56 protein-coding genes and 2 pseudogenes (2 of these 58 cut by a window edge) are annotated in these 56,189 nt (G+C 72.1%); 26 read left to right on the top strand and 32 right to left on the bottom strand.

Annotation, left to right across the window (positions count from 1 at the left end; all coding sequences use genetic code 11):
* Positions 1-807: the 3' portion of a glycosyltransferase family 2 protein gene (locus tag IFY26_RS11700; protein WP_232549176.1), read on the top strand. Its footprint begins 396 nt before the window's first position; the window shows 807 of its 1,203 coding nt (coding positions 397-1,203); its start codon lies beyond the left edge, outside the window; it ends in the stop codon at positions 805-807.
* Between the two features lie 24 nt (positions 808-831).
* On the opposite strand, the gene IFY26_RS11695 is transcribed toward IFY26_RS11700, so the two are convergent.
* Positions 832-1,968, bottom strand: a complete 1,137-nt coding sequence (locus IFY26_RS11695; RefSeq protein WP_232549175.1) for a GTPase family protein — start codon at positions 1,966-1,968, stop codon at positions 832-834.
* A gap of 100 nt (positions 1,969-2,068) precedes the next feature.
* On the opposite strand from IFY26_RS11695, the gene typA reads away from it, so the two are divergent.
* Entirely contained in the window at positions 2,069-3,934 is a 1,866-nt protein-coding gene (gene typA / locus IFY26_RS11690) for a translational GTPase TypA (protein WP_232549174.1), read from the top strand.
* Positions 3,935-3,947: 13 nt separating this feature from the next.
* Here the strand turns inward: typA and ygfZ are convergent, their stop codons facing one another.
* Both ygfZ and IFY26_RS11680 read right to left on the bottom strand, forming a co-directional pair.
* Positions 3,948-4,865, bottom strand: a complete 918-nt coding sequence (ygfZ, locus tag IFY26_RS11685; protein WP_232549173.1) for a CAF17-like 4Fe-4S cluster assembly/insertion protein YgfZ — start codon at positions 4,863-4,865, stop codon at positions 3,948-3,950.
* A 1-nt stretch (position 4,866) separates the two neighbouring features.
* Positions 4,867-5,367: a heme-binding beta-barrel domain-containing protein gene (locus IFY26_RS11680; protein WP_232549172.1), complete on the bottom strand. Its 501-nt coding sequence runs from the start codon at positions 5,365-5,367 to the stop codon at positions 4,867-4,869.
* 142 nt (positions 5,368-5,509) lie between these two features.
* On the opposite strand from IFY26_RS11680, the gene IFY26_RS11675 reads away from it, so the two are divergent.
* From IFY26_RS11675 to IFY26_RS11625, 11 genes are all read left to right on the top strand, one after another.
* Positions 5,510-7,141 (top strand): twin-arginine translocation signal domain-containing protein, encoded by a 1,632-nt coding sequence (locus tag IFY26_RS11675; RefSeq protein ID WP_232549171.1) that lies wholly within the window; start codon positions 5,510-5,512, stop codon positions 7,139-7,141.
* 91 nt (positions 7,142-7,232) lie between these two features.
* Entirely contained in the window at positions 7,233-7,697 is a 465-nt protein-coding gene (dtd, locus tag IFY26_RS11670) for a D-aminoacyl-tRNA deacylase (RefSeq protein ID WP_232549170.1), read from the top strand.
* 35 nt (positions 7,698-7,732) lie between these two features.
* Positions 7,733-8,407: a winged helix-turn-helix transcriptional regulator gene (locus IFY26_RS17935; RefSeq protein WP_269779422.1), complete on the top strand. Its 675-nt coding sequence runs from the start codon at positions 7,733-7,735 to the stop codon at positions 8,405-8,407.
* 95 nt (positions 8,408-8,502) lie between these two features.
* Entirely contained in the window at positions 8,503-9,420 is a 918-nt protein-coding gene (gene mshD, locus IFY26_RS11660; protein WP_232549169.1) for a mycothiol synthase, read from the top strand.
* Positions 9,417-11,507: an RNA degradosome polyphosphate kinase gene (locus IFY26_RS11655; protein WP_232549168.1), complete on the top strand. Its 2,091-nt coding sequence runs from the start codon at positions 9,417-9,419 to the stop codon at positions 11,505-11,507. The genes mshD and IFY26_RS11655 overlap by 4 nt, the downstream gene beginning before the upstream one ends.
* Positions 11,504-12,388, top strand: a complete 885-nt coding sequence (locus IFY26_RS11650; RefSeq protein ID WP_232549167.1) for an NUDIX hydrolase — start codon at positions 11,504-11,506, stop codon at positions 12,386-12,388. The genes IFY26_RS11655 and IFY26_RS11650 overlap by 4 nt, the downstream gene beginning before the upstream one ends.
* A 256-nt stretch (positions 12,389-12,644) precedes the next feature.
* Positions 12,645-13,748, top strand: a complete 1,104-nt coding sequence (pstS, locus tag IFY26_RS11645) for a phosphate ABC transporter substrate-binding protein PstS (protein WP_232549201.1) — start codon at positions 12,645-12,647, stop codon at positions 13,746-13,748.
* A 103-nt stretch (positions 13,749-13,851) separates the two neighbouring features.
* Positions 13,852-14,823, top strand: a complete 972-nt coding sequence (pstC, locus tag IFY26_RS11640) for a phosphate ABC transporter permease subunit PstC (RefSeq protein WP_232549166.1) — start codon at positions 13,852-13,854, stop codon at positions 14,821-14,823.
* Positions 14,823-15,905: a phosphate ABC transporter permease PstA gene (gene pstA, locus IFY26_RS11635; protein ID WP_232549165.1), complete on the top strand. Its 1,083-nt coding sequence runs from the start codon at positions 14,823-14,825 to the stop codon at positions 15,903-15,905. Before pstC ends, pstA begins: the two co-directional genes overlap by 1 nt.
* Positions 15,906-15,913: 8 nt before the next feature.
* Positions 15,914-16,693: a phosphate ABC transporter ATP-binding protein PstB gene (pstB, locus tag IFY26_RS11630; RefSeq protein WP_232549164.1), complete on the top strand. Its 780-nt coding sequence runs from the start codon at positions 15,914-15,916 to the stop codon at positions 16,691-16,693.
* 55 nt (positions 16,694-16,748) lie between these two features.
* On the top strand, positions 16,749-17,687 hold the full coding sequence (locus tag IFY26_RS11625) for a DUF2510 domain-containing protein (RefSeq protein WP_232549163.1): 939 nt from the start codon (positions 16,749-16,751) through the stop codon (positions 17,685-17,687).
* Between the two features lie 30 nt (positions 17,688-17,717).
* Here the strand turns inward: IFY26_RS11625 and IFY26_RS11620 are convergent, their stop codons facing one another.
* The 10 genes from IFY26_RS11620 to IFY26_RS11575 form a co-directional block, all read right to left on the bottom strand.
* A complete protein-coding gene (locus IFY26_RS11620) occupies positions 17,718-19,103 on the bottom strand; it encodes a mycothione reductase (RefSeq protein WP_232549162.1) in 1,386 nt (461 codons plus the stop codon).
* 422 nt (positions 19,104-19,525) lie between these two features.
* The gene (gene ccsB / locus IFY26_RS11615) at positions 19,526-20,476 is read right to left on the bottom strand and encodes a c-type cytochrome biogenesis protein CcsB (RefSeq protein ID WP_232549161.1); all 951 of its coding nucleotides are present in this window, start codon (positions 20,474-20,476) and stop codon (positions 19,526-19,528) included.
* Complete coding sequence (resB, locus tag IFY26_RS11610; RefSeq protein ID WP_232549160.1) at positions 20,476-22,029, bottom strand: cytochrome c biogenesis protein ResB; 1,554 nt, start codon at positions 22,027-22,029, stop codon at positions 20,476-20,478. The genes ccsB and resB overlap by 1 nt, the downstream gene beginning before the upstream one ends.
* A complete protein-coding gene (locus IFY26_RS11605; RefSeq protein WP_232549200.1) occupies positions 22,029-22,742 on the bottom strand; it encodes a cytochrome c biogenesis CcdA family protein in 714 nt (237 codons plus the stop codon). Before IFY26_RS11605 ends, resB begins: the two co-directional genes overlap by 1 nt.
* A 47-nt stretch (positions 22,743-22,789) precedes the next feature.
* Positions 22,790-23,368, bottom strand: coding sequence for a TlpA family protein disulfide reductase (locus IFY26_RS11600; RefSeq protein WP_232549159.1), 579 nt, complete (start codon positions 23,366-23,368; stop codon positions 22,790-22,792).
* Entirely contained in the window at positions 23,365-24,015 is a 651-nt protein-coding gene (locus IFY26_RS11595) for a histidine phosphatase family protein (protein WP_232549158.1), read from the bottom strand. The genes IFY26_RS11600 and IFY26_RS11595 overlap by 4 nt, the downstream gene beginning before the upstream one ends.
* 19 nt (positions 24,016-24,034) lie before the next feature.
* On the bottom strand, positions 24,035-24,286 hold the full coding sequence (locus tag IFY26_RS11590) for a glutaredoxin family protein (RefSeq protein ID WP_232549157.1): 252 nt from the start codon (positions 24,284-24,286) through the stop codon (positions 24,035-24,037).
* 4 nt (positions 24,287-24,290) lie between these two features.
* Positions 24,291-24,392, bottom strand: a complete 102-nt coding sequence (locus IFY26_RS11585) for a 30S ribosomal protein bS22 (protein WP_002550589.1) — start codon at positions 24,390-24,392, stop codon at positions 24,291-24,293.
* 148 nt (positions 24,393-24,540) lie between these two features.
* Entirely contained in the window at positions 24,541-25,344 is an 804-nt protein-coding gene (proC, locus tag IFY26_RS11580; protein ID WP_232549156.1) for a pyrroline-5-carboxylate reductase, read from the bottom strand.
* Positions 25,341-26,393 (bottom strand): aspartate-semialdehyde dehydrogenase, encoded by a 1,053-nt coding sequence (locus IFY26_RS11575; RefSeq protein ID WP_416046572.1) that lies wholly within the window; start codon positions 26,391-26,393, stop codon positions 25,341-25,343. The genes proC and IFY26_RS11575 overlap by 4 nt, the downstream gene beginning before the upstream one ends.
* 236 nt (positions 26,394-26,629) lie before the next feature.
* Here IFY26_RS11575 and IFY26_RS11570 point away from each other — a divergent pair, with 236 nt between their 5' ends.
* On the top strand, positions 26,630-28,063 hold the full coding sequence (locus tag IFY26_RS11570) for an MFS transporter (protein ID WP_232549155.1): 1,434 nt from the start codon (positions 26,630-26,632) through the stop codon (positions 28,061-28,063).
* Positions 28,064-28,079: 16 nt separating this feature from the next.
* Here IFY26_RS11570 and IFY26_RS11565 read toward each other — a convergent pair whose 3' ends face one another.
* Entirely contained in the window at positions 28,080-28,895 is an 816-nt protein-coding gene (locus tag IFY26_RS11565) for a CPBP family intramembrane glutamic endopeptidase (protein WP_332836187.1), read from the bottom strand.
* A complete protein-coding gene (locus tag IFY26_RS11560; protein WP_269779450.1) occupies positions 28,892-29,782 on the bottom strand; it encodes a sugar phosphate isomerase/epimerase family protein in 891 nt (296 codons plus the stop codon). Before IFY26_RS11560 ends, IFY26_RS11565 begins: the two co-directional genes overlap by 4 nt.
* 153 nt (positions 29,783-29,935) lie before the next feature.
* Here IFY26_RS11560 and IFY26_RS11555 point away from each other — a divergent pair, with 153 nt between their 5' ends.
* The 5 genes from IFY26_RS11555 (at position 29,936) to IFY26_RS11535 (ending at position 34,632) form a co-directional block, all read left to right on the top strand.
* Complete coding sequence (locus tag IFY26_RS11555; RefSeq protein WP_232549197.1) at positions 29,936-30,574, top strand: VOC family protein; 639 nt, start codon at positions 29,936-29,938, stop codon at positions 30,572-30,574.
* 76 nt (positions 30,575-30,650) lie between these two features.
* A complete protein-coding gene (gene radA / locus IFY26_RS11550) occupies positions 30,651-32,054 on the top strand; it encodes a DNA repair protein RadA (protein WP_232549153.1) in 1,404 nt (467 codons plus the stop codon).
* Between the two features lie 27 nt (positions 32,055-32,081).
* Positions 32,082-33,137, top strand: a complete 1,056-nt coding sequence (gene disA / locus IFY26_RS11545; RefSeq protein WP_232549152.1) for a DNA integrity scanning diadenylate cyclase DisA — start codon at positions 32,082-32,084, stop codon at positions 33,135-33,137.
* Positions 33,134-34,006, top strand: a complete 873-nt coding sequence (locus IFY26_RS11540) for an HhH-GPD family protein (protein WP_232549151.1) — start codon at positions 33,134-33,136, stop codon at positions 34,004-34,006. Before disA ends, IFY26_RS11540 begins: the two co-directional genes overlap by 4 nt.
* A 116-nt stretch (positions 34,007-34,122) precedes the next feature.
* Positions 34,123-34,632: a DUF4190 domain-containing protein gene (locus IFY26_RS11535; protein WP_232549150.1), complete on the top strand. Its 510-nt coding sequence runs from the start codon at positions 34,123-34,125 to the stop codon at positions 34,630-34,632.
* A gap of 103 nt (positions 34,633-34,735) precedes the next feature.
* Here IFY26_RS11535 and IFY26_RS11530 read toward each other — a convergent pair whose 3' ends face one another.
* The gene (locus IFY26_RS11530) at positions 34,736-37,255 is read right to left on the bottom strand and encodes an ATP-dependent Clp protease ATP-binding subunit (RefSeq protein ID WP_232549149.1); all 2,520 of its coding nucleotides are present in this window, start codon (positions 37,253-37,255) and stop codon (positions 34,736-34,738) included.
* A gap of 224 nt (positions 37,256-37,479) precedes the next feature.
* Complete coding sequence (locus IFY26_RS11525) at positions 37,480-37,827, bottom strand: histone-like nucleoid-structuring protein Lsr2 (RefSeq protein ID WP_232549148.1); 348 nt, start codon at positions 37,825-37,827, stop codon at positions 37,480-37,482.
* A 210-nt stretch (positions 37,828-38,037) separates the two neighbouring features.
* Here IFY26_RS11525 and IFY26_RS11520 point away from each other — a divergent pair, with 210 nt between their 5' ends.
* Complete coding sequence (locus IFY26_RS11520; RefSeq protein ID WP_232549147.1) at positions 38,038-39,150, top strand: NADH-quinone oxidoreductase subunit D-related protein; 1,113 nt, start codon at positions 38,038-38,040, stop codon at positions 39,148-39,150.
* Between the two features lie 15 nt (positions 39,151-39,165).
* Here IFY26_RS11520 and IFY26_RS11515 read toward each other — a convergent pair whose 3' ends face one another.
* The 7 genes and pseudogenes from IFY26_RS11515 to ftsH form a co-directional block, all read right to left on the bottom strand.
* Entirely contained in the window at positions 39,166-39,846 is a 681-nt protein-coding gene (locus IFY26_RS11515) for a hypothetical protein (RefSeq protein ID WP_232549146.1), read from the bottom strand.
* A gap of 5 nt (positions 39,847-39,851) precedes the next feature.
* On the bottom strand, positions 39,852-40,367 hold the full coding sequence (locus tag IFY26_RS11510; protein WP_232549145.1) for a DUF3180 family protein: 516 nt from the start codon (positions 40,365-40,367) through the stop codon (positions 39,852-39,854).
* Positions 40,364-40,915 (bottom strand): 2-amino-4-hydroxy-6-hydroxymethyldihydropteridine diphosphokinase, encoded by a 552-nt coding sequence (gene folK / locus IFY26_RS11505; protein WP_232549144.1) that lies wholly within the window; start codon positions 40,913-40,915, stop codon positions 40,364-40,366. The genes IFY26_RS11510 and folK overlap by 4 nt, the downstream gene beginning before the upstream one ends.
* Positions 40,912-41,277 carry a dihydroneopterin aldolase gene (gene folB / locus IFY26_RS11500; protein ID WP_232549143.1) on the bottom strand — a complete coding sequence of 122 codons (366 nt, stop codon included), beginning with the start codon at positions 41,275-41,277 and terminating at the stop codon, positions 40,912-40,914. The genes folK and folB overlap by 4 nt, the downstream gene beginning before the upstream one ends.
* Positions 41,270-42,070 carry a dihydropteroate synthase gene (folP, locus tag IFY26_RS11495; protein WP_269779445.1) on the bottom strand — a complete coding sequence of 267 codons (801 nt, stop codon included), beginning with the start codon at positions 42,068-42,070 and terminating at the stop codon, positions 41,270-41,272. Before folP ends, folB begins: the two co-directional genes overlap by 8 nt.
* 22 nt (positions 42,071-42,092) lie before the next feature.
* Complete coding sequence (gene folE / locus IFY26_RS11490) at positions 42,093-42,656, bottom strand: GTP cyclohydrolase I FolE (protein WP_332836186.1); 564 nt, start codon at positions 42,654-42,656, stop codon at positions 42,093-42,095.
* Between the two features lie 175 nt (positions 42,657-42,831).
* Positions 42,832-44,970: pseudogene (gene ftsH, locus IFY26_RS11485) on the bottom strand (ATP-dependent zinc metalloprotease FtsH); the annotation flags it as partial.
* A 153-nt stretch (positions 44,971-45,123) separates the two neighbouring features.
* Between ftsH and IFY26_RS11480 the strand changes: the two are divergent.
* From IFY26_RS11480 to IFY26_RS11470, 3 genes are read left to right on the top strand one after another with little or no spacing between them, the layout of a single operon-like run.
* The gene (locus IFY26_RS11480; RefSeq protein WP_232549141.1) at positions 45,124-45,357 is read left to right on the top strand and encodes a hypothetical protein; all 234 of its coding nucleotides are present in this window, start codon (positions 45,124-45,126) and stop codon (positions 45,355-45,357) included.
* Positions 45,354-45,809, top strand: coding sequence for a hypothetical protein (locus tag IFY26_RS11475; RefSeq protein ID WP_232549140.1), 456 nt, complete (start codon positions 45,354-45,356; stop codon positions 45,807-45,809). The genes IFY26_RS11480 and IFY26_RS11475 overlap by 4 nt, the downstream gene beginning before the upstream one ends.
* Positions 45,806-46,114 carry a winged helix-turn-helix domain-containing protein gene (locus IFY26_RS11470; protein WP_232549139.1) on the top strand — a complete coding sequence of 103 codons (309 nt, stop codon included), beginning with the start codon at positions 45,806-45,808 and terminating at the stop codon, positions 46,112-46,114. The genes IFY26_RS11475 and IFY26_RS11470 overlap by 4 nt, the downstream gene beginning before the upstream one ends.
* Positions 46,115-46,148: 34 nt before the next feature.
* Here IFY26_RS11470 and IFY26_RS11465 read toward each other — a convergent pair whose 3' ends face one another.
* The 7 genes from IFY26_RS11465 to dacB form a co-directional block, all read right to left on the bottom strand.
* Entirely contained in the window at positions 46,149-46,811 is a 663-nt protein-coding gene (locus tag IFY26_RS11465; protein WP_232549138.1) for a methionine ABC transporter permease, read from the bottom strand.
* Positions 46,808-47,863, bottom strand: coding sequence for a methionine ABC transporter ATP-binding protein (locus tag IFY26_RS11460; protein WP_232549137.1), 1,056 nt, complete (start codon positions 47,861-47,863; stop codon positions 46,808-46,810). The genes IFY26_RS11465 and IFY26_RS11460 overlap by 4 nt, the downstream gene beginning before the upstream one ends.
* A 13-nt stretch (positions 47,864-47,876) precedes the next feature.
* Positions 47,877-48,761: a MetQ/NlpA family ABC transporter substrate-binding protein gene (locus IFY26_RS11455; protein ID WP_232549136.1), complete on the bottom strand. Its 885-nt coding sequence runs from the start codon at positions 48,759-48,761 to the stop codon at positions 47,877-47,879.
* Positions 48,762-49,158: 397 nt separating this feature from the next.
* On the bottom strand, positions 49,159-49,710 hold the full coding sequence (gene hpt / locus IFY26_RS11450) for a hypoxanthine phosphoribosyltransferase (protein ID WP_232549135.1): 552 nt from the start codon (positions 49,708-49,710) through the stop codon (positions 49,159-49,161).
* Between the two features lie 4 nt (positions 49,711-49,714).
* Positions 49,715-50,659, bottom strand: a complete 945-nt coding sequence (tilS, locus tag IFY26_RS11445) for a tRNA lysidine(34) synthetase TilS (protein WP_232549134.1) — start codon at positions 50,657-50,659, stop codon at positions 49,715-49,717.
* Complete coding sequence (locus IFY26_RS11440) at positions 50,659-51,633, bottom strand: zinc-dependent metalloprotease (protein ID WP_232549133.1); 975 nt, start codon at positions 51,631-51,633, stop codon at positions 50,659-50,661. Before IFY26_RS11440 ends, tilS begins: the two co-directional genes overlap by 1 nt.
* A gap of 38 nt (positions 51,634-51,671) precedes the next feature.
* Entirely contained in the window at positions 51,672-53,120 is a 1,449-nt protein-coding gene (dacB, locus tag IFY26_RS11435; RefSeq protein WP_232549132.1) for a D-alanyl-D-alanine carboxypeptidase/D-alanyl-D-alanine endopeptidase, read from the bottom strand.
* Positions 53,121-53,253: 133 nt separating this feature from the next.
* On the opposite strand from dacB, the pseudogene IFY26_RS11430 reads away from it, so the two are divergent.
* Together IFY26_RS11430 and IFY26_RS11425 are read left to right on the top strand one after the other, a co-directional pair.
* A pseudogene (locus IFY26_RS11430) lies at positions 53,254-53,766 on the top strand (inorganic diphosphatase); the annotation flags it as partial.
* Positions 53,767-54,451: 685 nt separating this feature from the next.
* Complete coding sequence (locus IFY26_RS11425) at positions 54,452-55,462, top strand: metallophosphoesterase (RefSeq protein ID WP_232549131.1); 1,011 nt, start codon at positions 54,452-54,454, stop codon at positions 55,460-55,462.
* On the opposite strand, the gene IFY26_RS11420 is transcribed toward IFY26_RS11425, so the two are convergent.
* Positions 55,429-55,749, bottom strand: a complete 321-nt coding sequence (locus IFY26_RS11420) for a rhodanese-like domain-containing protein (RefSeq protein WP_232549130.1) — start codon at positions 55,747-55,749, stop codon at positions 55,429-55,431. The genes IFY26_RS11425 and IFY26_RS11420 overlap by 34 nt on opposite strands.
* A 45-nt stretch (positions 55,750-55,794) precedes the next feature.
* On the opposite strand from IFY26_RS11420, the gene IFY26_RS11415 reads away from it, so the two are divergent.
* Positions 55,795-56,189: the beginning of an adenosine deaminase gene (locus tag IFY26_RS11415; RefSeq protein ID WP_232549129.1), read on the top strand. Its footprint extends 640 nt past the window's final position; the window shows 395 of its 1,035 coding nt (coding positions 1-395); it begins with the start codon at positions 55,795-55,797; its stop codon lies beyond the right edge, outside the window.

Below are 56,189 nucleotides of genomic sequence, written 5' to 3'. Positions count from 1 at the left end.
GGCGCCATGCCGCCGCTGCACAAGTACCTCGGCAATCCGGTCCTGTCCGGAATCGGCCGGCTTTTCTTTCGCCCCGGCGTGCGCGACTTCCACTGCGGCCTGCGGGGTTTCAACCGGGAACGCATTCAGGCGCTCGGCCTGCAGACCTCCGGGATGGAATTCGCGTCCGAGATGGTCGTCAAGGCGTCGCTGGCGAAATACGACATCGTCGAGGTGCCGACGACCCTGGCCAAGGACGGCCGCTCCCGTCCGCCGCACCTGCGCTCCTGGCACGACGGGTGGCGCCACCTGCGGTTCCTGCTCATGTTCGCGCCGCGGTGGCTCTTCCTGTACCCCGGCATCGTCGCGCTCGTGGTGGGCTTCGGGCTGGCGGCGGTCCTGTCGGTGACGCCCATCGTCGTGGGCGGGGTGGGCTTCGACGTCTCGACGCTGGTCTACGCCTCGGCCCTCGGCGTGATCGGGTACCAGGCGCTGCTGTTCTGGTGGCTGACGAAGATGTACGCCACCAGGGAGGGCTTCCTGCCCACCAGCTCGACCTACCGCACCGTCGCCGAGGGGTGGACGTTGGAGCGCGGTGTGATCATCGGGGTGGTGTTGTTCGTGCTCGGTCTCGTGATCGGTGTCGTGCACGTCGTCGGCTGGGGCTCCACGGGCTTTGGCCCCCTGGACGCCCGCGCCGCCATTCGGGCGGCAACCCCGTCGGCCATGCTGATGATCATCGGGTTCCAGACGATCATGATGAGTTTCTTCGGCGCGATCCTCACCATTCCGGTGCGCACCCGGCCAGCGGAGGTTCCCGCGGCCTGAGCCGGAGGCCCGGCCGCCCGTCCCCTAGTCCTCGCCCACCGGGCGCTCGCGGCGGATGTGGGGGACGCGCTTGCGCAGCTCCTCGTCGAACAGGCGCTTGACGAGCGCGGAGTCCAACAGCCCGTTGACGTCGTCCAGCCCGCCGGTGGAGGCGCGCTGGCAGACCGCGAGCCACGCCTGCCCCATGGCGAGGGTGAAGCCCGAGGCGACCGAGGCGTTGATGACGCCGCCGGCGACCTGCCCGGCCCCCGGGATGAGCTGCAGCAGACTCGTCGCGGCCTGGCGTCCCGTGGCCGTGGCGAGCGACGTGGAGGCGACGGCGAGCAGCGCCGCCCGGTCGAACGGCACGTTGTGCAGCTGCGCGATGCGGGCCATCATCGCGAGCTGGATGGGCACGAGCACCGCGGCGGAGCTGAACGGGATCGGCACGGCCGCCGCGGTCGCGGCGGCGGCCACGGAGCCGGCTATGTGCTTGTTCGCCTGCCGCGCCTTCGCGGTCCGATCCACCCTCTGCGCCGTCGCGAGCGCTGAGTGGACCGCATCTGGCACAACCAGAAAGGTGGCATCGACGAGCTCCACCAAGCCGTAGGACGGCTGACCGGTGAACTGGTCCCTCAACGCGTGGGTCATGAACGGGCGGCCGGCCACGATGGGCAGGCTGAGGCTCTCGAGGTGGTCGGCCAGCGCGAGGGCGTCCGGGTGGAACTGGCCGTCGCGCACGGGCACCTGGGTGAACACCACGATGACGGGCACGTCGAGCCCGGCGAGGGTGCGGATGAACGCGGCCTCGGACTCCTCGAAGCGCCGGTCCAGCGCCCGGACGCAGTACCAGGCGGCGTGCATCTGCTCGTCCAGCGGCAGCTTGCGCTGCTGGGTGACGAACGTCGTCACCTCCTTGGCCAGCTGCCGGTCGTCGCGGCCCAGCTCGATGCCCTGGGTGTCGATCAGGCCGAGGGAGCCGTGGACGCCGACGTACAGGTGCGAGCCCTGGGTGACGGGGGCGCCGATGCCCGTGGCAGCGACCTCCTCGCCGAACACGGCGTTGATGAGCGTCGACTTGCCCACCCCGGTCTTGCCGAACACGCCGAGGTTGAAGCGGCCCATGAGGCCCGCCTGCTTCTCGAACTCCGAGCGGAACGACTCGGTGAAGAACTGCGTCACGCTGCCCAGCCTAGTGCCAGCCCTGCGGCCGGTGGTCGGGGGCCCTCGGCGGACCGCGTAGGATGGATCGTCCTTTGTCTCCGCCCGATCGGATCCTTCCATGGCCCAGCGCCACGACCTGCGCAACGTCGCGATCATCGCCCACGTCGACCACGGCAAGACCACGCTGGTGGACGCCATGCTGTGGCAGTCCGGCGCCTTCCGCGAGAACCAGGACGTGAACAACCGCGTCATGGACTCGATGGATCTCGAGCGCGAGAAGGGCATCACCATCCTCGCCAAGAACACCGCGGTGCAGCACAGCACCCCGGACGGCGAGACCGTCACGATCAACATCATCGACACCCCGGGCCACGCCGACTTCGGCGGCGAGGTGGAGCGCGGCCTCGAGATGGTCGACGGCGTCCTGCTGCTCGTGGACGCCAGCGAGGGCCCGCTGCCCCAGACCCGCTTCGTGCTGCGCAAGGCGCTGGCCAAGCACCTGCCGATCATCGTGGTCATCAACAAGGTCGACCGCTCCGATGCCCGCATCAGCGAGGTCGTCGACGAGGTGTACGCCCTGTTCATGGATCTCGTGGACGACGACGAGGCCGACAAGCTCGACTTCCCCATCGTCTACGCCGCGGCCAAGGCCGGGCGGGCGTCGCTCACCCAGCCGGCCGACGGCGGCATGCCGGATGCGGAGGACCTCGAGCCGCTCTTCGCGACGCTGCTCGACCACATCCCCGCCCCCACCTACACCGAGGGCGCCCCGCTGCAGGCGCACGTGACCAACCTCGACAGCTCCCCCTACCTCGGCCGGCTCGCGCTGTGCCGCGTCGTGGAGGGTGAGCTCAAGCGTGGCCAGCAGGTGGCCTGGATGCGCCGCGACGGCTCGGTGAGCTCGGTGAAGCTGTCGGAGCTGTTGATCACCAACGCCCTGGAGCGCGTGCCGGCGGAGTCGGCCGGGCCCGGCGACATCGTCGCCATCGCCGGCATCCCCGACATCACGATCGGTGAGACCCTGTCCGACCCGGCGCGGCCCGCGGCGCTGCCGCTGATCCACGTCGACGAGCCGTCGATCTCCATGACGATCGGCATCAACACCTCCCCGCTCGCGGGCCGGGCCGGCAAGAAGCTCACGGCCCGCCTGGTCAAGGCGCGGCTCGACCAGGAGCTCATCGGCAACGTGTCGATCCGGGTGCTGGCGACCGACCGCCCGGACACCTGGGAGGTGCAGGGCCGGGGCGAGCTGCAGCTCGCCGTCCTCGTCGAGATGATGCGCCGCGAGGGGTTCGAGCTCACCGTCGGCAAGCCCGAGGTGCTGACGCGGACGATCGACGGCGTCCTGAGCGAACCCTACGAGCGCCTCACGGTCGACGTCCCCGAGGAGCACCTCGGCACCGTCACCCAGCTCATGGGCACCCGCAAGGGCCGGATGGAGCAGATGGTGAACCACGGCACCGGCTGGGTGCGCCTGGAGTTCACGGTGCCGGCGCGCGGCCTGATCGGCTTCCGCACCGAGTTCCTCACCGACACCCGCGGCACCGGCATCATGAACCACGTCTTCGAGGGCTACGAGCCGTGGGCGGGCGAGATCAAGACCCGCTCCACGGGCTCGCTGGTCGCCGACCGCCAGGGCTCGGTCACGTCCTATGCCCTGTTCAACCTGCAGGAGCGCGGCGTGCTGTTCGTCGCCCCGGGCGAGGACGTCTACGCCGGCATGATCGTCGGGGAGAACGCCCGCGGCGACGACATGGACGTCAACCCCACCAAGGAGAAGAAGCTCACCAACGTCCGCTCCTCCACCGGCGACGAGCTGGAGCGGCTCGTCCCGCCGCGCGTCCACAGCCTCGAGCAGGCGCTGGAGTTCTGCCGTGGGGACGAGTGCCTCGAGGTGACGCCGGCCGCCGTCCGCATGCGCAAGACGGTGCTGGACGCGAACGAACGGGCCAAGCTGCGCAACCGGGCCAAGAAGGACGCCTGAGCCCGGCGGGCGCCTAGCGCAGGTTCGGTCGCACGTGGAGCCCCACCTCGGGATCCACGACGACCTCCTGGGCCGCCGGGACACCCTCCACCGTGAGCGACGCGTCGATGGGCGTGCCGCGCTTCACCAGCGCGAGCCCGATGGGGCCCAGCTCGTGGTGGAACGCCGAGCCGCCCATGCGGCCCACGACGCGCTCACCGAGCAGCACATCGGCGCCGACGGCCGGCAACCGCTCCTCCGAGCCGTCCAGGTGCAGCAGCGTGAGCCGGCGCGGGGGGCGTCCGAGCGTGTGGACGCGCGCGACGGTCTCCTGGCCGCGGTAACAGCCCTTCTGCAGGTGGACGGCCGCGCCGAGCGCGTCGCCGTCGGGCACCGCCACCTCGTTGGGGATCGTGCGGGCGTCGGTGTCGACGAAGACGCGGGGCTGGCCCGCCGCGATCCGCAGCGCCTCGGCGGCCCACGTGCCGGCCCGCCGCTCGCCGAGCGTCGCGGCCAGCGCCGGGCGCTCCACGATGCGCGGCCCGTCGGCCAGCACCATCGCGTGGGTGGCTGAGGCGTCGGCCAGCTCGACGCGGGACGCGAACACCATGCGCCCCAGCCACGCCAGCAGGGCGTCGAGGTGCCCCGGCTCGGTGGTGGCCAGGAAGGTCGCGCCGTCGTCCACGCCGCCCAGCACGTGCTCGATGTGGCCGGCCGGGTCGAGGACGAACGCGGTCGTCCACACCCCGGGCGCGAGCCCCTCGAACCGCTGGCTGGTGAGCGCGTGCAACCACGCGAGCCGGTCCGGCCCCGTGACCGCGAACACCGGGCGGTGGGACAGGTCGACGCGCGCCTGCCCCGCCTCCAGCCAGCGCTGCTCGCGCAGCGGATCGCCGTAGTGGTGGGGGACGCCGGCGTCCGGCCCCTCGTGGGCGATGACGGGGTCGCCCACGTCAGCCCTGCACCCGCTGCAGCGTCGCCCACATGTAGGGGCGCAGCGACTCGTCGGTGGTGGCCCGGTCGAAGCTGTACATCAGCTTGCCCTCCACCGTGCCGTAGAGGCGGCGTCCGGCGGTGTACTCCACCGTCGCGAGCGGGGAGCGCACGACGGCGTCGGTGGTCAGGTCGACCCGGCCGGGGGTGAGCTGGCCGAACCAGATCTCCGAGTAGCCCTCCGGGCTGCACATGACCACGTCGACCTCGGCGTCGGCCGAGGCGCGCCAGAAGCCGGTCTCGATGGTGAGCGGCGCCAGCGGCCGTCCCTCGTCATCGAGGGTGAACATCTGGGCGAGGTAGTGCAGGTAGTCGCTCCCGTTGTCGGCGAAGTCGATCTGGACGCCGAACTGCACCTTCTCCTCACCCGGCCACTCGCGGTAGCCGGTGCCCTCCCAGCGGCCACGCAACCAGGCAAGGCCGGCGAGGGCGGGGTTGAGGTCGGACGGGATCTCGAACACGGTGGAACTCCTTCGGTGGTCTACACACACCCAACGCGACGGGGCGTCGCCATCTTCCCATGACACACCAACCCACCCGCGCCCCGGCGGCGGGCGGCATGGCAGCCACGGCCCGGTGGACGGCCTGTGACAAGGTGGTGGGGTGATCAACCGACGTCAGTTCCTCACCGGCTCCACGGCCGGAATCGCCCTGGTGGTGGCCGGGTGCAGCGGCCCCGCCCAGGTGCCCACCGCCCCCGTCACCCCCGGCGAGACCGCCGCGGTGCCCGACCACCGCCACCAGGTGCGGGCCGCCACCCCCGCGGGCGACCTCGTGCTGCCCGCCGGGGACGCCCTCGCCGTCAGCCGCTCATTGCTCGGCGCCGCGACGCTGGTCGTGGTGGTGCCCGCGGACGCCGCCGCGGCGGCGTCGCCCGAGGCCACGCCGACGGCCACCCCCAGCCCCTCCCCCAGCCCCACGCCTAGCCCGGCGGCCACGACCGCCGACACCACGGCCACGCCAGGGGCGTCCGCCACGCCGGCGCCGACGGCGGCGTCGCCCGAGGCCGGCGCGGGCGTGGCCCGCGAGCTGGGCGTCCCGCTGCTGGTCGAGGGCCCCGAGCTGGCGGCCGAGCTCGACCGGCTGCAGACCCGCACGGTCATCTCCTACGTGCCCGACCTGTCCGTCGGGGAGCGGACGGTCGTGCCCGGCCCGGCCAGCGCAGCCGAACTCGACCTGGAGGACCTGCCGGTCGTCACGGCCGAGCCCGCGGGCGTCCTCGCCCTGGCCTGGGGCGACCTCTCCACTCCCGAACTGGTGACGCTCGCCGCCGCCGGCATCGCGGAACCAACGGCGCTCATCGCGCCGCACCCGGGTGCGGACGGGGCGTCCACGGCGGCCGTCCGCGACCACACCGGCCCGGTCGTCGCGTTCGGCGACGGCTTCGGCACCGACGCGCAGTTCTCGGGCCAGGTGGCGGTGACGCGCACCGCCGCGGAGTTCCCGGGCGGCGGCGTCGCGCCCTTCCCGGCCCGCCGCATGATCGCCCTCTACGGCCACCCGGAGACGCCTGCGCTCGGCATGATGGGCGAGCAGCCGCCGGCCCAGGCGGTCGAGCGGCTCAACCGGCTGGTCGCGGAGTACCGCGAGCTGCTGCCGGACGACAACGTGATGGGCGCCTTCGAGATCATCGGCACGGTCGCCTCCGCGGCGGCCGGCGAGCAGGGCGACTACTCCTACCGGACGCCGATCGCGACGCTGCTGCCCTGGGTGGAGGCGGCCGAGGCCAACGACCTCTACGTGGTGCTGGACCTGCAGCCCGGCCGCACGGACTTCCTGACCCAGGCGAAGGAGTACAGCGAGCTGCTGCTCCACCCCCACGTCGGGCTGGCGCTCGACCCGGAGTGGCGGCTGAAGCCGGATCAGCGCCACCTGCGGCAGGTCGGCCAGGTCGGCGTCGACGAGATCAACGAGGTGACGGCCTGGCTCGCGGACTTCATCGCCGAGAACCAGCTGCCGCCGAAGGTGCTCACCCTGCACCAGTTCCAGACCCGCATGATCGTCGACCGGGAACGCCTGGACGTCTCGCGGCCCGAGGTGCAGCACCTGATGCACGTCGACGGCCAGGGGGGCCAGGCGGCCAAGCAGAGCACCTGGCAGGTGCTCCAGCGCGATCTGCCGGCCCACACCGTCCTCGGCTGGAAGAACTTCGAGGACGAGGACGTGCCGATGCTCACCCCGGCCCAGACGGTCGCGCAGGTCCACCCGACCCCGCACTTCATTTCCTACCAGTGAGCGCCCGCGCCGATGACCCGCACGCCGCCGCGGTGGGAGCCAGTGCGGTGGGAGCCAGTGCTGCGGAAGCCAGTGCGGTGAGGGCGCTGCGGTGAGGGTGGTCGTCCAGCGCGTCACGCGCGCCGCCGTGACGGTCGATGAGCGCGTCGTGGGCGCCATCGACACCCCGGGACTCTGCGTGCTGGTGGGCGTCACGCACGGCGACACGGACGCCGACGCCGAGCGTTTGGCGGACAAGGTGTGGCACCTGCGCATCATGGCCGACGAACGCTCGGCGGCCGAGCTGGGCGCCCCCGTCCTGGTCGTCAGCCAGTTCACGCTGTACGCGGACGCGCGCAAGGGGCGGCGGCCGTCGTGGAACGCGGCGGCGCCGCGTCCGGTGTCCGAGCCGCTGGTGGATGCGTTCGCCGACGCCCTGCGGACGCGGGGCGCCGAGGTGGCGACCGGCACCTTCGGGGCGCACATGCGCGTCGAGCTCGTCAACGACGGGCCGGTGACGCTGGTGCTGGACAGCGCGATGTGGTCGTCCGGAACCGACCCGGCGGCGCGGCACTAGACTGCTGCCGATTCGACCGACACCTGGGGGGACGCATGGGACACCTGCTCGTCGTGAGCCCCGCTGCCCTGGCCGGCACCTCCGACGAGCCCCCGGTGGGAGCCCTGGCCCTCCTGTCGCACGATCTCACGCTCATGCCCCCGGACGCCGCCGTGGTGGCCGAGGCCGACCGCTACGACACCGTCGTGCTGGACGGGCGCACCGATCTGCCGACCGCACGCCAGATGTGCCGCCTCCTGCGCGCCGCCGGCAGCGCCACCCCGGTGCTGCTGATCGTCGCCGAGGGCGGGTTCGCGGCCCTCAACGCCGACTGGGGCGTCGGCGACATCGTGCTGGAGTCCGCCGGCCCGGCCGAGTACGACGCCCGCCTCCGGCTGCTGCTCGCCACGCGCAGCGACGGCATCACGAGCAGTGGTGGCATCACGATCGACGAGTCCGCCTACCACGCCTCGCTGGACGGCCGTTCGCTCGACCTCACCTACACCGAGTTCGAACTGCTGAAGTACCTGGTGCAGCACCCCGGGCGCGTGTTCACCCGCGAGACGCTGTTGAGCGACGTCTGGGGTTACGACTACTACGGCGGCACCCGGACGGTCGACGTCCACGTCCGCCGCCTGCGCGCCAAGCTGGGCGTCGAGCACGAGTACCTCATCGGCACCGTCCGCAACGTCGGCTACCGCTTCAGCCCGGACGCGCGCCGCCGCGACTGATCCCGCCCCGCGGCTCCCGGATCCCGGCCCTCCGGGCTGCTGGTGCCGGTCGGCTTCCGACACCCCGGGCGCGACACCTGCCCTAGGCTGGCCGGGTGGAGCCCGAGACGCAGTTGAGCCCCGACCATCGCGGTCAGGTGGAGGCCCTCGTCGCCGCCGCGACGAGCGTCGACGGCGCGGCACCCCTCAACGAGGAGGCGCTGCTGCACGTCCGCCATGCCGGGCCCGCGACGGGGGTGAGCCACTGGCTCGCGACCGACGCCGGCTCCGTCGTGGGCTATGCCCAGTGGCAGGACGCCGCCGCCACCGGCCAGCTCGTCGTGCACCCCGAGCACCGCCGGGCCGGCCGGGGCACCGCGCTGCTCGCCGCGCTCCGGCAGCGGCACCCGGAGGCGGCCGTCTGGGCGTTCGGCGACACCGCGGCGGCCCAGGGGTTCGCGCGCGCCGCCGGGCTGAGAGGCGTGCGCAGCCTGCTGGTGCTCGAGCGCCCGTTGACCCCGGCCGACGCGTCCGCCGCGCCCGCACCGGGCGCGCCCTCGTCGGTGACGCTGCGCGGCTACACCGCCGCCGATGCCCAGGGCTTCCTGGCGACCAACGCCGCCGCGTTCGCCGGCCACCCCGAGCAGGGGCACTTCGCCGCATCCGACCTGGCGGCGCGGCAGGCCGAGCCGTGGTGGGACCCGGCGGGCCTCCTTCTCGCCGTCGACGACGAGGGGGTGGCCGGCTTCCACTGGACCAAACGCCACGACGACGGCACGGGTGAGGTGTACGTGCTCGGCGTCCACCCCCGCGCGGGCGGGCGCGGCCTGGGCGGCGCCCTCCTGCGTGCCGGGTTGGCGCATCTGGCCGCGGCGGGGTCGCCCCGCGTCATTCTCTACGTGGACGCCGCCAACGCCACCGCCGTCCGGCTCTACGAGCGAGCCGGGTTCACGCGCCACCACGCCGACACCCTGTACGGCCCGGCCGACGGCACACCGGGCCCGGGGTCGCCGCCCGCGGGGGCGACCAGATGAGCGCGGCGCCCACCGATCTGCCGCCGGGCCGGTTCGTCGACCGCGAGCTCAGCTGGCTCGACTTCAACGCCCGGGTGCTGGACCTGGCGCGGGACGCGCGGCGCGTGCCGCTGCTGGAGCGGGTGCGGTTCCTCGCGATCTTCAGCTCCAACCTCGACGAGTACTTCATGGTGCGCGTCGCCGGCCTCAAGCGTCGCATCCGCGCCGGCGTGGCCGTGGCGGGGGCGTCCGGCATCCTGCCCCGCGAGGCGCACGAGGGAATCCTCGCACGCGTGCGTGAGCTCGTGGACGCCCAGTCGGCCACCTTCACCGACGTCGTGGCCCCCGAGTTGGCCGACGCCGGCATCCGGATCGTCGGCTGGCCCGACCTGACGGACGACGAACGGGCGCGCATGGAGACCCTGTTCGCGGAGCGGATCTTCCCGATCCTCACCCCGCTGGCGGTGGACCCGGCCCACCCCTTCCCCTACATCTCCGGGCTGTCGGTCAACCTCGCGGTCTGGGTGCGCAACCCCACCACCGGCGCCCGTCAGTTCGCGCGGATCAAGGTGCCGACGAACCTGACCCGGTTCCTCGACCTCGGGGGCGGCCGCTTCGTGCCCGTCGAGGACGTGATCGGACACCAGCTCGACCTCGTCTTCACCGGCCTGGACGTGCTGACGTGGAGCACGTTCCGCGTGACACGCAACGAGGACCTGGAGGTCGAGGAGGACGACGCCGAGAACCTGTTGCACGCCCTCGAGCGGGAGCTGTTGCGCCGCCGGGTGGGGCGTCCGCCGGTTCGGCTCGAGGTGGACGACTCCATGGCCGAGGAACTGCGCGAGGTGCTGGTCGCCGAGCTCGACGTCGACCCCCGCGAGGTGTTCGCCGTGGGCGCCCCGCTGGACCTCTCGGCCCTGATGGGGCTCGCCGCTGCGGTGCAACGCGAGGACCTGTCGTTCCCCGCCTTCCTGCCGAAGACCCACCCCGAGCTCGCGGCCGTCGAGACGGCCCAGCCGGCCGACCTGTTCAAGGCACTCCGCGGGCGCGACGTGCTGCTCCACCACCCGTACGACTCCTTCGCCACCTCGGTGCAGCGTTTCGTGGAACAGGCCGCGGCCGACCCGGCCGTGCTGGCGATCAAGCAGACGCTCTACCGCACCTCGGGTGACTCGCCCGTGGTGGACGCCCTCGTGGAGGCCGCGGAGGCCGGCAAGCAGGTGCTGGTCGTGGTCGAGATCAAGGCCCGCTTCGACGAGCAGGCCAACATCGGGTGGGCCCGCACCCTCGAGCGGGCCGGGTGCCACGTCGTGTACGGCGTGGTGGGCCTCAAGACGCACGCCAAGTTGTGCCTGGTCGTCCGCGACGAGCCGGACGGCCTGCACCGCTACGCCCACATCGGCACGGGCAACTACAACCCCAAGACGGCACGCACGTACGAGGACATGGGCCTGCTCACCGCCAACCCGGTCATCACCGAGGACGTGGCGCGGCTGTTCAACCACCTGTCGGGCATGACCGCCGAGGTGAACTACCGGCGCCTCCTGGTGGCGCCCGAGGGCGTCCGCACGGGTCTGCTGGAGCGGATCGCCACCGAGATCGATCACCACCGCGCCGGGCGGCCGGCCCGCGTCCGGGTCAAGGTCAATGCGCTGGTCGACGAGGCCCTCATCGACGCTCTGTACCGCGCCTCGGCCGCCGGCGTCCCGGTGGACGTGTGGGTGCGCGGCATCTGCGCCCTGCGGGCCGGCGTCCCCGGGTTGAGCGACCACATCCGGGTGCACAGCACCCTCGGCCGCTTCCTCGAGCACAGCCGGCTGTTCTGGTTCGCCAACGGCGGGGAGCCGGCGGTCGGGCTCGGCTCCCCTGACCTCATGCACCGCAACCTCGACCGTCGGGTGGAGGTGCTCGTGTCCCTGACCAACCCGCGCCACGTCGCCCAGATCGGCGTCCTGTTCGACCTCGCCTTCGACGACGGCACCGCGGTGTGGGTGCTGCGGGACGCCGCCTGGGAGCCGCGGTTGACCGACGCGGAGGGTGAGGCCCTGACCGATCTGCAGTCGCACCTCATGGCGACGCTGCCGGCACGACGAGGAGAACAACGATGAGTCCGAGGAAGGTCACCGTGGCGGCGGGTACCGTCACCCTCCGGCGCAGCGGGGGCAAGGAGCCACAGGTGCTGCTCGTCCACCGCCCCGCCTACGACGACTGGACGCTGCCGAAGGGCAAGTTGGAGCCCGACGAGTACGAGGCCGTGGCGGCCGCCCGCGAGACCCTGGAGGAGACCGGCGTCACGGTCCACCTCCACCAGCCGCTCGACCAGATGCGCTACGAGATCAATGGCGGCGCGAAGGTCGTGCACTACTGGCTGGCCAGCCCGCAGAAGCAGAAGAAGCGGAAGCCGGACAAGGAGGTGGACAAGGTCGTGTGGCTCTCGCCCCGGGCCGCGTTCGCCCGCATGAGCTATGAGCACGAGAAGGACGTGGTGCGCCGGGCCCTGGCCGCGGAGCCGACGACCGCCGTCCTCGTGGTGCGGCACAGCAAGGCGATGCTGCGCAAGCACTGGTCGGGCCGCGACCAGGCACGTCCGGTCACGGCGCGGGGCCGCAAGCAGGCCAAGGCGCTGATCCCGCTGCTGCGTGCGTTCGGGGTCGACCGGCTCACCTCGTCGTCGTCGGTGCGGTGCATGCAGACGCTCGCGCCGTTCGGCAAGGCGTCCGGCCTCGAGGTCGAGGGCTGGACCGTGCTGAGCGAGGAGATCGGGGAGGACAACCCGAAGGGCGTCACCACGTTCATGCGGCGGCTGGCGGCCGAGGCGGTGGCCTCCGGCACCGTGGTGGCGGTGTGCGGCCACCGGCCGGTGCTGCCGACCATGCTGGAGGCCCTCGGCCTGGAGAACCGCGCGATGCAGACCGCCGCGGCGATCATCATCCACCTGGACGCCGCCGGTGCCGTCGTCGCCACCGAGTTCCACCGGCCCCGCGCCTGAACAGCGACGGACCCGCGGAAGCCATCAGTTGCCACGCCCTGTCACTCCCGCGGGTGCGGTCACCCACGGCCCACTGACAACGGGTTTCGCCGGGTTCGCCGAGCCCGTGCCCGGATCGAGACGGCTCGTTCACGCGCTGTTCACCTTGGCGGCCGACTCTCGTCACGGTCGGTGCCTAGCGTCACACCTGAGATTGGGACCGACCAGTCCGCGGGGCAGACAGCCCCGTGAACGAGACGAAGGAACTGCCTTGACCATGCGCACCATCGGCGCCCCGCTCGCCGTCCTCACCGCCACCGCTCTTTCCCTGACGGCCTGCGCCGCGAACGAGGGCACCTCCGCCGCCCCCGCCGGCGGCGACACGACGGCCGCCCAGACCTCGACCCTGTCGGGCACGCTCGCCGGGCGCGGCGCGTCCTCGATGAGCGTCGCCCAGCAGACCTGGATCGCCGGTTTCCAGACCGCGAACCCCGGCGTCACCGTGAACTACTCCCCTGACGGCTCGGGCGCCGGCCGGGAGAGCTTCATCTCCGGGGCCGTCGGCTACGCCGGCTCGGACCGGGCGCTCAAGGACGATGAGATGGGCGCGGGCAAGTTCGCCGGCTGCACCGCCGACTCGAACGCCCTGAACCTGCCCGTCTACATCTCCCCGATCGCCATCATCTTCAACGTCGAGGGCGTCGACGAGTTGCAGCTGACGCCGGACACCGTCGCGGGCATCTTCGCCGGCCAGATCACCAACTGGAACGACCCGGCCATCGCGGCCACGAACGAGGGCGTGACCTTCCCGGACGCCGCGATCACCGCCGTGCACCGTTCCGACGACTCCGGCACCACCGAGAACTTCACCGACTACCTCCACCAGGCCGCCCCGAGCGTCTGGACCGAGGAGGCCGACGGTGAGTGGCCGGCCGGCTTCGGCGGCGAGTCCGCCCAGGGCACCGCCGGTGTGGTGGACGCCGTCACCAACGGCGTCAACACCATCGGTTACGCGGACGCCTCGCAGGCGGGCAGCCTGGGTGTCGCCTCCGTGGAGTCGGGCACCGAGTTCGTCGGGCCGACGGCCGAGGACGCCGCCGCGCTCGTGGACGCCTCCCCGCGCATCGAGGGCCGCCCCGAGCACGACTACGCGCTCGAGCTCAACCGCACCGCCGAGGGCGCCTACCCGATCGCGCTCCTCTCCTACGCCCTGGTGTGCGAGACCTACCAGGACGCCGCCACGGCCGAGCTGGTCAAGGCGTACATGACCTACATGCTCTCCGACGAGGGCCAGGCCGCGGCCGAGGAGGCAGCCGGCAGCGCCCCGCTGTCGTCCACCATGCAGCAGAGCCTGCAGTCGGCCGTCGACTCGATCTCCTGAGTCGTCGCCCCGCCCACCCCACTCCGGGTGCCCGCCCCGCTCCACGCGGGGCGGGCACTCACCCGCTCCCCCTCATTCCCTCGTCCTTGTCTAGGAGGAAGCCGTGAGTTCCACCGCCCCGGCGGCCGAGAGCAGCGCCGCGAGCGCCGGCCTCGTCCCCACCAAGCCGCGTATCGGCGACCGCGTGTTCCAGGGCCTGTCCACGGGCTCGGGCATCGCGATCCTGGTGATCCTCGCCCTCGTCGCGGCCTTCCTCGTCCTGCGCGCCTTCCCGGCACTCACCACTGACCCCGCGACGCTGGCCGCCCAGGGCTACGGGGAGTTCTGGTCCTGGGTGCTGCCGCTCGCGTTCGGCACGGTGTGGGCCGCCATCGGCGCCCTCGTGCTCGCCGTGCCGGTGGCCATCGGGATCGCCCTGTTCATCTCGCACTACGCGCCGCGCCGGTTGGCGCAGGGCCTCGGCTACACCATCGACCTGCTGGCCGCCGTGCCGAGCGTCGTGTTCGGCCTGTGGGGCATCTTCGTGCTGGCACCGGCGCTCATCCCCCTCCACGTGTGGCTCACCACCTACGTCGGATGGTTCCCGCTCTTCAGCGGCCAGCCGTCGGGCACCGGCCGGACGATCTTCACCACCTCCATCGTGCTGGCCGTGATGATCCTGCCGATCATCACGTCGCTGTGCCGCGAGGTCTTCCTGCAGGCGCCGAACCTGCACGAGGAGGCGGCCCTCGCCCTGGGCGCCACCCGCTGGGAGATGATCCGCATGGCGGTGCTCCCGTTCGCCCGCGCCGGCATCGTGTCCGCCATCATGCTCGGCCTCGGCCGCGCGCTCGGTGAGACGATGGCCGTGGCGCTCGTCCTGTCGGGTCAGAACCGCGTCGACTTCCAGGTGCTGACGGCGGAGAACCCGAACACCATCGCCGCCAACATCGCCCTCAGCTTCCCCGAGGCCTACGGCCTGCGGATCAACCAGCTCATCGCCTCGGGCCTGGTCCTGTTCGTCATCACCCTGGCCGTCAACATGCTCGCGCGCTGGATCGTGGCGCGCCGGGCCCAGTACTCGGGAGCCAACTGATGTCCACCGCCACCGCACCGCGCCAGAGCGCCCAGGCGCCCGTCGACAACCCGTTGACCGCCGGCCAGTTGCCTTCGTGGGTGACCATCGCCGTCGGCGTGGCTGCCCTCGCCGTCAGCGCGCTCGTCTTCACCCTCCTCGACACCGGCGGCATCGCCCTCATCGTCGTGGGTGCCGTCGTGCTGTTCCTCGTCGTCATGCACATCATCTCCCTGGCCGTGGAGGGGTCGCGCCGCGCCGTCGACCGGCTGGCCAAGCACGTGGTGGTCACCATGTTCCTGCTGGCCCTGCTCCCGCTGATCTCGGTGACGTGGACCGCCCTCTCCCACGGCATCAACCGGCTCGACCCGGAGTTCTTCACCTATTCGATGCGCAACGTCGTCGGCGCTGGGGGCGGTGCCGCCCACGCCGTGTGGGGCACACTCATCATCACCGGCATCGCCACCCTGATCTCGGTGCCGATCGGCCTGCTCACGGCCGTGTACCTCGCCGAGTACGGCCGCGGCGCGCTGGCCCGCTCGATCACCTTCTTCGTCGACGTGATGACGGGCATCCCGTCCATCGTCGCCGGCCTGTTCGCCTACGCGCTGTTCACCCTCGTGTTCGGGCCCGGCACCATCAACGGCATCGCCGGTGCCGTCGCGCTGTCGGTGCTGATGATCCCCGTCGTGGTGCGTTCGACCGAGGAGTTGCTGCGCATCGTCCCCAACGAGCTGCGCGAGGCGTCCTACGCCCTCGGCGTCCCCAAGTGGAAGACGATCATGCGCATCGTCATCCCGACGGCCGTCTCCGGTATCGTCGCGGGCGTGATCCTGGCACTGGCCCGCATCATGGGGGAGACCGCACCGCTCATGATCGCGGCCGGCTTCACCCAGAGCATGAACACGAACCCCTTCTCAGGGCAGATGATGACCCTGCCGGTGTTCGTGTTCGACTCCTACGCCCGCCCGGGCATCCCGCGCGAGCCGTTCTGGGACCGGGCGTGGACCGGCTCCCTCACCCTGATCCTCATCGTCATGCTGCTGAACCTCGCCGGCCGATTCATCGCCAAGCGGTTCGCTCCCAAGACCGGTCGCAAGTAAGGAGACCCATGTCCAAGCGCATCGAAGCCAAGAACCTCGACATCTACTACGGCAAGTTCAAGGCCGTCGAGGATGTCTCGATGGTCATCGAGCCCCGGGCGGTGACCGCCTTCATCGGGCCGTCCGGCTGCGGCAAGTCGACGTTCCTGCGGTCCCTCAACCGCATGCACGAGGTCATCAACGGCGCCTACGTCGAGGGCGAGCTGCTGCTCGACGGGCACGACCTGTACGGCCCGGGGGTCGACCCGGTGAACGTCCGTCGTCAGATCGGCATGGTGTTCCAGCGGCCCAACCCCTTCCCCACCATGTCGATCAAGGAGAACGTGCTCGCCGGCCTCCGCCTCAACAACAAGCGCATGCCGGGTCGGGAGCAGGACGAGGTGTGCGAGAAGGCCCTGCGCGGCGCGAACCTGTGGGAGGAGGTCAAGAACCGGCTCGACCTGCCCGGTTCCGGCCTCTCCGGCGGTCAGCAGCAGCGCCTCTGCATCGCCCGCGCGATCGCCATGGCCCCCGACGTGCTGCTGATGGACGAGCCCTGCTCGGCCCTTGACCCGATCTCGACGCTGGCCATCGAGGACCTGATCCAGGAACTCAAGGCCAACTACACGATCGTCATCGTCACCCACAACATGCAGCAGGCCGCCCGGGTCTCCGACTCGACGGCGTTCTTCAACATCGCCGGCACCGGCGCGCCCGGCAAGCTCATCGAGATGGGCCCCACCGAGCAGATCTTCTCCACCCCGGAGAAGCAGGAGACCGAGAACTACATCACCGGCCGATTCGGCTGAGCCGCCCGCGGCCCCAGCCCCCGGCGGGGCTGGGGCCACGGACTAGAATCGCCGCATGAGCACTGCGCCAGGCTGGTACCCGGATCCGAGTGGCCAGCCAGGCATGTTCCGCTGGTGGGACGGGACGACGTGGACCACGATGGTCACCCCCGACCCCACCGGCCAGTTCCGGGGGGAGGCCGCCGGCGGGCAGTCGTACCGGGGCGGCGGGGGGCCGCAGCCGGGCTCCCTCCCCATCCATTCCGCGCAGCAGCTGAGCCACGACTACGGCCAGATCACCCAGCAGCGTCCGTCCAGCCGTCGGCCGTTGGTGGTGCTGGTGTTGGTCGGGCTGCTGGTCGTCGCGCTGCTCTGGGGTGGCGTCACGCTGTTGACCCGCATCGTGGGCAACCCCTTCACCGGGGCGCAGCCGGCGTCCAACCCCACGCTCGACGTCTGCCCCACCCAGACCCTCGACGAGGAGTCCCCCGCCCCGCACATCAATCCGGCCGGACGGGTGCAGGGCGGCAAGCTCTCCTACCCACTTCTCGGCAGCCCGTGGGGCACGGTGCAGCAGGAGGACCGGCTGGCATTCGGCCGCGACGTCTACGGCCAGCTGGTCCCGGTCGAGCCCAACTACGACGGAGTGCACAGCTGGGTGGCCTCCGTGCTGGTGGGCGAGCTCGTCGCCGGGGACGGCTTCTTCAGCCCGCAGGAGGGCTCCGAGATCGTCACCCGGTGCATCCTCGGCTCGTTCTACGGCGACGCCCGCGTCGGGCGGGAGGACAGGGTGAACCAGGCGACGACGCTCGACGGCTACGACGCGTGGCTGGTCGAGATGCACCTCACCTTCAGCATCCCGAACCTCCGCGAGACCGGCGAGACGGCCATCGTCCTCATCGTGTCGACCAGCGAGGAGTCGTCGTCCATCTTCTACGCCTCCATCCCCGACAGCCGCCCCGAGCTGTTGACGACCGCGCGGCAACTGCAGGAGCAGCTCCGGGTCGAGTCCTGACGCCCGGGGCGCCGGCCGGCCCCGCTGGGGTCAGGCCAGGTCGAGCGCCAGCAGCGCGTTCTCGATCACCTCGGTGAGCGCGGGGTGGATCCAGTACTGGCCGCGGGCCATCGTGCGAGCGTCCAGCCCCGTCGCCATGGCCTGGATGAGCGGCTGGATGAGCGTGGCGGCCTGCGGGCCGATGAGGTGGGCGCCGAGGATCTCTGCGGTCTGCCGGTCGGCGATGACCTTGCAGACGCTGTCGGTGTCCTCCAGCGCCCAGCCGTAGGCCACGCTGCCGTAGGGCTGCACGGCCACCGTGATGTCGCGGCCGTCGGCGCGGGCCTGCTCCTCCGTCAGGCCCACCGCGGCGATCTGCGGGTGGCCGAACACGGCGTGGGGCACGGCGTGGTGGTTGGACTCCACGGGGTCGTCGGGGTGGAGCAGGTTGTGCTGCACGACGCGCGCCTCGTGGTTGGCGACGTGCTTGAGCAGCCAGGGCGAGCTCACGTCGCCGAGCGCCCACACGTTCTCGGCGGTGGTGCGCTGGTGGGCGTCCACCTCGATGAAGCCGCGCGGGCCGACGGCGATGCCGCCGCGTTCGGCGTCCAACCGGTCGCTGTTGGGGACGCGGCCGGTCGCGACGAGCACGACCTCGGCGTCCACCGAGCAGGCCCGCCCGGCGTCGTCCGAGCCGTGCAGGCGGACGCCGCCGTCGACCAGCTCGACTCGCTGCGTGCTGAAGGTGCCGCGGAAGTCGGTGTACCACTCGATGGCGCGGGTGGCGCGGCGGGAGAGGTCCTCGTCCAGATCGCGGAGCATGGTGCCGCTGCGGGCCAGCACCGTCACGGCCGTGCCGTAGGCGGCGAACACGTGGGCGAACTCGGCGGCGATGAAACCCGAGCCGATGATGGCGAGGCTGGCCGGCAGCCGGTCCAGCCGCATGACGGTGTCGGAGGTGTGCGCCCGGCCCGCCGCCACGGCGTCCGCCAGACCCGGAATGGACGGCATGGTCGCCCGGGACCCGGCCGCCACCACCACCCGGTCGGCCGTGATCTGCTCCCCGGCGACCTCGAGGGTCCGTTCGCCGACGAACCGGCCGGTGGCGCGGTAGAGGGTGACGTTGTCGGCGAACTGCCGGTACGACTCGCCCCCGGACGAGATCGCGTCGATGCGTTCGAAGATGCGGTCGCGGATGGCGGGCCAGTCGGCGCGGGGGCTGCCCAGGTGGACGCCCAGGGGGGCGGCCTCCTCGGGGGCGCGAGCGTAGTCGGCCGGGATCACGAACATCTTGGTGGGGATGCAGCCCACGTTGAGGCACGTGCCCCCGAAGTGGACGCCGTCGTCCAGCATCGCGACGTCCCAGTCCGCGAAACGGTCATCGACGATGGAGTTGCCCGAACCGGTACCGATCACACAGAGGTCGAAGTGGCGCACCGCCCCAGTCTGTCACGCGCCCCCCAACCCACAACGGGTCCCCGCTGGGGCACCGCCTCCGCCGCCCGCCCGGCCACCGCCCGGCCGCAAGGTCGGCCACCTCCCCGGCCGCAAGGTCGGCATTTGGACCCGAGGAAATGGCGCCATGGCGCCATTTCCTCGGGTCCAAATGCCAACTTCGCGGGCGCTCCCGGGTCACGTGGCGACCCGGGAATCCACGTGGCGCAGTGGAGCTCACGTGGCGGCCCGTGCAAGGGCCTCCACGTGAGCCGCACTGCGCCAGATGGAGGGGAGGTGCGCCAGGTGGAAGTGAGGTGCGCCACGTGGAGGTGGGGTGCGCCACGTGGAGGTGGGGTGCGCCGCGTGACCAGTCGGCGCCTTACTCCCGGACGGGGTGGATCCGGGGACGCGGCCGGCGGGCCTCAGATGCCCGCGTAGGAGTGCAGGCCGGTGACCAGCAGGTTGATGCCGACGAAGTTGAACCAGAACGTCGCCACCCCGAGCACCGCGAGCCACGCGGCGCGGCGTCCCTTCCAGCCGGCCGTCGCGCGGGCGTGGAGGTACGCGGCGTACACCACCCAGGTGATCAGCGACCAGGTCTCCTTCGGGTCCCAGCCCCAGAACCGCCCCCACGCATAGTCGGCCCAGACGGCACCGGCGGCGATGGTGAAGGTCCACAGCGGGAACGCGAAGGCGTGGATGCGGTGCGCAAAGACGTCCAAGGCCCGCGCCGACGGCAACTTGTCGACATAGCCACCCACGCGTCCGCGCCGCTCGGCCCGGTCGCGCACCAGGTACAGGATCGACGCGATCGCCCCCAGGTTGAAGGCCGCGCCCGCGATGGCGGCCGCAATGATGTGGACGATGAACCACACCGAGTGCAGGGCCGGCACCAGAGGCGCCACGGCGACGTAGAACACCGTCACGGCGAGCCCCTGACCCACGGTCAGCAGCAGCGTCACCGGCAGCCCCAGCCAGCGCATGCCGAACCGGGTGGCCAGGAGCAGATGGGTGGCCGCCGCCAGCAGGAGCGTCGTGGTGGTGAACTCGTACATGTTGCCCCACGGGAAGCGGTCCGCCGCCACCCCGCGCAGCACGACGCCGATCAGGTGCGTCAGCAGGCCGATGAACGTCAGCGCCAGCCCGATGCGACCGAACAGGTCCACGCGGACCGGCTCGGAGGGGGACCGGGCCGGTTCGGACGCGCCGTGCTCCGGCTCGGGGGCGGCGCGTCCCGATCCTGCCGCGACCAGCACCGGCTCCGCCGCAGGCGCCGCGCTGCGCGCCGAGGCCCACTCCACGGCGTGCGCGCACATGGCGAGCAGGTAGATGACCCAAGACGTCACCATCGCCAAGTTCGACCAGCTCTCCATCAGCCCACTCCCTGTTTGCCGAACAACTCCGCACCAGTGTCCGTCACCGCCGGGGTCTCCGCCAGCTCGGCCACGCCCGCCGCCCGGGCCAACGCGACCACATCGTCCCCGAGGCCCTGGGCCGTGTCGGTGCGGTCCAGCCCGCCGGCCACCACGCGGGTGGTGCCGTCGGCGTCCGCCACCCGCACCCAGAGCCGGCGTGGCCGCACGTACAGGCTCAGCCCCAGCCCGGCGATCGCGAGCAGGATCGACACCGCGGCCAGCCACAACCCCGGCTCGGAACTCACCTGCAGCTTCACCCAGCGCTGCCAGTCGGAGAACTCCACCGTGGAGCCGTCCGGCAGGTCGACGATCTGGCCGGGCGCGAGCCGGAACGCCACGGGGGCACCCTCGGCCGTGGTCATCTGCGCCAGGTCGTCCTTGTTGATCGAGTACACCGACTCGGGCGCCGACGTCTCCTCCCGGGGCGGGCCGGCCCACACCGTGAGGAACAGCTCGGGCACCAACGCGTCGGGGAACACCGAGTGGGGGCCCTGCTCGTCCACCACCGCGGTGGGCAGGAACCAGCCCTCGAGGGCGAGGTACTCGGGCCGGGCGTCCGGCGCCTTGACGACGCCGAGGGAGGAGAAATTGCCGTCCTGGGGCAGGAACACCACCGGCCCGGAGGTGGCGACGTTGCCCTGGGGATCGGTGATCGTGATGACCGGCGCGTAACCGTGACCGATCAGGTGGACGTTGGTGCCGTCGACCCGCAGCGGGTGGTTGACCTCGATGGTGGACGCCTGCGGCTCGGCCCCCGGGTCGGCCGTCCGGACGTCCGCGCGGAACTCGCGCGCCGCGCCGCGCTGCACCGGGCCGGTCTCGAAGGACGCCGTGAACGCGTCGACGAAGATCGTGAAGGGCCGCAACTGCGTCGGGTTGAACGCCGCCCCCGCGCGGAAGTCGTCGTACTGGGTGAGGTTGTTGCTGAACGCCTGGCCCTCGACGACGATCACCTCGCCGCGGTAGCTGGCCAGGGTGTTCCACGCCAGCCCGCCCAGCAGCAGCACGAAGCTGAGGTGGAACACGATGTTGCCGAACTCGCGCAGGTAACCGCGCTCGGCGGCCACCGCGCCCTCCTCGCGCCGCGTCCGGAACCGGCGGGCCCGCAGCCACTGCTCTGCCGCGGCGAGGGCGTCCGGTTCCGAAGCGGTGGTGACACCCTCGGCGTGGGCGGGCAGGCGGTCCAGGCGGGCCGGGGTGTGGGGCGGGGGCGTCCGCACCGCCCGGGCGTACACGGCGATGCGGGGCACGATGCACCCCACGAGCGAGGCGTAGAGCAGCAGGTAGACGGCCGCGAACCACGGCGAGCCGTACACGTCGAACAGCCCGAGGCGCTCGTACCACTCCCCGAGCCCGGGGTTGTCGGCGATGAAGTCGCTCACCCGGATCGGGTTGACCGGGCGCTGCGGGACGAACGAGCCCGGGATGGCGGCCAGCGCCAGGATGAACAGCAGGATCAGCGCCGTGCGCATCGAGGTGAGCTGCGTCCAGAACCAGCGCAGCCACTCCATCAGATCACCAGCCCGAAGGCGCTCGCCCACTGCCGGAAGACGCCCATCAGCCGGTCCCAGAGGCCCGACAGCAGCAGGACGCCGACCGCGATCATCAGCGCCCCGCCGAGGCGCTGGAGGGTGGCGTGGTGGCGCTTCACCCAGTCCATCGTGGTCACCATCTTGTCGAACGCGAGCGCAGCGGCCAGGAAGGGCAGCCCCAGCCCGAGCGCGTACGCCAGCGCGAGGACGGCCCCCCGCACGGCGGTGCCCTCGTTCAACGCCAGGGTGAGCACCACGGCCAGCGTCGGCCCGATGCACGGCGTCCAGCCGATGCCGAACACGATGCCCAGCACGGGGGCCGCCGCGATGCCGATGCCCGGGGCGGTCGACAACCGGACGGTGTTCTGACCGAAGCGCAACACGCCGGCGAACACCAGACCCAACAGGATGGACAGGACGCCGGCGACGATCGTCAGCGCCCGGCTCCACTGCATGAGCAGGGCACCCAGGCCACCGAACAGCGCCCCGGTGCTGACGAACACGAGGGCGAAACCCGCCACGAACAGGCCCGTGCCCAGCAGCAGACGCCCCCGCGGGCCCTTCCCGGAGATCACGTCGGTGGCCGCCAGACCGGTCGCGTAGCTGAGGTAGCCCGGCAGCAGCGGCAGCACACACGGGCTGAAGAACGACACGATGCCGGCCACCACGGCCACCGGCAGCGCCAGCGCCATCGACCCACCGGCGGCAGAGGCGAACCAGGCGCCCAGGTCGAGCGGCGTCATCGGCCGGCCGCCACGTCGCCCACGAGCCCCGTCAGGGTGCTCTGGGTGGTCTCGCCGAGCACGCGGGCGGCGACGCGACCCTCTGCGTCCACCACCAGCGTGGACGGGATCGCGCTGGCCGGCAGCTGGGAGCCGAACTTGAGCAGCTCGCGTCCGTCGGGGTCGTAGACGTTGACGTAGGGCACGTCGAAGGCACGGACGAACGCCTCGGCCTGGGCCGGGTCCGGGTCACGTGTGTTGAGCCCGACGAAGACGGCCTCCCCCGCCGTCGCCTCGGCCGCGCCCACCAGGGCGGGCGCCTCCTTGCGGCAGGGATTGCACCAGCTGCCCCACACGTTGTACACGATCACGGTGCCTGCCAGCTCGGCGGAGTCGAAGGCCGTGCCGTCGAGCAGCTCGCCGGTGATCTGCGGCGCCGGCTGCCGCTGCTCGACCGGCACGATCGTCAGCGACCCGTCACCCCCCACGAATCCACCGGACGCCGTCGGCCCCGCCCCGCAACCGGCCAGCAGCGCCAGCGCGACCACGGACGCCGCTCGCGCCCCCCTGCGTCGCCCCACCGTGGCTGCGCTCACATGCCCGGCCCTAAGATCCGTGCCTTCGGCGGGTACAGGTGGTCGGCCGGCTCGGCGTAGGACACCTTGACGACGCGCGGGCCGTGGAAGTGGAAGCTGGTCACCGATGCGAGGCGGCACTCGCGGGTGATGGGGTTGTGCACGAACGAGCGTCCCTCGGCCGCCAGGCGCGCGATGAAGATCGGCAACTGGTGCGCGACGATGGCCGCCTGGCCCCCCTCACCGGCCGCTACGGCGGCGTCGGCGATGGCTGCGCGCATGCGGGTGGCGACGTCCCGATAGGGCTCACCCCAGCTCGGGAGCAGCGGGTTCCACAGGTAGCGCAGGTTCTTGGGCAGCGCGAGACGCTGGTTGAACCGGCCGAAGCTCTGACCCTCGAGGAGGTTCTCGGCCTCGATGACGCGGTGATCGGTGACGATCTCGAGCTCGGGGTGCGCGGCGGCGATCGGCGCGATCGTCTCCTGGGCCCGCTGCAGCGGCGAGCAGCGCAGGTGGGCGAGCGGCACGTCGGCGAAGTGCTCCCCCAGCGCCGCGGCCATCTGGTGGCCGAGGGCGCTGAGGCCGTAGCCCTCGGCGCGGCCGTAGAGGATGTGATCGGGGTTCTCCACCTGCCCGTGACGGCAGACGTGGACGACGGTGGAGGTCATGCCTCACAGGATAGCGGGCTCATCCGACAGCCTCGCGCAGGCGTCCGGCATCGACGAACCACAAGGAGTGTTGCGCGCCGTCCACGAAGGTGACGGGCACGTGATCGGTGTAGCGGGCCCGCAGTTCGGGGTCCGCATCCACGTCAACGGCCTGCCAGGAGATTCCCCTCTCCCGACAGACCGTCTCGACGGCGACGAGCGCATCGTCGCAGAGGTGGCACCCCTCGCGCGTCACGACCACCACGCGGGCGGACGTCAGTGCGGGGTGCACGGCCTCACTTGCCAGCGCGGCGGCGCTGGATGCGCGTCTTCTTCAGCAGCTTGCGGTGCTTCTTCTTCGCCATCCGCTTGCGACGCTTCTTGATGACCGAACCCACGTGTGTCTCCTCGTGCCGCGGCGCGGGCGCGCCGGACGGCTGTGAAATCCCAGTTGATCGCCGGCCCCAGTGGCCGGCCAAGAAGCCCAATCCTACCGGCCCCGGCGCGGGCGGCAAAACCGCGTCCGAGGGGGCCGCACCGGCCCGGTCAGCCCTGGCGGCCCAGCTCGGCGGAGCGATCCCGCGCCGCCTCCATGGCCGCCATGAACGCGGCCTTGACGCTGCGCTCCTCGAGATGGCGCAGCGCTGCGGCGGTCGTGCCGGCGGGCGACGTCACGCGTTCCCGCAGCAGGTTGGGGTGCTCGCCGGTCTCGACGAGCAGCTTCGCCGAGCCGAAGACGGTCTGCGTCACCAGGGCGGTGGCCGTGTCGCGCGGCAGGCCCAGCTGGACCCCGGCGTCGATCATCGCCTCCACCACGAAGAACAGGTAGGCCGGTCCCGAACCGGAGATGGCCGTGACGGCGTCCTGGTAGCGCTCGGGGACCACCAGCGCCCGGCCGACGGCCCCCATGACACCCACCACCTGGTCGAGGTCGGACGCCGACGCGTGCGCCCCCGCCGACACCGCGGCCATCCCCTCCGAGACCTGCGCGGGCGTGTTGGGCATCACCCGGACGACCGGGGTGCCGTCCGGCAGGCCAGCCTCGAGCTTCTCCGTGGTGACGCCCGCGCACAGGCTCACCACGAGGGCGCCGGGGCGCAGCGACTCCGCGATCTCGGGCAGCACCTCGCCCACGTCCTGCGGCTTCACCACGAGGACGACCGTGTCGGCCAGCGCCGTGGCCGGGCCGTTGTCGAGCGTCCTGACGCCGTAGCGCCCCTCGATCTCCTGGCGGCGGGCCTCGCGGCGATCGGCGGCCACCAGGTCCGTCGGGTGCCAGCCCGAGCGGAGTAGACCGGCCAACAGGGTCTCGCCCATGACACCGGTGCCGATGACGGCGAGCGTGCTCACCGCGCCGCACCCAGCTGCGCCGCCCCCAGCCGGGCCGCCACGAGCTCGGCCACCTGGATCGCGTTGAGGGCGGCGCCCTTGCGGAGGTTGTCGCCGGAGACGAACAGGATCAGGCCGCGTCCGTCGGGCACCGCCTGGTCGGCCCGGATGCGCCCCACGAAGACGGGGTCGGCGCCGGCCGCGCGGCGCGGCGTCGGCACATCGGCCAACACGACGCCGGGGGCGTCCGCCAACAGGGCGCGGGCGTCCTCGGGCGTGATCGGCTCGGCGAACTCGGCGTGGATGCTCAGGCTGTGGCCCGAGAACACCGGCACGCGCACGCAGGTGCCGGAGACCGCCAGCTCGGGCAGGTGCAGGATCTTGCGGGACTCGTTGCGGAGCTTCTGCTCCTCGTCGGTCTCCCCCGAGCCGTCGTCGACGATGCTGCCGGCGAGCGGTACGACGTTGTGGGCGATGGGTGCGACGTAGGGCGCCGGGTCACCCTCACTGAGGGCCGAGCCGTCGAGGGCCAGCACCCGGGGGTCCTCGATCGCGCCGATCTGGTCGGCGAGGGCGGCCACGCCCTTCACCCCCGAGCCGGAGACGGCCTGGTACGTGGCCACGGTCAGCCGGGTCAGGGTGGCGCGGTCGTGCAGCGGCTTGAGCACCGGCATGGCCGCCATGGTGGTGCAGTTCGGGTTGGCGATGATGCCCTTGGGCGGGTTCTCCGCGTCCTCCGGGTTGACCTCGCTGACGACCAACGGGACGTCGGGGTCCTTGCGCCAGGCCGAGCTGTTGTCGATGACGACGGCGCCGGCCGCGGCGACCCGGGGGGCGTAGTCGCGGCTCATCGTGGCCCCGGCCGACATCACGGCGATGTCGAGCCCGGAGAAGTCGGCGGTGGCGGTGTCCTCGACCGTGATCTCGGTGTCGCGCCACGGCAGGGTGGTGCCTGCCGACTTCGCCGAGCTGAAGTAGCGGATCTCGTCGACGGGGAAGGAGCGCTCCGCCAGGAGCGTCCGCATGACCTGTCCGACCTGGCCGGTCGCACCGAAAACACCAACACGCATGGCGGCCAGCCTACCGCCGGACCGTCGTCCGGTTGCTCCGGGTTCCACCGACGCCGGGGGCGTCCCACGGATTCGCTGAATCGCACCAGCGCTCCACTGAAACGCATGAGGAAAGTCGACGGCGGACTTGCACCGTGCAACCCGTGTCATGGGCGGGCGCTCGGGCCGGCACATCTCCTAGGGTCGAAACATCAAAGTTGAACGGGGCCAACGTTGGCCCGAGGAGAGAGATTCAGATGACTGAGACAGGCTCCACCGTGGCCCCCGAGCGGCGCCACGTCCGCCCCTTCGGGATGCGGGACAAGGTCGGCTACATGTTCGGTGACTTCGGCAACGACATGACCTTCATGATCCAGGCCTTCTTCATGCTGGTGTACTTCACCCGCGTGGTGGGCATCGATCCGCTGCACATCGGCGCGCTGGTCGCCGGCGTCCGCGTGCTGGACGCCTTCACCGACGTCGGCATGGGCCGGCTGGTGGACACCATGCGCCCGGCCCGCGACGGCAAGTTCAAGCCGTGGATCCGCCGGATCGCGATCCCGGTCGCGCTCAGCTCGGCGCTGCTGTTCCAGCCGTTCATCGCCGACTGGGCGTACGGCGCCAAGCTCGCCTGGATGATCGGCTTCTACATTTTGTGGGGCTCTGTCTTCTACACCGCCATCAACATTCCCTACGGCTCGATGGCCTCGGTGATTTCGGATCGAGCCGAGCACCGGGCCGAATTGTCCGTGTGGCGTTCCACCGGCGCCCAGCTCGCCTTCCTGCTGGTCTCCACCGCGATGCCGCTCGTCGTGTTCGACGGCCCGAACGTGCTGGCCGACCGCTTCGGCCTGGCCGCGATCCTGATGGCCGTCATGGCCGTGGTCTTCTACGCGTTGCTCTACTTCAACGTCGAGGAGCGGGTGGTCGTGCCCCCCAAGCCCGCCGGCGAGCGAATGGGCTTCTTCAAGCTGATGGGCTCGCTGTTCACCAACCGCGCCCTGCTCGCCATCGTGGTGGCCGCCCTGCTCCTGCTGCTGGGCAACCTCTTCAACGGCCAGGTCGCCTCGTTCCTCTACCTCGACTACTTCGGCCAGGGCCAGCTCCAATCGATCGCGTCGCTGGCGGCGACGCTGCCGGCCTTCGTGCTCGTGGTCGTCACCGCCCCGCTCGTGCGCCGGTTCGGCAAGACCGAGATGGGCATCGTCGGCGTGGCCCTCTATGTCGGCGGCATGCTGGCCAACTACTTCCTGCGCCCCGCCTTCCCCGTCTTCGTGGTGCTGTTCGCGATCGCGTCCTTCGGCCTGGCGGTGTTCAACTTCCTCATCTGGGCCTTCATCGTCGACGTGATCGACTACCAGGAGGTCCGCTCCGGCCAGCGCGACGACGGCACCGTGTACGCCCTGTACAGCTGGGCCCGCAAGATGGGGCAGGCGGCGTCCTCGCTGCTCGGCGGCATCGGCCTCACGGCCATCGGCTACCAGGCCACCGCCGCCCAGCAGACCCCCGAGACCATCGAGGGCATCTGGATGCTGTTCAACCTCGTGCCGGCGCTGTTCCTGCTCGGCACGCTGCTGGTGCTGATCTTCTGGTACCCGCTGCGCAAGAACGTCGTCCGCGAGAACGAGGCCATCCTGGCCGAGCGTCGCGCGGCGGTGCCCGGCACGGTGGCGGCGGACGCCGCCGAGTGAGGGGTCTGAACCGGTCTCAGAGCCAGTCGAGATACGGCGCGAGCAGCGCGTAGCCGATGAAGCTCACCAGGTCGAGGATCGTGTGGGCCACCACCAGCGGCATCACCCGCCCCCACCGCCGGTACAGGTAGCCGAACACCAGGCCCATCACGATGTTGCCGAGGAAGCCACCGAACCCCTGGTAGAGGTGGTAGGCCCCGCGGATCACCGCACTGACCGCGATGCCCACCCACGGCGACCACCGCAGCTGGTCGAAGCGCCGCAGGAGGAACGCCAGCATGACGACCTCCTCCAGCACGCCGTTCATCACCGCGAAGCCCGCGAGCACGGGCACCGTCCACCAGTTCTCCGCGAGGTTCGCCGGAGCGACGTTGGTGTTGATGCCCAGCTCGCGGGCCGCGACGTAGAACGCCAGGCCCGGGATGCCGATCAGGGCCGCGGCCCCGAAGCCGCGGGCCAGGTCGGTGCCCGGGCGGCGCAGGTCGTAACCGATCGAGTCCCGGTCGCCGGTCAGCCGCAGCAGGTAGAGGGCGACCGCGACGGCCACGAGCGGGAACCCGATGCCCGCCACCTGGTAGGCCAGGTCGAGCCAGCTCCGGTCGGGCGTGACGGAGTTGTTGATCGTGGTGGTCTGCTGGTTGAGCGGGACGTCGCGCGTCGACTTCTCGATGATCGACAGGATCGAGTAGACCGCCGAGCGACCCAATGAGAACCCGAGCACCAACAGCACGTCGAGGCCCGGACGCCACGCCTGCGGTTGGAACGCCACCGCGGCGGGCCCGGACGCCGCGGCCGTCGGCGTCCCGGCCGGATCGATGGGGGGCACGCTCACGCGGGCACCGTCTGCCCCAGGTGGGCGCGCGTCCAGGCCAGCACGTCGGCCAGCGCCTCCTCGCGGTTGCGGCGCGAGCGGATCGTGCGGGTGTTGACCTCGAGCACGACGTGCCCGGCGAACCCGCGCGCGGCCAACCCTTCCAGCAACTCCGCGGCCCGCTGGTCCCCCTCACCGGGGAACAGGTGGGCGTCCTTGACCGTGCCGTCCCCGTCGGTCAGGTGCACGTGGGCCAGCCGGTCACCCCAGGCGTCCACCAGCTCCAGCGAGGACTGCCGGCTCGTGGAGGCGTGGGACAGGTCGAGGGTGAGGTGGTCGTAGTCGCGTTCCGTGGGATCCCAACTCGGCGAATAGGCCCGCACCTCGCTGCCGCCCGGGCCGCGCCACGGAAACATGTTCTCGACGGCGAAGATGATGCCGGTCGTGCGCTCCAGGCGTCGGACGCCCTCGACGAAGCCCTTGGCGTAGCCCCGTTGCCAGCGAAACGGCGGGTGGACGACGACCGTGTCGGCCCCGAGGCGTCCGGCCGCGACGGCCGAGCGCTCGAGCTTCTCCCAGGGGTCGTTGCCCCACGTCCCCTGCGTGACGAGCAGCGTGGGGGCGTGGACGGACAGGACGGGGACCTGGTGGTAGTCGCGCAGGTCGACGAGGGCGTCCACGTCGCGGGAGACCGGGTCGATGCCCACCATCACCTCCACGCCGTCGTAGCCGAGGCGTCCGGCCAGCTCGAAACAGCTGGCCGTCGTCTCCGGGTAGACCGAGGAGGTCGACAGGCCCACCAGGCTCCGCGGGGCCGGCGACTCCTGCGCGGGTGGGGGCACGGCATCACCGCTCGTCCGCGGGTCCTGGCTCGTGGTGCGGCCGTCGCTCGTCTCGCGCTCGTGCATCACGCGCCCAGCATAGAGCCGACCTCGGGGGGGCCGGACGCGTCCGGCCCCACCGGGCTGACCGATCAGAAGTCTCCACGTCGTGACACCCCTTCCCACTGAGGGGTTCGGCGTCGATTTGGCGGGGAGCCGGGCATGGTCTTCAATGAACTCATGCGGTTGTCGAACCTGTCCTTCGCCGCTGGACCCGAGGGTCTCGCGGCGGCCGTGTCACGTCTGGAGGACGCTCTCGGCACGCCCTTCCGTGACGGCGGCTTCCACCCGAGCTTCGGCACGCGCAACAACATCCTCCCCATCCAGGGTCATCGTTACCTCGAGGTCGTGGAGGTGCTCGAGCACCCCGCCGCCGAGAAGGCCGTGTTCGGCCAGGCCGTGCGGGCGAGAACCGAGATGGGTGGCGGCTGGTTCGCCTGGGTCATCGAGGTGGACGACATGGCCTCGGTGGAGAGTCGACTCGGCCGTGAGGCGGCCCACGGCAGCCGGCAGTTCCCGGACGGCCGTCGGCTGGAGTGGGAGCAGATCGGCGTCCGCGGCCTGATGGCCGACCCCCAGCTCCCCTTCTTCGTCTCCTGGGTGAGCGAGCCCGAACTGCGCCCCAGCGCCCTGCCCGCCGCCGACGTCGAGATCGTCGAGATCCGACTCTCCGGCAGCTCCGAGCGGGTCGCCGAGTGGCTGGGCACCGATCTGGCCGACACCTTCGACGGCGTCACCCTCACCTTCGACGCCCCCCACGGGATGCCCGGCATCGAGGCGGTCACGTTCCGCTGCCCCCAGGGCATCGTCACCATCTGACCCCCGCCCGGCGTGCCCGGCAGGACGGGCCGCCCGCCGACGCGTTTTGTCACAGGGGCCCCGTAGCGTGGGGGGCATGGCGAAGAACGCGACGATCCACCGCTGCTCGGAGTGCGGGTGGGAGACCCCCCGGTGGGCCGGGCGCTGCGGCCGCTGCCAGGCGTGGGGCAGCCTCAGCGAGGTGGCGCCCGCCGCCACGGCCCGGGTGGCGACGAGCCGCCCCGCCACCTCGGCGCGGCCCATCACCGAGGTCACTGCCCAGGAGGCGCGCGGCATTCCCACCGGGATCGGGGAGCTCGACCGCGTGTTGGGGGCGGGCCTGACGCCCGGTTCGGTCGTGCTGCTGGGCGGGGAGCCCGGCGTCGGCAAGTCCACCCTCCTGCTGGAGGCGGCGGCCCGCTGGGCGGCCGGTGGGCGCCGGACGCTCTACGTCACCGCCGAGGAGTCCGCGGCCCAGGTGCGGCTGCGGGCGGACCGGACGGACGCCCTGCACCCCGAGCTGTATCTCGCGGCGGAGTCCGACCTCGGCGTCGTGCTGGGGCACGTCGAGGAGCTCGCCCCCACCCTGCTGGTGATCGACTCCGTACAGACGGTGACCGCCCCGGGCACCGAGGGGGTGCCGGGCGGTGTCACCCAGGTGCGCGAGGTGACGTCCGCCCTCGTCCGCGTCGCGAAGCGGCGTGGGATGGCCGTCCTCATCATCGGCCACGTGACCAAGGAGGGGTCAATCGCGGGGCCCCGCACCCTGGAGCACCTGGTGGATGTGGTGCTGTCCTTCGACGGCGACACCCACGGCACGTTCCGCATGGTGCGGGCCACCAAGAACCGCTATGGCCCGGCCGACGAGGTCGGCTGCTTCGAGATGGCCGCCGACGGCATCCGCGAGGTGAGTGACCCGTCGGGGCTGTTCACGTCGGACGGCGCGGTGGCCCCCGGCACGTGCACCACGGTGACGCTGCAGGGCCGGCGTCCGCTGCTCACCGAGGTGCAGGCGCTCGTCGTGCCCTCGCACCTGCAGAGCCCGCGTCGCATCAGCACCGGCGTCGACCCGGGCCGGCTCGCCATGACGCTGGCGGTGCTGCAGCGCCACGGGCAGGTGAAACTGCACACGCGTGACGTGTACGCCTCAACGGTGGGCGGCGGGCGGGTCGACGACCCGGCGGGCGACCTGGCGACCGCGCTCGCGGTGGCCTCGGCGGTGCGCAACGAGTCGACGGTGCAGCGCCTCGTGGCCCTGGGCGAGGTGAGCCTCGCGGGAGAAATCCGCCCGGTCCCCGGTCTGGCCCGTCGCCTCGACGAGGCCGCCCGCCTGGGCATCGGCCTCGCCCTGGTTCCGCCGGGCGCCGGGGCGGCCCGCGTCCAGCCCGGCGGCGGCCTGCGGGTGGTCGAGGTCGCGACGCTGGCGGACGCCCTCCGCGCGGCCCTGGCGCCGGAGGGGGGCGCCGTCATCCCCCTCAGGCCGCGCCGTGGTGCCCGGTAGGATGGCGGGCACCGACCCCCTGAGGAGGTGGCACCGCTGAGCACCGCCCCCCTGCCCCGCGTCCTGCCCTCGCTCGCCCCGGGCACCGTGCTGCGCGACGGGCTCGACCGCATCGTCCACGGTCACACCGGCGCCCTCGTGGTGCTCGGCAGCAATCCCGCGCTCGAGGCCCTCTCCACCGGCGGGTTCACGATCGACGTGCCCCTGACCTCCACCGCCCTGCGGGAGCTCGCGAAGATGGACGGCGCGATCGTGCTCTCCACCGGGCTCGACCGCATCCTGGCCGCGGCCGTCCACCTCTCCCCCTCCGCCGACCTCCCGACCACCGAGACCGGCACCCGGCACCGCACGGCCGAGCGGGTGGCCCTGGAGACCGGCCTGGAGGTGGTGACGGTGTCGGCGTCCATGGGGACGATCTCGGTCTTCGCCGGTTCCGGCCGTGAGCTCGTGCCGCGCCCCGACCAGCTGATCGACCGCGCCACGCAGGCCATCGGCGCGCTGGCGGCCCACCGCGTCCGCCTCTTCGACTCCCTGGATCGCCTCACGGCGCGCGAAGTGACCCATGCCGTCACGCTCCGCGACCTCGCGCAGGTGGCCCAGCGGTTCGAGATGATCAACCGGGTGGCCGACGAGGCGACCGCGCTCGTGAGCGGCCTGGGTGCCGATGGCCGCCTCGTCTCGCTGCAGCTGCGCGACCTCACCGAGGACCTCACCCCGCTGGCGTCCCTCGTGCAACGCGACTACGTCCCCGACGGGTCCGAATCGCTGCTGCTGGCCGGCTTGGGCACCCTGCACGACCCGGAACTGTTCGACGTGGTGCTGGTGGGCCGCTCACTCGGCTTCCCCGATGCCGTGCACCTCGACTCCCCGCTCGCCCCCAAGGGCTACCGGCAGCTCGCCGGCATCCGCAAGCTGCCGGCTGGCGTCAGCGCCCGCATCGTGGAGCGGTTCGGCGACCTGGCGGGCGTGTATGCGGCCTCACAGGTCGAGCTGCTGGGGGTCGACGAGGTGACGCCCGAGGTCGCCCGGGCGGTGCGCGACGGTCTCGCCACGATCGCCGAACGGGTGCTGTCGGCCCAGTGAACCGCGCCGACGTCGCGGCCCGCGTCATCGCGTGGTTCGCCGCCCACGCCCGTCCCCTGCCCTGGCGCGAGCCCGATGCCGGCCCGTGGGCCGTGCTCGTCAGCGAGTTCATGCTGCAGCAGACACCGGTCGCACGCGTGCTGCCGCAGTACGCGGCCTGGCTGGAACGCTGGCCGACGCCCACCGCGCTGGCCGACGACGAGCCGGCGGACGCCGTGCGCGCCTGGGGCCGCCTCGGCTACCCGCGCCGGGCCCAGCGGCTCCACGCCGCGGCCACGGCGATCCGCGACCACCACGGCGGCGCGGTGCCCGCCGACCACGACGCCCTGCTGGCCCTGCCCGGAGTCGGCGCCTACACGGCGGCGGCGGTCGCCTCGTTCGGGTTCGGGCAGCGCCACGTCGTCCTCGACACCAACGTGCGCCGCGTGCTCGCCCGGCTCGAGGGCGGCCAGGCCTTTCCGCCCGCCTCGCTCACCCGGGCCGAGGTCACGCGGGCCCAGTCGTGGCTGCCGGACGACCCCGCGCAGGCGGCGGCCTGGGCCGCGGCGTCCATGGAACTCGGTGCCCTCGTGTGCACGGCCGACTCCCCGGCCTGCGAGCGGTGCCCGGTGGCGGACGCCTGCGCGTGGCTGCGGGCGGGCCGGCCGGCGTGGGACGGCCCACCGCGCCGGGGCCAGACCTACGCCGGCACCGACCGGCAGTGCCGCGGCGTCCTGCTCGGGGTGCTGCGCGCCGCGGACGCCGGCGTCCCCCGCGCCCAGCTGCTGGCGGCGTGGCCGGCCGATGCCGCGCAGGCCGAGCGTGCGCTGGCGTCCCTGATCACCGACGGGCTGGCCCGCTCCCGCGGTGACGGCACGATCAGCCTCTGACGCCCCGCCGCGGGTCGCCTTCACGCGCCCCGGCACGCGGGCCGTTAGGCTGGGGGCGTCCACGCCGAGCGTCCCCGCCCCCGGGGGCGCCTTCCGACTGAAGGGTCTGCACCACCATGAGCAACGAACCGCAGGACCGTCCTGCCGACGAGCACGTCTCGCCGACCTTCCGCCCCGCGGAGACCAACCCCTACAGCGATCGCCACGACGAGCAGCTCTACGCCGAGCCGGATCAGCCGTCCGAGGAACAGCAGGGTTCCAGCGCCTGGCAGCAGCCCGAGGCGCCCGCGGCCTGGCAGCAGCAGCAGGGCTACCAGCCCGCCCCGGCCTACGGTCAGGGTTACCCGCAGGGCTACGCCGGCGGTTACGCACAGCCCGAGCACCCGCAGGCCACCACCATCTTGATTCTCGGCATCGTCGGCTTGTTCGTGGCGGTCACCGGCCCGTTCGCGTGGGTCATGGGCAACAAGGCCCGCCGCGAGGTCGCCGCCGGGCAGTTCGCTCCGAGCACCAGCCTCACCGTGGGGTGGGTGCTGGGCATCATCTCCTCGATCTACCTCGCCGTCATGGCGCTGTTCCTGGTGCTCATGATCGTGTCGTTCGGGTTGCTCGCCGCCAACGGCTGATTCTCGCGGGCGCCCCACCGCGTCCCCCGACCACGACGAGGCCCCCGGCACCCACAGGTGCCGGGGGCCTCGTCATGCCCGGACGTCCAGCGCTTCCGCGCCCTCAGCCCTCGTTCGGGCCGGCCAACTCGGCCGGGGCGTGATCGGGCAGTTCGCCGCGCGGCTCACCAGCGAAGGTGAACGGCAGCTCCGCGCCCTCCTCGGCCACGTCGACCACCACGATCTCGCCGGGGTGCAGATCCCCGAACAGGATCTTCTCGGCCAGGATGTCCTCGATGTCGCGCTGGATCGCGCGACGCAGCGGCCGGGCACCCAGAACGGGGTCGAACCCGCGCTTCGCGATCAGCGACTTGGCCGCATCGGTCAGCACGATGCCCATGTCGCGATCCTTCAGACGACCCTCGATCTCGGCGACCATGAGATCCACGATGCGCTCGATGTCGGTCTGGGTCAGCTGGTGGAAGACGACGATTTCGTCGACGCGGTTCAGGAACTCGGGGCGGAAGTGCTGCTTCAGCTCGTCCGACACCTTGGCCTTCATCTGCTCATAGCCGCCGACCGGGTCGTCGCTGCGACTGAAGCCCAGGTTGACCGACTTCGAAATGTCGCGCGTGCCGAGGTTGGTGGTCATGACGATGACCGTGTTCTTGAAATCGACCACGCGACCCTGGGCATCCGTGAGACGCCCCTCGTCGAGGATCTGCAGCAGCGAGTTGAAGATGTCGGGGTGCGCCTTTTCGATCTCGTCGAACAGCACCACGCTGAACGGCTTGCGCCGCACCTTCTCGGTCAGCTGGCCACCCTCCTCGTACCCCACGTAACCGGGGGGCGAGCCGAACATCCGCGAAGCGGTGTGCTTCTCGGAGTACTCGCTCATGTCGAGGGTGATGAGCGCGTCCTCGTCACCGAACAGGAATTCGGTCAGCGCCTTCGTCAACTCGGTCTTGCCGACACCCGAGGGGCCGGCGAAGATGAACGAGCCCGACGGACGACGCGGGTCCTTCAGACCCGCCCGCGTCCGGCGGATGGAACGCGACAGCGCCTTCACCGCGTCGTCCTGCCCGATGTAGCGCTTGCCGATCTCCGCCTCCATGTTCAGCAGGCGGCTCGACTCCTCCTCGGTGAGCTTGAAGACCGGGATGCCGGTGGCGCTGGAGAGCACCGCGGCGATCTCCTCCTCACCGACCTCCGCGGGCACACCGGAGTCACCGTTCTTCCACTGCTCCTCCTTGGCCTGGCGCTCGCCGAGCAGCTTCTTCTCGTCGTCGCGCAGGCTCGCGGCCCGCTCGAAGTCCTGCCCGTCGATCGCCGCCTCCTTGGCCGAACGCACCTCCGCGATCTTCGTGTCCAGCTCGCGCAGATCCGGCGGCGCGGTCATGCGCTTGATGCGCAGCCGGGCGCCGGCCTCGTCGATCAGGTCGATCGCCTTGTCGGGCAGGAAGCGATCCGAGATGTACCGGTCGGCCATCTGGGCGGCGGCCGTCAGCGCGCCGTCGGTGATCGTGATCCGGTGGTGCGCCTCGTACCGGTCACGCAATCCCCGGAGAATCTCGATGGTGAGCGCGATGGACGGCTCGGCCACCTGGATGGGCTGGAAGCGGCGCTCGAGCGCGGCGTCCTTCTCGATGTGCTTGCGGTACTCATCCAGCGTCGTGGCACCGATCGTCTGCAGCTCACCCCGGGCCAGCATGGGCTTCAGGATGGACGCGGCGTCGATGGCACCCTCGGCGGCACCGGCGCCGACGAGCGTGTGGATCTCGTCGATGAACAGCACGATGTCGCCGCGGGTCTTGATCTCCTTCAGCACCTTCTTCAGGCGCTCCTCGAAGTCGCCGCGGTACCGCGACCCGGCGACCAGCGCGCCGAGGTCGAGGGTGTAGATCTGCTTGTTGCGCAGCGTCTCGGGCACGTCACCGCGCACGATCTGCTGCGCCAACCCCTCGACGCAGGCCGACTTGCCGACGCCGGGCTCGCCGATCAGCACGGGGTTGTTCTTGGTGCGGCGGGACAACACGGTCATGACGCGCTCGATCTCCGTCTCGCGGCCGATGACGGGATCCAGCTTGTTCTCGCGCGCAGCCTGGGTCAGGTTGCGGCCGAACTGGTCGAGAATCGTCTGGTTGCCCTGCTGCGGCGGCGCCTCCGGCGCGCCCGCGGTGGAGGGCTTCTCGCCCCCGGCGTTGCCCTGGAAGCCGCTGAGCAGCTGCAGCACCTGGTTGCGCACGCGGTTGAGGTCCGCGCCCAGCTTGATGAGCACCTGGGCGGCGACGCCCTCGCCCTCGCGGATCAGGCCCAACAGAATGTGCTCGGTGCCGATGTAGGGGTGGTTGAGCTGCAGCGCCTCGCGCATGCTCAGCTCCAGCACCTTCTTGGCCCGCGGCGTGAACGGGATGTGACCCATGGGCGCCTGTTCGCCGTGCCCGATGATCTCCTCCACCTGGGCGCGGACGGCCTCCAGCGAAATGCCGAGCGACTCGAGCGCCTTCGCGGCCACGCCCTCACCCTCGTGGATGAGGCCCAGCAGCAGGTGCTCGGTGCCGATGTAGTTGTGGTTCAGCATGCGGGCCTCGTCCTGGGCCAGGACGATGACGCGCCGCGCGCGGTCGGTGAACCGGTCGAACATGAGCTCTCCTTCTCCTCCGACCCACCAAGGTCGGGGTGCCCCCGACGGAGTCCGGGGACGTCTTCAGTCTAGACAACGCCGCACCACCCGCCCGGTGTTCCCTGTTCGCCCCCGGCGCAATGCACCGCACCCGGGCCAGCAGCTCCGGCGTCCGGTGCCGCGGGCAGACGAAAGGCCCCGGCGCAGAGCCGGGGCCTTTCGTCGCGTGCGGTCGCGGTGGCAAATCAGTTGTGGGCGGCCTCGTAGGCCTGGCGCACGTCGTCACGCACACGGCCACGATCGGAGACCTCCATGCCCTGCGAGCGCGCCCAGACGCGGATGTCGTTGGCCGACGCGCTCCCGCCGGAGCGTCCGGAACGACGGCCACCGCCGGAGGCGGCCTTGCGCGCCGACCCCGACTTGCGGGCGGCCGCAATGTAGGGGGCCAGGGCGTCGCGCAGCTGCGACGCGTTCTCGCTGGAGAGGTCGATCTCGTAGGTGGTGTTGTCGAGACCGAACGTCAGGGTCTCGTCGGCGACGGTGTCGTCGCCGAGGAGATCGTCGGTCAGGGAAATGTGCACGCGCTGAGCCATGGGTGTCCTTTCAGGAATGTCGCCTGCCGGATTACCCGGGGATCCGGGCCGACGGTGGGCACTGACACTCAAGTTGTACCGCTTCTCGCTGCGCAGTTCAACATGACGGCGCCTTTGTCTCGACCGGGTGACCACACACCAACAAATGTCAACCGGACCGGGAGGGAAGCTCGGCACCGCGGACATCTTCCACGCACTAACATCATGCGGGTGACGGAGCACTCGAGACGGTTCTGTATCGGTGGGCTGGACGATCCCGACCACCAAATCATCGATCTCGGCCCGACCCACCCGGCCACCGCGGGCCTGTTGCGCGGAACATTCACCGAGCGGGACGCCACGGTGGTCGAGATCGATGCCCAACCCGGGGCGCTGCATCGCGGCGCCGAAATGATTTTCACCGCGCGTGACTTCCGTCAGGCGCTGAGCCTTGCGAATCGGCACGACTGGCAGGCGCCCTTCTTCGGCGAACTCGCCCTCGCCCGCCTCGTCGAGGACGGCCTGGGCATTCAGGTTCCCGCACGCGCCGTCTGGGTGCGCGCGCTGCTGGCCGAGCACTTCCGCATCCTCAGCCATCTCGGCCACCTCAGCTTCGTCGGCTGGCGGCTGGGTGACCCCGACCTGGCCACCGACCCGGTGCGCGAGGAGCTGCGCCGCCGCACGGGGGAGCTGACCGGAAACCGCGTCCACCCCATGGCGGTGCGGATCGGCGGGGTGGCCTGCGCCCCGGACGCGGCGTGGGCTCGCGCCGAACGCGCCACCGCGGCGTCGGCAGCAGCCCTCGCCGGGCGCCTGCGTGAGGCCGCGGGCAGCCTCGGGGCGGGCGTCGCCGTCGTCGACCGGGCGGCCGTCGACGCCCACGGCCTCGCCGGCCCCGTCGCCCGGGCCAGCGGCGTCGCGACCGACCTACGGCGCTCGCGTCCCGAGGGGCCGTGGACCGACGCCCTGGGTGCGCCGCCGACGGCTCCGACCGACGGTGACGCCGCGGCGCGCTTCGCCTGGCTGTGCGCCGAGGTGGCGGAGTCGGCCGCCGCGCTCGAACGGCTCCTGGCAGGTCTGACGGACGGCCCGCTCACCGCTCACCTCCCGAAGGTGCTCAAGCTGCCCGAGGGCGACTTCAAGGCCACGGTCGAGGCGCCCCTGGGCCGCGCTGGCGTCGAGGTCACCAGCCGCGGGGAGAAGACGCCGTGGCGGCTGCGGCTGCGGACGCCCTCCTTCGCCAACGTCAGCGCGTGGCCCCAGGTGGTGCCGGGGACGCGGGTCGCCGAGCTGCCGGTCGCACTGGCGTCGCTGCCGTGGGTCGCCGGCGACCTCGACAAGTGAGCGGCGCCGCGGTGCTCAGTTGGCGTGCCTGCGGCGCAGCTCCTCGACGAAGGGAGTGGCCAACCGGGCGATGTCGCCCAGGTCGCCCAGGTCGCCCAGCCCGGCCGGGTCACCGGACGCCCGCCGACGCGGCAGCGCCAGCACCTCGGCGAACTCGTCCTCCACCTGGGCGCGGGTCAGGCGCTCGCGCAGCTCGCCGTTCTCGTGGCGGAGCGTCGTGTTCTCGTCCTCCAGGCGGCCAATCTCGTTGCGGGCGTCCGACAGTTCCGCCCGGGCTCCGCTGAGCTCGTCGCGCGTCCCGGCGAGCACCTCGTGGGCCCGCGTCAGCTCACCGCGCGTCTGCGTGACCTCACCCCGCGCGTTGCTCAGATCGCCCGCCAGGGTGCGGTTGCGGGCGTCCACCACGGCGAGCACCTCGCGCTGACCGGCGTGCAGCCGCTGCACCGTGGCGCGGTGGTCCGCCCGTTCGCGGGACGCCTCGGCCGCGGCACGCTCCCGCTCGTCACGGACCTCCGCGCGCACGAGGGCGGTGGCCAGCCAGCCGGCGGCCAGGGCGACGACCACCGCGGCGACGGCCAGCAGCGGCACCCACGAAGCGGCCGCCAGGAGGGCCACGGAGACCACCGTGCCCAGCACGAGGGTCACCAGGAAGGCACGGCGGCGGCGGTGGGTCAGGGCGGCGCGGGAGGCAGTCACGCCCGTCAGGATAGCGGCGACACCCCGTCACCGGGCCCACCGGTACCGGGGGTGTTGGCGGTTTCATCGCGACCGTCATCGATGCGCAGCGAACGCTCGAGCGCCACACCCGCCACGGCCCACGCCAGGCACGCGGCGACGGCCGCGCCGCCGTGCACCAGGCGCTCGACGGCCAGGGGCGCAGGCAGCGCCGGCCACACGAGCACCACCAGCGCCAGATAAGCGGCTCCGAGCCCGGCCCCGGCGAGGATCGACGTCTTGCCCAGCACCAACCGGTTCAGCGCCACCGACGCCTCGAGCGTGTCGCGCCGCCGCCGCAGCTCGCGTCGGGTGCGCACCACGAGCCAGACGATCCCGGCGGTGATCAGCACCACGGACCCCCACGCCGGGGCCCCCAGGAGCGGCAGCGTCCGGCCCAGGCCCTGGATGGTCGTGAGCGTCACCCAGGCCACCGCGAAGCCGGCCACCGCGGCCGTCACCACCTGCGTGGGGGAGGTCGGAGCGACGGTCGGCCGACTCACGGCAGATCGATCCGCACGTCGGCGACGCGGTGGACGCCCGACGTGTCCAACCCTGCCACCAGATCGGCGACGAAGCCGTGACCGGGCAGCTCGGCCGCCGGGTCGGCGTCCAACCACGGCACCAGTACGAACGCGCGCTCGTGGGCGCGGGGGTGCGGGAGCACGAGGTGCGGATCGTTGCGCATCCGGGCGCCGACGCGGATCAGGTCGATGTCGATCGTGCGCGGGCCCCAGCGGACAGTCCGTTCCCGGCCCAGCGCATCCTCGATCGCGAGGCCGCGCTGCAGCAGCACCGCGCTGGGCAGGGTCGACTCCGCGAGCAACGCGATGTTGAGGAAGTCGGGCTGGTCGGTGCGGCCCCAGGGCGCCGTCCGGTACACCGCCGAGACGCCGGTGACGATGAACTCCCCGGTCTGGGCCAGGAGGGTCACGGCGGCCTGCAGGGTCTCGGCCACGTCGCCGACGTTGCCGCCCAGGGAGTACACCACCCGGCGCAGCGGCCGGAGCGTGGACAGGGTGTCGGACACGGCGGGGGGTGATGTGCTCACGGGGCGCTCCGGCGGGTGACGGTGACGGCCACATCCCCGAACGGAACGGCGATCGGCGCCTGCGGTTTGTGGACGGTGACGCTGGCAGCGACGACGAGCGGGGTCGCGGCCAACGCGTCGGCGATCTCGACAGCGAGGGTTTCGATCAGGTCCACCGGGTCACGCTCGATGCGCGCCACGATCGCGGCGGCGAGGGCGCCGTAGTCGACGGTGGTGGCCAGCTCGTCGGCCAGCCGGGGACGCTCCACCTGCAGCACGGCGTCCACGACGAACACCTGGCCGTCGCGGCGCTCGTGGGCGAACACCCCGTGGTGACCCGTCGCGGTGACGCCGGTGAGGGTGATGGTGACCGGCTCAGCCATGGCCGTCACCCGCGAGTGCCCGGGCGGCGGCGAGGGCGTCCGCCGTGGCGCGGACGGCGTGGACGCGCACCCCCCACAGGCCGCGGTGGGCAAAGAGGGCGCTGAGCGCGGCGGTGGCGGCGTCACGCCCCTCGGGGGGACGCGGCGCGTCCGGCCCACCGAGCAGGGCGCCCAGGAAGCGCTTGCGGGAGACGGCGAGCAGCAGGGGGTGCCCCAACGCCTCGAACCGACCCCACTCCCGCAGCACCGCCCAGTTGTGCTCGGCGGTCTTGCTGAAGCCGATGCCGGGGTCCAGCACCAGGCGCTCGGGCGCGATCCCGGCGGCGAGGCAGGCGTCGCGCCGGGCGGCCAGCTCGTCGACGATGTCGGCCACGCCGCGCGGGTAGGACGCCTGGGCGGCCATGGTGCTCGACGGCCCCCGCCAGTGCATCGCGATGTAGGTCGCACCGGCCTCGGCGACGGTGGCCAGCATCGCCGGGTCTGCCAGGCCGCCGGAGACGTCGTTGATGACCGATGCCCCGGAGGCCAGCGCCTCGGCGGCGACCGTGGCCCGCGTGGTGTCCACCGACACCGTGACGCCGGCGGCCGCCAGCGCGGCGACGACCGGCAGCACCCGGGCCAGCTCGGTGTCGGCCTCGACGCGGGGCGCGCCCGGCCGCGTGGACTCGCCGCCGACGTCGATGACGTCGGCCCCGTCGGCGACCAGGGCGTGCGCACGGGCGACGGCGGCGTCCGGGGTGGCCCAGAGACCGCCGTCGGAGAACGAGTCGGGGGTGACGTTGACGATCCCCATGACATGCGGGCGGGTCACGGGGTCACCCGATGATGAGGCCCATGGCCTCGGCCCGCGTCGCGGCGTGGTTCATGACGCCCCGGACGGCCGACGTGATCGTCTTCGACCCCGGCTTGCGCACGCCCCGCATGGTCATGCACTGGTGCTCGCACTCGAACACCACCATGACCCCCTGGGGGTGGAGGTGGTCGACGAGGGCGTCGGCCACCTGCGAGGTGAGGCGCTCCTGCACCTGCGGACGCCGCGCGAACAGGTCCACGAGGCGGGCCAGCTTGCTCAGCCCCGTGATCTGGCCGTGCGGGCTCGGGATGTAGGCGACGTGCGCGACGCCGTGGAACGGCAGCAGGTGGTGCTCGCACGTGCTCCACACCTCGATGTCCTTCACCAGCACCATCTCCTGGTGCTCAAGGTCGAAGGTGGCGCCGAGCAGCTCGGCGGGGTCCGCCCCCACGCCCGCGAACATCTCGGCATAGGCCCGACCCACCCGGGCGGGCGTCTCGCGCAGGCCGTCGCGATCAGGATCCTCCCCGATCGCCAGCAGGATCTCGCGGACGGCGGCCTCGACGCGGCCGGTGTCGACCGCCACCTCAGAGATCCTTGCCCGGGCCCGTCGCCGGGGGCTGGGGGCCGGGCCCGGACGGCCGGCCGAACCCCTGGTCGGACGACGGCGGCTGCGGGGCCTCCCCCGAGCCGGGGCCACCCCAGGTGCCGGGCGGCGGACCCGGCGGGGTCGGCTGCGGCGTCGAGCCGGGCTGCCCGGCGTGGGGCGGCGCGCCCCACGGGCCGGAACCCGGCTGGGGCTGACCCTGCGGGGGGTAGGGGCCCTGCGGGCCGGGATAGGGGCCCTGGGGGCCGGGGTACGGGCCCTGCGGGCCGGGGCCCTGCTGCCCCGGGTAGGGGCCCTGCGGCCACGCCCCGGACGGCGGCACGGGCTGCGGCCACGCACCGGGGCCGACCGCCTGCGGCGGCGGAACCGGGCTGACCGGCGGAGTCGGGCGCGGGGGCGGGTCGACCGGGGGCACGTCGCTCGGCACGCGCGTCGGCGAGCCGGTCCACGCCGGGCGCTTCGGGTGCCGCTTCAACGGCGCGAAGATGGCGGCGACCTCGTCCTTGTCGAGGGTCTCCTTCTCGAAGAGCTGGCGCACCAGCTCGTCGAGCACCTCGCGGTTCTCGTCGAGCACGTCGAAGGCCTCCTGGTGGGCCGTCTGGATGAGACCGGCCACCTCCTGGTCGATCGACGCGGCGACCTCGTCGGAGTAGTTCGCGCTCGTGCTGCCCATGTCGCGTCCGAGGAACGGCTCGTGGTCACCCGACCCGAACTTGACCGCGCCGAGGCTCTCGGTCATGCCGTACTCCATGACCATGGCGCGAGCGACCTTGGTGGCCTTCTCGATGTCGTTGGACGCACCGGTGGTGGGGTCGTGGAACACGAGTTCCTCCGCGGCCCGGCCACCCAGCATGTAGGCCAGCTGGTCGAGCAGCTCCCCGCGGGTCTGGGAGTACTTGTCGGCGTCCGGCATCACCATCGTGTAGCCCAGCGCTCGGCCGCGCGGGAGGATCGTCACCTTCTGGACGGGGTCGTTGCCCGGCATCGCGGCGGCGACCAGCGCGTGGCCGCCCTCGTGGTAGGCGGTGATCAGCAGCTCGCGCTCGTTCATCACCCGGGTGCGCTTCTGCGGGCCCGCGATGACGCGGTCGATCGCCTCGTCGAGGTTCTCCTTGGTGACCCACTGCCGGTTCTGCCGGGCGGTCAGCAGGGCGGCCTCGTTGAGCACGTTGGCCAGGTCGGCACCGGTGAACCCCGGCGTCCGCTTCGCCACGGACGCGAGATCCACCTCGGGGCCGATCGGCTTGTTGGCGGCGTGGACGCGCAGGATCTGCAGCCGGCCCTTCATGTCGGGTGCCTCGACCGGGATCTGCCGGTCGAACCGGCCGGGCCGCAGCAGGGCCGGGTCGAGGACGTCGGGGCGGTTGGTGGCGGCGATCAGCACGACGCCGCCCCGGACGTCGAAGCCGTCCATCTCGACCAGGAGCTGGTTGAGGGTCTGCTCCCGTTCGTCGTGGCCGCCGCCCATGCCCGCGCCGCGGTGGCGTCCGACGGCGTCGATCTCGTCGATGAACACGATGGCCGGCGCGGCCTCCTTGGCCTGCTCGAACAGGTCGCGGACGCGGCTCGCGCCGACACCGACGAACATCTCCACGAAGTCCGAACCCGAGATCGAGAAGAAGGGGACGCCGGCCTCACCGGCCACCGCGCGGGCGAGCAGCGTCTTGCCCGTTCCGGGCGGGCCGTACAGCAGCACGCCCTTGGGGATCTTCGCCCCCACCGCGGTGAACTTGGCCGGCTCGGAGAGGAACTCCCGGATCTCGCCGAGCTCCTCAATGGCCTCCTCGCAGCCGGCCACGTCCGCGAAGAGCGTCTTCGGGGTGTCCTTGCTGGCCACCTTCGCGCGGCTCTTGCCGAAGCCGAGCACGCCGCGTCCGCCGCCCTGGGCGCTGTTCATCATGTAGATGAACAGGCCCGCGATCAGCAGGAACGGCACGATCCCGAGGAAGATGAACGACCAGATGCTGCGATCGGGGTTCTCCCCCGTCCAGGTCTCGAGTGTTCCGGCCGCCTGACGCTGCTGGAGGAGCTCGATGACGTCCTGGCTCTGGTCGCCCACCCAGTTGGTGCGGAGGCGGTCCCCGTCCGTCGTCTCGACGCGGATCTCCTGGTCGCCGTCCACGAGCACCACCTCGCGCAGCGGTTCGTCGCTGCGCAGCACGCTCATCACCTCCGACGTCGGCGTCAGCGAGTAGCGGCTGGACGTGTTCAGCAGGTTCATGCCCAGCATGAGCACCAGGAAGATGCCGAGGATCCACAGGATCGGGCTGCGCAGCAGCCGAGGAGCTTTCATGCCACTCCCTGTCGGTGGGCGGTCGGGTTGCGCGGTTGAGCGTACTGCACACCCCCAACACGACCGCCGCGAGATTCTCTTCGGAAGTGCTTGCAGCTTTGGAAAGTTGTTGCTAGGGTTCTGACATCGGTTCGATCCAGAAGGAGACCTCCCATGAACACCACCGCCGCCACCACCAGCACCACCCTCCCCCGCCAGCAGGGCAATCTGCGACTGGCCGGCCTTGGCTTCGGCCTCGGCATCGCCGTCCTCGTCGTGCTGTTCGTCGTGGGCGCCGTCCAGGGCTCGGCACAACTCATGGTCATCGCGTCGAGCACCGCCAGCGCCCTGGGCGCCGGCTGGGCCGCGGCCGTGGCGTCGCAGCACCGTGGGCGTGACGCCCGATGAGCGCCGACGGAGATGCCAGGGCGGGCGAGCTCGACGCCCAGCGCGCCCGTGACCTGCTCGACCGCGCCGCCCACGTGGGCAGCGCCGCACGTTCCGGGGCCGGCTGGCCGCAGATCGCCTGCCTGCTCGGGCTGGGTGGGGTGTCGTCCATGTTCATCGTCGCGGTCTACCTGCTCACCCGGGCCGACGAGCGCCTCATCTGGTTGCCGATGGTCACCATGGCCGGGTGGCTCGCGATCCTGATGGGCATGATGGCTGTCTTCTCCCGCTCGACGAAGGCGGGGTTCGGAAAGCGGTGGCGCACCGCCATGACGGCCTGGGGCATCACCTGGGCGGTGGCGATCATCGGCTCCACCGTGTGGTGGAAGGGCGAGCTCTGGTTCACCCTGGCCGCCATCGCGGCCCTCACCATCGTGACGGTCGCCGGCGCCTGGCGGGAGGCACGGCAGTGACCTCCGATTCAGCAGCCCACCCGCGCCACCACCTCGCCGACCAGCTGACCCACCCGGTCCGCTTCTCCCTGGTCGCCGCCCTGGCCGCCACCGATGAGATCGAGTTCGCGGCCGTTCGCGACCACCTGCAGGTGAGCGACTCCGTGCTCAGCCGGCAGGCGTCCGCGCTGGAGGAGGCCGGGATCGTTCGCATCCGCAAGGGCTACGTCGGCAAGCGGCCCCGGACGTGGTTCTCCCTCACCGCGCAGGGACGCCGCACCTGGGACGCCCATCTCGCCGCCCTGCGGGAGATCGCCGGCTCCTGACCGCGCCCGCGCCCCCGGCGGGCGCGGGCAGAGTTCAGCGCCGCAGCGCCTTGCGGGCCAACCAGTTGCCGAGATACTGCACCGACTGCACCAGCACGACGATGACGGCCACCGTGAGCCAGGTCACCGCCCAGTCGAAGCGCTGGTAGCCGTAGCTGAGCGCGAACGCGCCCAGCCCGCCGCCGGCCACGATGCCCGCCAGGGCCGACATGTCGACCACGGCGACGAAGAGGAACGTGTAGGCCAGGATCAGCGGCGCCAGCGCCTCGGGGATCGCGACGGTGCGGATGATCGTCCAGGTGGACGCCCCCATGGAGCGGGCCGCCTCGACGACGCCCGGGTCGAGCGACACCAGCGACTGCTCCACCAGACGGGCCGAGGCGAAGCTCACCATCAGCGCGGCGGGGAAGATGAACGCGTTGGTGCCGATGCTCGAACCCACCACGGCCAGCGTCAGCGGCCCCATCGCTGCGATGAAGATGATGAACGGGATGGGCCGGAAGAAGTTGATGAGCAGGTTCAACAGGTTGAACAGGATCGCGTTCGGCCGGAGGCCGCCCGGACGCGTCACGAAGAGCAGCACGCCGAGGCCGAGCCCGACGAGTCCGCCCACGCCCAGCGCGACGGCGACGATGTAGAGCGTCGTGCCGATCGCCTCGAGGAAGATGCCGCCGTTCGCGGCGAAGTCGAACTTCATCGGTGACCCTCCGAGTTCGGGAGCGTGGCCCGGTCGTGCTCGGTGTAGCCGCCGGAACCGGCGAGGTCGGCCAGCGCGGCGTCCACGGCGGTGTCCGCGCCCGTCACGGCGTAGGTGAGCGACCCGTACGGGCGCTCGGAGATCTCGATGATGCCGCCGTAGATCACACGCGCCTCGAGGCCGTGGCGGGCGAAGACCGAGCTGCGCTCGGCGTCGGTGTGGGCGTCGTCCACGATCGGCACGGTGACGAGGCGCCCGGGGTGGGTCGCCGCGAGGCGACCCAGGGCGTCCGCGCTCGGCTTGTCGCGCATCGTGGCCGCCACGAACCGCTGCGTCACCTGCGCGCGGGGGCGGGCGAACACCTGGTAGACGTCGCCGAGCTCCACGGCGCGGCCGTTCTCCATGATGAGGACGCGGTCGCACAGGTAGCGGACGACGTCCATCTCGTGGGTGATGAGCACGATGGTGACCCCCAGCTCCGCATTGACGCGGCGCAGGACGTCGAGCACCTCGCGGGTGGTCTGGGGGTCGAGCGCCGAGGTGCACTCGTCGGCGAGCAGGATCTTCGGGCTGGTCGCCAGCGCGCGGGCGATGCCGACGCGTTGCTTCTGACCGCCGGAGAGCTGGGAGGGGTGGGCGTCCGCCTTGTCGGTGAGGCCCACGAAGGCGAGCAGCTCGGCGACGCGCGCGGCGCGGCGTCCGGCGTCCCACTTCGCGAGGCGGAGCGGGTAGGCGACGTTCTCCGCGATGGTCTTGGAGCCGAACAGGTTGAACTGCTGGAAGATCATGCCGATGTCGGGCCGCACGGCGCGCAGCTGCTTCTCCGACATGGCCGACACCTCGTGGCCGTCGACGACCAGGCGGCCCGACGTCACCGGCTCGAGGCCGTTCACGAGACGCACGAGGGTCGACTTGCCGGCCCCGGAGAACCCGATGACGCCGAAGATCTCCCCGGCGTCGATCGTGAGCGAGACGTCGTCGACGGCGTGCACCCGGTTCGATCCCTCGAACACCTTGTGCACGCCGTCGAACGCGATGATGGGTTCAGCCATCGGGAGCCCTCGGTCAGCCCGCCAGCGAGGACTGGACGTCGGCGAGAATCGCCTGGAGCTCCTCGGGCGTCTCGTCCACGATCACGGCCGAGTCGGCCGACTGCTCCGCCAGCGCCGCTGTGAAGTCGGGGTCGTGGAAGATGGTGGCGAGCTGGGCCAGACGCTCGTTGTCGGCGTCCGCGGCCCGGACGACGAACACGTTGATGTAGGGCTGCGCTGAGGGGTCGGCGGGGTCGTCCTCGACGAGGGCATCGGCGGGGTCGAGCCCGGCGTCGTTGACGAAGTCGTTGTTGACGACCGCGCCGGCGATAGACGGCAGCGCGGTGACGGTCTGCTGGGCGTCCATCGGAGCGACGCTCACGCGTGAGGCCGCGGTGTCGATGTTCTCCTCCGCGGCGATGATCCCGGTGCCCTCGGTGAGGGTGAGCAAACCGTTCTCGGCGAGGAGGTGGATGGCGCGCGACTTGTTGGTCTCGTCGTTCGGGACGGCGATCTGGGCACCCTCGGGGATCGCGTCGACCGAGGTGAACGAGCTGCTGTAGAGCGCCAGCGGATAGATCGCGGTGGACGCGATCGGCACCAGATCGGCGTTGTTGTCGAGGTTGTAGCGCGCCAGGTAGAGCAGGTGCTGGAACTGGTTGGCGGTCAGCGAACCGTCGGACACGGCCGGGTTCGGCGTCGTGTAGTCGGTGAAGTCGCGAATCTCGACGTCGATGCCGAGATCGGCGGCCTTGTCGGTGAACACGGTCCACTCCGGTGAGCTGGCGCCGACGACGCCGACCGAGATCACGGCGTCGTCCGCGGTCGCGGCCGTGGTATCGCTGCTGGGCGACCCGCAGCCGGCGAGGGCGAACAGGAACGTGGCCGCGAGGGCGGCGGCGGGCTTAGTGAAACGCATGGTGGTGGCCTTCGGGTAGACAGGTGGGTGGGGAGTTCGTTCGTCAGGTCAAGGTGCGGTGCTGGGGAGTGCGGTGCTGAAGAGCGCGGTGCGCGAGCGTCGGGTGTGGAGTGGCATCCCCGGCCTGCACCGGCCCGGGGGACTGGGCCTCTGGGGCGGCGGGCTCGGGGCGGGGCGTCCGCGACGCAGGAGGCGTCAGCGACAGCGGTCGGAGTTCGCCCGCATCATGTCGATGTGGCGGCGCGACCAGCAGGCCAACGGCTGCCGGACCATGGGCACGCGACGCGCCACCATAACCTCCCGTACTGCGGGGCCGGCGCCGGGCCGACCTTTTGTGTCCCTCAGACTAGTACCGCGTTCGCCGGTGCTCCAACCCCCGGCCGGGGGTTGCCCCGCCTCAGGCGTAGACGTGGGGGGCGAGGGTGCCCACGTCGGTGAGGTTGCGGTACCGACCGGCGTAGTCGAGGCCGTAGCCCACGACGAACTCGTCGGGCAGGTCGAAGCCGACGTATTTCACCGACACCGGGTTCTTCAGCGCCTCCGGCTTGCGGAACATCGTCATGATCTCGAGGCTGGCGGGCTTGCGCGAAGCGAGGTTCTGCATCAGGTAGGCCAGCGTGAGGCCGGTGTCGATGATGTCCTCCACCACCAGGACGTGGCGGCCCTCGATGTCGGTGGTGAGGTCCTTGAGGATGCGCACGACGCCGGAGCTCTGGGTGCCGGACCCGTAGGACGAGATCGCCATCCAGTCCATCTCCACGTGGCTGCGCAGCGCCCGGGAGAGGTCGGCCATCACCATGACGGCGCCGTTGAGGACGCCCACGAGGAGGAGGTCCTTGTCGCCGTACTCGGCGTCGATCTCGGCCGCCACGTCGCGCAGGCGATCGTCCACCTGCTCCTTCGTGTACAGCACCTGGGTCAGTTCCGCGGGGATCTGGGAGGCCTTCACCTGCTCAGCCTAACGCGGAACGGGGCGTCCAGGTCAGGCGCCCGTCCCGGCGGGCCACCCGGCCGCCCGGCACGTCGACCCCGCGTTGGCCGCGCCAGGCGGTGACCAGCCGCTCCACCGCGGCCACGTGCACGGCCTGCGCCTCGACCGCACCCATCCGCAGCAGCCAGGCGCGCAGCGCGCGGCGCCGCTGGCCGGGAGCGAGCCCGGCCAGGTGGGCGCAGTCTGCGGCGAGCGCGTCGGGGAACGGCGCGCGGGCGTCCAACTCCTCCGACGCCGCGCGGGCGATCTGGGCGGTGCGGGCCAGGGCCTCGGCGACGCCCGGGCCGAGCTCGGCCTCGAGCACGGGCAGCACGACGTCGCGGACGCGGACGCGCGCGAAGTGGCGGTCGGCGTTCATGGGGTCGTCCCACGGCGTGAGACCGAGCTCGTCGCAGCAGGCGCGCGTGGTGTCTCGGCGCAACCCGAGCAGGGGCCGGCTGAGATGGTCCCGCGCGGCCGCCATGCCACCCAGCGACGCGAGACCCGAGCCGCGCGCCAGGCCGAGCAGCACGGTCTCGGCCTGGTCGTCCAAGGTGTGGCCCAGCAGGACGCGTTCGTCGGGGGCGAGGCCCGCTGCGAGGGCGGCGTGGCGCGCTGCCCGGGCGGACGCCTCGGGCCCGGCCCCGTCGTGGCCGACGACGACGGGGACGGCGTGGGCATCGAGCCCGAACGTGGCCAGCGTGGCGACCACGCGGGCGGCCACGGCGTCCGACCCGGCCTGCAGCTGGTGGTCGACGACGAGGGCCCGGGCGCGGGTGCCGCGGCGGGTCGCGACGTGGTGGGCGGCCCAGGCGAGCGCCAAGGAGTCCGCTCCCCCGGAGCACGCGACCAGCCAGGGGGCGGGGGCGAGGGCGTCCACCGCCTGCACGACGCGCAGCGTGGCCGGCCCCAGGGCGCGCCGGGCCATCAGCCGTGGACGCGGCGCACCCAGCGCCCGGGGTCGGCGATCTCGGCGGCGCTCGGGAGCTGCTCGGGGCCGTCGTAGGCGGCATTGAGTCCGTCGACGCCGACCCGACCGATGACGGCCCGGCAGAAGCGGGCGCCGTCGCGGTACTGGGCGAGCTTCACGTCCATGCCCAGCAGGCGGTTGAGCACTGCGACGGCGCCGCCGCGGTGGCGCCGCGCCTCGAACGTGCGGCGGATGTGGGCGACCGTGGGCACGACATCGGGACCCACCCGGTCCATCATGTCGTCGGCGTACCCCTCCAGCAGGGCCATCACGGCCCCGACGCGGGCGAACACCACACGTTGATCGGGGCTCAGCGCGGCCTCGACGAGGCTGTGCGGGCGCTCGGGCCCGGCGGCGGCGTCCACGTCGGCCAGCAGCAAAGCCATCTCGCCGATCAGGTGGTCGCGCAACCAGGGGGCGCGCGCGAACTGGAGGCGATGGGTCTGCTCGTGCAGGCAGACCCACAGCCGGAAGTCCCGGGGCCGGACGCCGAGCGACGCCTCCACCTTGGCCACGTTGGGCGCCACCAGCAGGAGCTGCGGCTCCGGCGCGAACGGCAACCACTGGCCGAGGATGCGGGTGCCCAACGCCGCCAGCACCGCCCCGAGCTGGGCGCCGTTCGCGCGGGCGGCGAGGCGCTCACGCAGGCCCTGCGGCGCGCGGTGCTCGGCGGAGCCCTCCGCCACCATCGCGACCGCCATGGTCACGTTCGCCTGGAGCCACGAGGCCCGGTCGACGATGCGCATGGGCCCCGCGGCGGTGGCGTCGAGCCGGGTGACGTCGGCCACGGGCTGCACCGACGCCGCGGCGGCCCGGCGCAAGGAGGACACGAGGGCGCGCGCCTGCGCCGGCGATCGGGCCGGGCCGGGGGGCATCAGTCGCACCCCGGTCGCGACGGCGGCGCCGGCGTCGACGTGCGGAACCGATCCCATGCCGCCCAGCGTAGGCGGGCCTGGCCGGGTCGACGCGCTCAGCAGCCGCAGGACGCGAGCGCCGCGCTCGCCGCGTCCAGCCAGGCGCGGGCCGAGGTCTGCCCCGCTCCGCCGGACACCATGAACGCGAACACCAGCGGATGGCCGTCGGCGGTCACCGTGTACCCCGTGAGGGTGTTGACCCCGCGGATGGTGCCGGTCTTGGCCCGCACGACGCCGCGGCCGGCGAGGGAATCGGGCGCGGTGTAGCGCTCCGCGAGCGTGCCGGTGACGCCGGCGACGGGCAGCCCGGTGGCGAGGGCGCGGAGGTCGTCGTGGGCGATGCCCAGGGCCACCGCGCGGGCCAGCGCGTCCGGGCTCACCTGGTTCGTGCCGGCGATGCCGTTGCCGTCGTGCACCACCATGCCGTCGGTCCACAGCCCGAGGCGTTGGAGCTCCTCGGCCAGGACGGCGGCGGCGTCCGCCGGGGTCGCGGGGCGGCCGCGCGCCACCGCGACCTGCCAGGTGAGGGTTTCGGCGGTGTCGTTGTCGGAGCGCAGCAGCGACTCCCCCACCAGGGCGCGCACCGGCGGGGACTCCACGTGGGCGAGCTCGACGGCATCACCGGGCGTGGCCGCGGGGTTGACGGCGGTCACGGCGATGCCGGCCGACCTCAGGGCCTCGGCGAAGCGGGTGGCGGCGAAGCGCGCCGGGTCGGGGTCGCGCACGGCGCTCGCCGGGTCGGGGCGCGCGTGGTCGGCCGTCAGGGCGGTGATGGGCGCCACCGAGGTGGCGAAGATGTCGGGCCACTCCGGATTCCAGGCCGGGCCGCCGAAGCGCGTGGCGTCGAGGTCGAGCGCGACCGTGCCGATCCCGCGCGCCTGCAGCGCGGCCGACGTCGCCGCGGCCAGCTCCTGCAGCGAGGCCGGCTGGGGGTGGGTGCCCGCGGCGGCCGGGGCCGAGGTGAGCAGCGGGTCCCCTCCACCGCGGAGCACGACCGTGCCGGCGTCGGCGGTGAGGAGGGCCGTGGTCGCGAAGCGGGTCTCGGGGCCGAGCACGTCGAGGGCCACCACCCCCGAGAGCACCTTCATGCTGGACGCCGGCGTCCGCACCCCGTCGCCGATCCGGTGAATCTCGGCCCCGGTGCGGGCATCCAGCACGACGCCCACGATGTCGCCCCCGCCCGGGTTGGGGATCGCGGCCAGCCGGGCCGCGACGGCGGCGGGATTGGGGGTGTCTGGGTCGGGGGTGCCTGGATCGGGAACGGGGGTGGCGGGGACGGGGGTGGCGGGGTCGGAGGTGGGGGTGACGGAGGGGGCGGGGAGGACGGGGAGGACGGCGTCCGGGGCGTCGGCCACGGGACGCGCCGCCACGTGGCCGACGCCGACCCGGGGGTCGGTGTCGAGCGCCTGCGCCACGGGGAACCGAACCACCCAGACGGCCACGCCGACGGTGAGCACGGCGATCCAGGTGACGGTCGGCCAGACCCAGCCCCGGCGACGTGCCACGCGCATCTCCTGTCGTCACTCCCGGAGGTGACGCCGGGAGGGTGACCCCCATCCTGCCACCCGCTACGCTCAAACCTGTTCTGACCCACGAGCCGAAGGAACCCCGATGCGTCACGCGTTCGAACGTCCCAAGATGAAGCCTGAACTCCGCTTCGACGTGACCGTCGAGATCCCCAAGGGCACCAAGAACAAGTACGAGATGGATCACCACAACGGCCGGATCCGCCTCGATCGCACGCTGTTCACCTCCACGCAGTACCCGAACGACTACGGCTTCATCGAGGGCACCCTCGGGCAGGACGGCGACCCGCTCGACGCGATGGTGCTGCTGCCCGAGGCGACGTTCCCCGGGGCGCTCATCGAGTGCCGCGCCATCGGCATGTTCCGGATGCAGGACGAGATGGGCGGTGACGACAAGGTGCTGTGCGTGCCGATCGCCGACATCCGTCAGCAGGGCCTGCGCAACCTCACCGACCTCGCCGACCTCGCGCTGCTGGAGATCGAGCACTTCTTCTCGGTGTACAAGGATCTCGAGCCCGGCAAGTCCGTCGAGGGAGCCGTCTGGGTCGCCCGCGAGGACGCGGAGAACGAGATCCGCGCCAGCTGGGATCGCGCCCGCGGCACCGACTTCGAGAACGAGTTCACCCCGCCCCAGGGCGGCGACGCCCGCGACACCATCGGCGGCCTCCACGACGAGAAGCCCGCGGAGGGCTGAGCACCGGCCCCCGGTGGGGCCGCGACACGCACGCTTGGGTCTCAAACTCCAGGTTTGGAGCCGGAGTTTGAGGCAGGAACCGGAGTGTGAGCAGGGCCGTCGGTTCCTCCGGAGTCAGCCTGATCTCGATCAGCTCAGCTCGTCTCACGTCGCGCATTCCCCTTGCACCTGGCGCACCCCGACCTCACGTGGCGCACCCTGAGCTCACGTGGCGCGCCCCGACCTCACATGGCGATGCGGGCCTCACCTGGAGGCCCGTCCAAGGCCCGCCACGTGAGTTCCGCTGCGCCTCGTGAGTTCCCCTGCGCCACGTAAGTTCCCCTGCGCCACGTGATCACTGAGCGCGCCACGTGATCGCATGGCGCGCCATGTGGGGCCGACACCCCCGGCAGAGCAATCGCGACACCCACACCGGATCCGGACTTGCCGGTTGTGGACCCGAACACCATCCCTGGCTTCGACGCCAACGCAGCATGGGCCCCGCTGTCGGACGCCGCCGGTGCGACAAACCCGCCCGCCCCGAGGTCGCTGCCTGATCGGCTGGGTCCGGTGCACCTCGACGCGCTCGATTGTCAGCCCCAGCCCCTACCCTGAGGCAGTGACTGAGGAGGACACGATGACCCCACCACCCCTGGATCCTTCCGCCACCGGCGCAACACCATCGAGCCCGCGGGGCCCGGCGCCCGCCACCACCGCGTCCACCGATAGCACCGCGTCCGCAGCGACTCCCCAACCCCCGCTCTCCCGGCCGCGGCCCCGCCACGTGCTGGCGCACCTGTCCGACCTTCACCTCACCGGCGACGGCTCCCGCATCGACGGCGTGGTGGACGCCCGAGCCCGTCTCACCGCCGCCCTGGACGTACTCACCACCTGGGGTGTGCGCTGCGACGCATGGGTGTTCTCCGGGGATCTCTCCGACGACGGCTCGCCGGCGTCCTACGCCTTCTTGGCCGAACAGGTCGGCGCCGCAGCGGCGACGGCAGGCGTCCGCGTGATCTGGGGCAACGGCAACCACGACGAACGCGCGGCCTTCCGGGCCGGCCTCGGGATCGGCGACGGCGTGGGACCTTCAGGTCTCATCCTGGGCGAGCACGACCTCCGCGGGCTGCGCGTGCTGACGGTGGACTCCAACGTCCCCGGGACGCCGGCGGGTCAGCTCAGCGATGAGGCCCTCAGTTGGCTCTCGGCCCGGCTCGAGCACCCCGCTGAGGCTGGCACCGTTCTCGTCGTCCACCACTGCCCGCTCCCCCAGCCCCAGGACGCCACTGAACTGTGGCCGCTCCGCAACCCCGGTGCCCTCGCCGAGGTCGTGCGCGGCACCGACACCCGCCTGATCCTCTCGGGCCACTTCCACCAGACGGGGTTCGGCACGGTGGCGGGCGTCCCGGTGGCCATGGCGTCCTCGCTGACCTACACCCAGGAGGTCGGCCTCAGCCCCGACCTGCGCGGCCAGGACGCCAACACCGGCTTCTCCCTGGTCGAGCTGTTCGAGGATTCCTTCGTCGTCACGGCCGTGCCCCTGGCCCGCGGCGAGGGCGTCCACCCCTCCATCAGCAGCGCGGACGCCCGCGCGCGACTCGCAGGCGCCGGGGTTCAGCGCGGGTCTGACTCGGTGACCACCGGCTGACCGGCGGCGACCCAGCCCTGGGTGCCCTCGTCCACGGAGATCGCCAGGATGCCGTTGGCCTCCATCAGTTCGGCCATCGCGAGGCTGCGGCGGCCAGCGGCGCAAATGACGTAGACCTCGCGGCCCCGCGGCAGGTCGGCCAGGTGGGACGTGATGTCGCTCATCGGAGCGAACACCGCGCCCGGAACGTGGCCCTGCGCGTACTCGTCGGCCTCGCGCACGTCCACCACGACGGCGCCCTCGGCGTGGCGGGTGATGAAGTCGGTCAAGGGAATCTGCTGGGTCATGCCCCCATCCTGCCCGCTGGGGCGGCGGCTGGGTAGCATCGACGGATGCGCACGCTCACCGGGCTGCCGAAGGCGCACCTCCACCTGCACTTCACCGGGTCGATGAGCATTCCCACCCTGGTCACGCTCGCCAGCGGCCAGGGCGTCGAACTCCCCAGCGCGCTCGTGGACTCCGTCGCCCTCGAGGTGCCGGCCGACAAGCGCGGCTGGTTCCGCTTCCAGCGCTTCTACGACATCGCTCGCGCCGTGGTGAAGGGCGAGGACGCGCTGCGCACCGTCGTCCGGGCCGCCGCCGTCGAGGACTCCGAGGAGGGGTCGCGCCGCCTCGAGATCCAGGTGGATCCGACCTCGTACGCGGCCTCCGTCGGCGGGCTGCAGCCCGCCCTCGAGATCATCTGCGACGAGGCCCGGGTCGCGTCCGCCATCGCCGGGGTGCAGGT

It is taken from the genome of Propioniciclava soli, from assembly GCF_014858005.1.
Classification (GTDB): Bacteria; Actinomycetota; Actinomycetes; order Propionibacteriales; family Propionibacteriaceae; genus Propioniciclava; species Propioniciclava soli.
This window is presented reverse-complemented; position numbering and strand designations above follow the sequence as displayed.

What these genes read in the sequence shown, in the direction of transcription:
- resB (WP_232549160.1), bottom strand. Translation starts at nt 22,029, where the DNA reads ATGGAGTGGCTGCGCTGGTTCTGGACGCAGCTCACCTCGATGCGCACG.
- folB (WP_232549143.1), bottom strand. Translation starts at nt 41,277, where the DNA reads ATGGCTGAGCCGGTCACCATCACCCTCACCGGCGTCACCGCGACGGGT.
- IFY26_RS11605 (WP_232549200.1), bottom strand. Translation starts at nt 22,742, where the DNA reads ATGGCGCTGGCGCTGCCGGTGGCCGTGGTGGCCGGCATCGTGTCGTTC.
- IFY26_RS11625 (WP_232549163.1), top strand. Translation starts at nt 16,749, where the DNA reads ATGAGCACTGCGCCAGGCTGGTACCCGGATCCGAGTGGCCAGCCAGGC.
- IFY26_RS17935 (WP_269779422.1), top strand. Translation starts at nt 7,733, where the DNA reads ATGGGACACCTGCTCGTCGTGAGCCCCGCTGCCCTGGCCGGCACCTCC.
- IFY26_RS11570 (WP_232549155.1), top strand. Translation starts at nt 26,630, where the DNA reads ATGACTGAGACAGGCTCCACCGTGGCCCCCGAGCGGCGCCACGTCCGC.
- IFY26_RS11525 (WP_232549148.1), bottom strand. Translation starts at nt 37,827, where the DNA reads ATGGCTCAGCGCGTGCACATTTCCCTGACCGACGATCTCCTCGGCGAC.
- IFY26_RS11535 (WP_232549150.1), top strand. Translation starts at nt 34,123, where the DNA reads ATGAGCAACGAACCGCAGGACCGTCCTGCCGACGAGCACGTCTCGCCG.
- IFY26_RS11530 (WP_232549149.1), bottom strand. Translation starts at nt 37,255, where the DNA reads ATGTTCGACCGGTTCACCGACCGCGCGCGGCGCGTCATCGTCCTGGCC.
- typA (WP_232549174.1), top strand. Translation starts at nt 2,069, where the DNA reads ATGGCCCAGCGCCACGACCTGCGCAACGTCGCGATCATCGCCCACGTC.
- IFY26_RS11555 (WP_232549197.1), top strand. Translation starts at nt 29,936, where the DNA reads ATGCGGTTGTCGAACCTGTCCTTCGCCGCTGGACCCGAGGGTCTCGCG.
- IFY26_RS11455 (WP_232549136.1), bottom strand. Translation starts at nt 48,761, where the DNA reads ATGCGTTTCACTAAGCCCGCCGCCGCCCTCGCGGCCACGTTCCTGTTC.
- IFY26_RS11575 (WP_416046572.1), bottom strand. Translation starts at nt 26,393, where the DNA reads ATGCGTGTTGGTGTTTTCGGTGCGACCGGCCAGGTCGGACAGGTCATG.
- IFY26_RS11460 (WP_232549137.1), bottom strand. Translation starts at nt 47,863, where the DNA reads ATGGCTGAACCCATCATCGCGTTCGACGGCGTGCACAAGGTGTTCGAG.
- tilS (WP_232549134.1), bottom strand. Translation starts at nt 50,659, where the DNA reads ATGGCCCGGCGCGCCCTGGGGCCGGCCACGCTGCGCGTCGTGCAGGCG.
- IFY26_RS11475 (WP_232549140.1), top strand. Translation starts at nt 45,354, where the DNA reads ATGAGCGCCGACGGAGATGCCAGGGCGGGCGAGCTCGACGCCCAGCGC.
- IFY26_RS11650 (WP_232549167.1), top strand. Translation starts at nt 11,504, where the DNA reads ATGAGTCCGAGGAAGGTCACCGTGGCGGCGGGTACCGTCACCCTCCGG.
- IFY26_RS11425 (WP_232549131.1), top strand. Translation starts at nt 54,452, where the DNA reads ATGACCCCACCACCCCTGGATCCTTCCGCCACCGGCGCAACACCATCG.
- pstB (WP_232549164.1), top strand. Translation starts at nt 15,914, where the DNA reads ATGTCCAAGCGCATCGAAGCCAAGAACCTCGACATCTACTACGGCAAG.
- IFY26_RS11440 (WP_232549133.1), bottom strand. Translation starts at nt 51,633, where the DNA reads ATGGGATCGGTTCCGCACGTCGACGCCGGCGCCGCCGTCGCGACCGGG.
- IFY26_RS11595 (WP_232549158.1), bottom strand. Translation starts at nt 24,015, where the DNA reads ATGACCTCCACCGTCGTCCACGTCTGCCGTCACGGGCAGGTGGAGAAC.
- ccsB (WP_232549161.1), bottom strand. Translation starts at nt 20,476, where the DNA reads ATGGAGAGCTGGTCGAACTTGGCGATGGTGACGTCTTGGGTCATCTAC.
- IFY26_RS11480 (WP_232549141.1), top strand. Translation starts at nt 45,124, where the DNA reads ATGAACACCACCGCCGCCACCACCAGCACCACCCTCCCCCGCCAGCAG.
- radA (WP_232549153.1), top strand. Translation starts at nt 30,651, where the DNA reads ATGGCGAAGAACGCGACGATCCACCGCTGCTCGGAGTGCGGGTGGGAG.
- pstS (WP_232549201.1), top strand. Translation starts at nt 12,645, where the DNA reads ATGCGCACCATCGGCGCCCCGCTCGCCGTCCTCACCGCCACCGCTCTT.
- pstA (WP_232549165.1), top strand. Translation starts at nt 14,823, where the DNA reads ATGTCCACCGCCACCGCACCGCGCCAGAGCGCCCAGGCGCCCGTCGAC.
- IFY26_RS11655 (WP_232549168.1), top strand. Translation starts at nt 9,417, where the DNA reads ATGAGCGCGGCGCCCACCGATCTGCCGCCGGGCCGGTTCGTCGACCGC.
- IFY26_RS11465 (WP_232549138.1), bottom strand. Translation starts at nt 46,811, where the DNA reads ATGAAGTTCGACTTCGCCGCGAACGGCGGCATCTTCCTCGAGGCGATC.
- IFY26_RS11420 (WP_232549130.1), bottom strand. Translation starts at nt 55,749, where the DNA reads ATGACCCAGCAGATTCCCTTGACCGACTTCATCACCCGCCACGCCGAG.
- IFY26_RS11560 (WP_269779450.1), bottom strand. Translation starts at nt 29,782, where the DNA reads ATGCACGAGCGCGAGACGAGCGACGGCCGCACCACGAGCCAGGACCCG.
- folP (WP_269779445.1), bottom strand. Translation starts at nt 42,070, where the DNA reads ATGGGGATCGTCAACGTCACCCCCGACTCGTTCTCCGACGGCGGTCTC.